Consider the following 44,864-nt stretch of genomic DNA (forward strand, 5'->3'; position numbering starts at 1 on the left):
GCGATCGCGTAAGCCTGGAAGCTGCACTATCCCTGTGGGAGCGGCCTTGTGTCGCGATAGGGCTGCAAAGCAGCCCCAGCACTCGCGGATCAGAACTCGACCTTGACCGCCTGCGAAGCACGGGTCGCCTTGGCCCGCGCCAGTTCGACCGATTCGTCACGCGCCAGGCACACACCCATGCGGCGGGTACCATTGATTTCCGGCTTGCCGAACAGGCGAATGGCGGTATCCGGCTCACTCAGCGCTGCGCCCAGGTTGGCGAAGCTGGTCTGTTGGGACTGGCCTTCGGGCAAGATCACTGCCGAAGCCGACGGGCCGAACTGACGCACCACCGGAATCGGCAGACCGAGAATGGCGCGAGCATGCAGGGCGAATTGCGACAGGTCCTGGGAAATCAGGGTGACCAGACCGGTGTCATGCGGGCGCGGCGACACTTCGCTGAACCACACCTGGTCGCCCTTCACGAACAGCTCCACACCAAACAGGCCACGACCGCCGAGGGCATCGGTGACCGCCTTGGCCACACGCTGCGATTCAGCCAGCGCCTTCGGGCTCATGGCCTGTGGCTGCCAGGACTCCTGATAATCGCCCTTCTCCTGACGGTGGCCAACGGGTTCAAGGAAGGTGGTACCGCCCACGTGGCGCACGGTCAGCAGGGTGATTTCATATTCGAAGTCAATGAAACCTTCGACTATCACCCGACCCTTGCCAGCGCGGCCGCCTTCCTGGGCATAGTCCCACGACGCCTGCAGGTCAGCATCGCTGCGCAGCAGGCTCTGGCCCTTGCCCGACGAGCTCATCACCGGCTTGACCACGCACGGGTAACCCAGGTCGGCTACGGCCTTGGCGTAGTCTTCATAGGTGTCGGCGAAGTGGTACGGCGAGGTTGGCAGGTCCAGCTCTTCGGCAGCCAGGCGGCGGATGCCTTCGCGGTTCATGGTCAACTGGGTGGCGCGGGCCGTCGGCACCACGGTGAAGCCTTCGTTTTCCAGCTCGACCAGGGTGGCGGTGGCGATGGCTTCGATTTCCGGCACGATGTAGTGCGGCTTCTCGGCTTCGATCACCGCGCGCAGGGCAACGCCATCGAGCATGTTGACCACATGGCTGCGGTGCGCCACCTGCATTGCCGGAGCATTCGCGTAGCGGTCGACGGCGATTACTTCGACGCCCAGGCGCTGCAGCTCGATTACCACTTCCTTGCCCAGCTCGCCACAGCCGCAGAGCAGTACACGGGTCGCGGTGGGCGACAATGGGGTTCCGATACGGGTCATTTCAGGTCCTCGAAGGCATCCGGGGCCGCGCCAGGCTAGGCGCCACCCGCTGAAAAAGGACCGCTATTCTACACCATCAACCGGTCACGGCGGCCCGCCGGGCGCGAAATGCCATGGCCAGCCACACCGCCGTTACACCCGCGAATTTCGAGGCCATCGCGGTGCCGATCACTGCCGGGGTCAGCGCGCCGATCATGCCGAAGAAAATGAAGGTATCCACCGGGATGCTCAGCGCCGAACTGAGCCACAGGCGGTCGCGCAGCGGCCGACGGGTGATGCTGAACACCAGCCAGTCGATCAGCTCGGAGATGAAGAACGCAGTGGCGCTGGCCAGGGCGATGGCCGGTTCCGAGGTGACATAGGACAGCACCAGTGCCACCAGCATGGCGAACAGGGCGCCATGACCAAAACGGGTCTGCACCATATCGCGCAGGATGAACACCAGGCCGCCCCAGGCGGACCAGATGATGTCCAGATGCGGGGCACTGGAGAAGGCGTAGTTGATCAGCACTACGCTGCTGATGTAGGCAATCAGATAGAACATGGCGGGCTGTCTGTGGGCAAGCCGCACAGATTACCGCTGGGCCGTTCGCGGGTAAACCCGCCCCCACAGATGTGCAGCCCTCAAGGCTGTCGCTGTACCTGTGGGAGCGGGCGTGCCCGCGAAGCTGCCACTGCGGTGCATGGCACCGGCTTCGCCGGTGTTCGCGGGTAAACCCGCTCCTACAGGGTTCGCGTCAGGCCTGCATGATGAGGCCGGCTTCTACTGCCCGTTCATGGCAACGCTTGAGCACCGCCCGACGCTCGTCGTTGTCCATCCGCCCCCAGCGACCAATCTCGGCCACGGTACGCTGGCAGCCTGTGCAGATATCCTGCTCGTCCAGCGCGCAAATGCTCACGCACGGCGAAGCCACCGGCCGCTCGACCACTTCACTCATCATCAACCACCAGATCCCGCGCATAGCGCTGGGCATTGTGCACGTAATGTGCGGCACTCGCTTCAAGCATGCGCTTCTGCTGCTCGGTCAGTTCGCGTACCACCTTGCCCGGCGAGCCCATCACCAGCGAACCGTCCGGAATTTCCTTGCCCTCGGCGATCAGTGCATTGGCGCCGATGATGCAGTGCTTGCCGATGCGTGCGCCATTGAGGATCACTGCGTTGATACCGACCAGGCTGAAGTCGCCCACCGTGCAGCCATGCAACATGGCATTGTGGCCAACGGTCACGCCCTTGCCCAACGTCAGTGGCGAGCCCATGTCGGTGTGCATCACCGTGCCATCCTGCACGTTGCTGCCTTCACCGATGTCGATCAGCTCGTTATCACCGCGCAACACCGCGCCAAACCACACACTGGCATGGGCTTGCAGGCGCACGTTGCCAATGAGCGTGGCGTTGGGGGCGGCCCAGCTGGTGGGGTGGCTCTCGACCCGCAGGTCGCCCAGGCGATATTTCATGCTTGTTCCTCAGGCTGCGACGCAGACGGCGGGGTAGGCCCGCTCAATTTTCGATGTGACGCTCAGGGGGCTGATGCAGGCTGATACCGGCATCGAACAGCAGGTTGACCAGCTCGACGATCATGATCGCCGACAACCCCCAGATCTTGTATTCACCATAGCGGTAACTGGGCACATACCAGCTACGCCCCTGGTAATCGATACGGTGGGTATGGTCGCGCGGGTCCTGCCGGAAGAATTCCAGCGGCACGGTGAATACTGCCGCGATCTCGGCATCATTGGCGCGATATTCGACGAAGTCGGGGATAAGCCCGACGAATGGCGTCACTTTCAGGCCATGTAGCGAAATCAGCGGGCTGAGCGGACCAATCACCTCCACCAGGCCAGGGGGCAGGCCGATTTCTTCTTCAGCCTCGCGCAGGGCAGTAAAGACCAGGTCCGGGTCTTCCGGGTCGCGGCGGCCACCGGGAAAGGCTACTTCGCCACCGTGGGTAGACAGGCCCTTGGCGCGCAGGGTCAAGACCAGTTCGGGCGCTTCGCTGCGGGTAATGGGCAAGAGGACCGCCGCTTCGGGGAACCGCCTGTCGGTTTCCAATGACGCGGGTTGGTGGTTGCTCATTCGGCGAAGTAGCTCGTCCAGCATTGCGCACGCTCGTATCCAGGTCCTGTGTTGCATGATGCACCAAAGCCGCGAAGCACCCAAGCCCCAGCGCTTGCGGCGGCACGGTGGCCGCGCCAAGATAGCCTTGAGCATAAGGAACCACACATGAAATTCTGCAGCGCATGCGGCCAACCGGTCACTCAGCGGATCCCCGAGGGCGACAGCCGCCTGCGGTACGTCTGCGGCTCTTGCCAGACCATCCACTACCAGAACCCCAACATTGTGGCCGGCGTGTTGCCGACCTGGGGCAGCCAGGTGTTGCTGTGTCGCCGCGCCATTGAGCCGCGCCGGGGTTTCTGGACCCTGCCCGCCGGTTTCATGGAAAACGGCGAAACCCTCGACCAGGCCGCGCGTCGCGAAACCGTCGAGGAAGCCTGCGCCCGGGTCGGGCCGACGTCCCTGTACCAGCTGTTCGATCTGCCGCACATCAGCCAGGTGCATGTGTTCTTCCGCGCCGAGTTGGCGGACCTGGACTTTGCCGTCGGTGTCGAAAGCCTGGAGGTGCGGCTGTTCGAAGAACATGAGATACCGTGGGACGAGCTGGCTTTCCGCACCGTCACTCGCACACTAGAATGCTACTATCGCGACCGCATCGGCCAGCACTACCCCATAGGCCATGAATACCTGCCGCCGATGAACGTTTCGCCACACACCTAAACGCCTTCAGGGATACTGTTACATGCGCTGGTTGCTTGCCCTTTTCTGCCTTTGCGTTACCTCGGTGTCCCAGGCGGCCTTCACCGAAACCATCATCCGCAAGCCCGCGCCGGCAGCGCAAACTCCCTCGCCTTCGCAGCAAGCCATGCAACCGTTGATCGACAAGGTGCTGGTGATCAAGTCGGAGCGCCGCCTGCAGTTGATCAGCCGCGGCGAGCCGCTGAAAACCTACCGCATTTCGCTGGGCAAGCAGCCCAAGGGCGCCAAGGAACGCGAAGGCGACAAGAAAACCCCCGAGGGCTTGTACTGGCTGGACTGGCGCAAGCAGAGCGACCGCTTCAACCTGGCCATGCACATCAATTACCCGAACATCAGCGATGCCGCCCGCGCGACCCGGGCAGGGGTGAATGCCGGCAGCATGATCATGATTCACGGCACGCCGATCAACGATGAATACCCGGAATGGTACTTCCATACCCTGGACTGGACGGATGGTTGCATTGCCATGCGCAACCGCGACATGCAGGAAGTGTGGGACCTGGTTCGGGATGGAACGCTGATCGAGATCCGCCCTTGATATAGAGCCTTCCGGCAAAAGTTGTAGGAACCTTCTCACCATTTAGCGCGAACTTGCCTGACAGGTGCTTAGGCAGGGTACTGCATCCATACGAGTAGCTTAATTTCTAGCATCCACGCAGACGAGTACGAAAACCGTACATCATTTGCGGGGTGCTTCAATGCCGTGCCTGATTCACCGCATCGCCCATTGGCTGTCGGCCGGTTGCCTTTCTGGCTTGCTGTCCGTTCCCCAGGTGCTGGCCGACGACCCTGCCAGCCAGCAGCTGCGCGATCAACAGCATGGGCTGCGGCAACTCGAGCAACAGCAGCGGCTGGAACGCTGGCAGCGTATATCCGTCCCGGCTGAACCGACCAACAGCACTTCCCACCGCCCGCACGATGATCGCTGCTGGGCAATCGATGGCGTGCGCGTGGCGGGCATGCACCGGCTTTCGAACTCGGCACTGGCGCCCACCCTCCGTGCCCTCACGCCTGCCTGCATGGGCATTGCCGACATCAACCGGCTGCTCAAAGCCATCACCCAACGTTATGTACAAGCCGGCTACCCAACCAGCCGCCCCTACCTGCGGCAGCCCCCAGCAGAGGGCATGCCGTTGGACATCGTCATTGTCGAAGGTTTTGTCGAAACCATCGAACTGGCTGGCCCCGACCTGCCCCTGTCTCTCTCCAGTGCCTTCCCAGGCCTGCTTGGGCAGCCACTGTACCTGCCCGACCTTGAGCAAGGCCTGGACCAGCTCAACCGCCTTCGCGCCTATGAACTGGGCGCCACCTTGCTGCCCGGCGAACTGCAGGGCGGCACCCGCGTGGTCGTGCAGCCGGGCAAGGTTGCTTCACGCTGGCACCTGGACAGCCGCTTCGACAACCGGGGCAGCGAGCTGACCGGCCGCCACCGCGTCAACCTCGGCATTGGCCTGGACAGCCCGCTTGGCCTCAATGATGAGCTGCGCCTGTCGTTGACCCGCACGGTGCTCGATACGCCTGGCCAAAGCCAAGGGATATCGTTGTACTACAGCATCCCCTACGGCGCCTGGACCTTTGCCCTCAGCGCCAGCCAGCTAAGCTATCAAGCCCCCCTCCCCTACAGCGACAAGGCTGCCGACGGCAGCAGCAGCTATCAGGGCCTGAGTGTCGAGCGGGTATTGTGGCGCAACCAGCAAGGCATGCTCAGCGCCAGCGCCCGGCTGGACCGCAAGCAGCTGATCAACCGCAGCGCTGGCGCGGTTATCGTCCAGCAGAGCCCGACGCTGGCCACGGTAGAGGCCGGCATCAACCTGCTGTGGCTCGAAAGTGGCTTGTGGAACGGTTACTTCGGCGTTGCCCAAGGCATTGACGCATTGGGTGCCGACCGCTCGCCCCTGGGTGCTCAACGCCTGCGCCCGGACTTTCGCAAGTACCGCGCCAACCTGCTGCACCTGCGTCAAGGCCCGGCACCCAGCCCTTGGCGCTGGCAGAGCGAGCTGGCCATGCAGTACAGCCGTGACCCGCTGCCTGCCGTCGAACAGCTGCTGGTCAGCGACGATTCGGCTGTCCGCGGCTTCCGTCTGCACACTTACTCCGGTGCCAGCAGCGCCGTCTGGCGCAATACGTTCAGCCAGGCGCTGCCACGGACCTGGGCCCCACCTTTCGAGATACGCCCCTACATCGGCCTGGACCTGGGCTGGGTTCGCACCGCCGAAGGCAAACCGTCACAGCGCCTGGCCGGGGCCGCCGCAGGGTTTGAACTGAGCCTGCCCGGCAGCCGCCTGCGCCTGGACTACCAACGCGCCTTGTACACCAGCGACCTGCCCCGCCCGCGGCTGGAGCCCGGCTTCTGGGTGCTGGACTGGACCCTGAGCATCTGATTCACCCACAACAAAGAGAACGAAAAAATGCAAACACTCTCGCAGTTACCGCCTGTTCGCCCGGATACCTTGCGCTGGGCAATCTTCCTCGCCGTGCTCGGGCCCAGCGCCGCAGTGGCTCAGACAGGACTGGAAGCAGCCAGCGGCCCCGGGGGAACCCCGGTCATCCACAACGGCCACGGGGTGCCGGTCATCGACATCGTGCCGCCCAACGCCAAGGGGCTGTCACACAACCAGTTCATCGACTACAACGTTGCCACCCCGGGCCTGGTGCTGAACAACGCCACCGCAGCCGGGCAGTCGCAACTGGCCGGCGCCCTGGCGGCCAACCCGCAGTTCCAGGGCCAGGCCGCCTCGACCATTCTTAACGAAGTGATCAGCCGCAACGCCTCGCTGATCGAGGGGCCGCAGGAAATCTTCGGGCGCCCGGCCGACTACATACTGGCCAACCCCAATGGCATCACCCTCAATGGCGGCAGTTTCATCAACACCACCCGCGCAGGCTTCGTGGTGGGCACCCCGCAATTCGAGGAGCAACAGCTCAGGTACCTCGATACGCTCACGGCCAGTGGCACCCTGCAGGTACTGGAGCATGGCCAGGGCAATGCCGGTGGCGCACTCGAACTAATCGCACCGCGCGTGGACAGCAAAGGCTTGCTCATGGCCAGCGAAACGCTCGACATCACTGTCGGCCGCAACCGTATCGACAGCCGCAACGGCGAGGTGGTCGAACACCTGCCCAGCCCCTCTTCGAGCATTGACGCCAGCCTGTTCGGCGCCATGCGCGCCGGGCGTATCCGTGTGGTAAGTACTGCCGAAGGCGCGGGTGTGCGTGTGGGGGCCTCGCAGATTCTGGGCACCGAGGGGGTCGACATCAGCTCGGCCGGGGGCCTGCATGTCAGCGGCAGTGGCGACCGCCCGACCGAGCTGCGCAGCGAGCGTGGCGTACTGAAACTCACCGCTGCCGATGACCTGATGCTTGAAACGGTCGACGGCCAGGCCCCGCGGATCGAAGCAAGAGCTGGCAAGAAGCTCACCCTGGACGCCAAGACAATCGAGCACATCAAGCACGACAGTGACAGCTGGAACAAGAAGTTCTGGTTCGTCACCCGTGAAACCTACAACCGCAAGACCACCACCACCCACCAGCAGCAACAGGGCAGTCAATTGCTGGGCACTGAGAGCGTGCTGTTGCAGTCCGGCGACGACATGCGCATGACTGCCGCGAAGGTGGACGCCGGTAACGAGCTGACGGTCGACAGCGGTGCCGGCCTGGACATCCTCGCCGGCATCGACAGCAAACGCACCGAACAGCAGGTGCGTCATCGCAAGGATTTATGGCGCGGTGACAGCGATAGCGACCAGCTCAAGGAAACCGCAAAGGGCAGTACCCTGAGCGCCGGGCACATGTCGATAAAGGCAAGCGACAACCTCAACGTACAGGGCAGCAGCCTGCACAGCCGCGGCGATCTGGCTATCCAGGCGAAACAGGCCGACATCGGCACCACCACCTTGCAGGAACACGGTACCCAACGCGACTACCGAGGCGACCTGGTGTCCGGCACATTCTTTGGTGACCGCAAAGGTAACGACACCGAGGGCCAGGTCGTCGCTGGCAGCACGATAACCAGCGATGGCAAGCTCACTGTGAGCGCCGACCAGGTCGCGATCAAAGGCAGCACCGTGTTCGGTAAACAGGACGCGGTGCTCTACAGCGAGAACGGCTCGCTGGCTATCGAGGCAGACCATGGCAGCACGACCTCCACCCAGCGCACCAGCGACAGTAAACTGTTCGGCCTGATCGGCAGCAAGCACGAAAGCACGGACCGCAAACAGCAGGTACTGGTCAGCGACGTCAGCTCGACCAGCAACCTGCGCCTGGCCAGCGCCGAAGAGATGCGCATCCAGGGCGCCAAGGTCGAAGCTGGCAAGCATCTGCAAGTCGAGGCCAAAGGTGACCTGTTGATTGGCAGTTCGCAATCGGTCGATGAACGCGAAACCCGCGACCAACAACGGGGTTTCACGGCCAGCGCCAGACAGACCCAGGAAGCCGAGGATGGCAAGCCCGAGTCTCGCCAGTACGCGGCTGGCGTGGCGTATGAGGTCGTGACCAGCACCAGCAAGCAGCGCACGACCAACCAGGTTGCCAGTGAGCTCAAGGGCGCCTCGGTGGGCATGAACAGCAGCGCGCACCTGCAGGTCAACGGCAGCAAGGTCCAGGCCACTGCCGGCGATCTCGATGTGCAGGCGCGAGAAGTGACACTGGGAGCGACCCGCAACGACCGTGACGTAGCCACCAGCACCACCGAAAGTGGTGGCGGGTTGACAGTAACCGGTGGCATCGACCGTCTGGGCAGCTTGTTCGAAGGCCATCACAACCGCGAGGTGCAAGCCGATCGCGACAGCAAGGTGCAGCGCAGCGAGTTGCAGGCCAGCGGCGATCTGAAATTGCGCAGTGATGCACTGCTCACCGAGGCCGCGCACGTCGAGGCCGGCAACACCCTGCAGGTGACCGCCAAACGCATCGACAACCGTGCAGCTCAGGATACCCATGAACATGAACAAAGCCGTGACGACTGGTCGGGTAGCCTGGGCGCCAGTATCGAATACCGCGACCTGACCCGCCCTATCGAACGCCTGGTGCTGGGTGAGGAAGCCCCGCGCTTCCAGCAAGCTTCGCCCGAAGACGCCATGGCGCCTCCCAGCGTGGGGGCCGACATGACGGTCGAACACCTCAAGCGCCTGGAAAACCAGCGCCGTGGAATTGCTCAGGTCAGCGAGTTTTCCGCAGCAAAGGTCGAGGTCAAGGCTGACACACTGGCCGACCAGGGCACAGCCTGGCGGGCCAATGCCGGCTCGCTGAAAATCGAGGCGCAGCAGCATCAGGTGAGCGCCGCCGAAAATACCCAGGAAACCACCGTTCAACGCCTGGCCTATGGTGGCGACGCGCGCCTGGACACCAGCACCGGCGAGGACTTGAATGTACGCGCCGCCGGCAAAGGAGGGTCGCTGGATAAAAAGGATATCGCCAGCACCGCCGTGCCCGGCAGCCTTTACGGGCAACAGGGTATCCAGGTACAGCTGGGCAGCGATGGCCGCTACGAAGGGGCCCGCATCGATGGCGGCGAAGGCAGCGTGGTCATGCACAGTGCAGGGTCGCTCGCCCTACCCCAGGCGACCGACAAGGCCGAACAGCAGTCACGCCAGCTCGATGGCAATGCCTGGGCCAAAGTCGGCAACCGCCCGGGCAGCACCGGCGTCGATGGCCGGGGCTATCTGGACCAGGACCAGAAGCTGAGCACGCAGAGCAAGGCACAAGTGGCACAGATCGACGCCAAGGGCGAAGTTCAACTGACCAGCGCCGGCGACCTGTTGCTCGAAGGCACCCGCATTGGCAACCGCGAGGCCAAGGCCGGCGACATACGGGTGCAAAGCGGCGGCCAGTTGCAGGTCAAGGCGGCCAGCGATACCCAGCAGGCCACAGGCGCCAACCTGGGTGGCGGCATGGAGCTGGCGGCCAAGGTTGGCCAGACCCAAGGGGGAGCCATAGGCGGCCACTTCAGCCACGGCAAGCAGGACGAACATGCACGTCAGGCGGTCGATGCCCAGTTTGCCAGCAACGGCACACTGACCCTGACCAGCAGCGCCCGCGAGGACATCGCCCTGCACCTGCAAGGCCTGCAGGCCTCGGCCGAACAGATCACCCTAGACGCCTCGAATGGCGGCATGCTGGTTGAAGCCTCTTCCAGCCAGGAGCGACGCGACAACCTTGACATCTCGGCCGGCGCTGGTTTCAACATGGCCAAGGGCGCCTTGGACACCCGCGGCCTGCATGGCCGGCTCAAGGTAGAGCTCGACAAGCGCGACAACCTCACCTGGAATACCAGTGACCTGCGCGCCGAGCGCATCGACCTGCAAAGCCGCGGCGATACCCGCATCGAGAGTGCCACCCTGGATGCAGGGCATATTGGCGGCACAATCGACGGTGACCTGCGCATCGCCAGCCTCAAGGACAACGTCAACACCCTGAGCGTGAAAGGCGATGTCAGGCTGAGCCAGGAGAAAAACCCGCAGGGCTATGTCAACGCGGCCAAATCGGTGGCAGGGCCGCTGGGAGGCAAGGTCGAGAAAAAGGCCGGTTCGGCCCTGAGCAAGGCAGACCCAGGGTTCTCGCCGACCGTCAGCCTCGACGTGTCGCATGCACAGCGTGACAATGTGGCGCGTCAGACCACGCTTAAAAGCAGCGACGGCATCGACCTGCAGGTCGGTGGCAACGCTCATCTGGTGGGGGCACGCTTGCAGTCGGCCAAAGGCGACGTGAGGCTCGACGCCAACTCGGTCACCCAGGAAACGCTAAGCGGCAATGACTATCGCCGAGACCTGTCGCTCGATGCGTCCAACTCACCGGTGGATCTGGGCACGGCAATCGCCGAGATAGCCAAAAGCAAAATGGCGGCGGATGGGGAAAATGCGCTGGACCTGGGCGTGTTGAGAACCAGTGGGCATAGTCGCAGCGAGCAATGGGTTTCGAGCATGCAAGGGAAGAAGCACTAAGGCTCCATCGCGGCCCTGGCCATTTGGGGATATCAGCAATCTTGTGCCCTGCTGCTGACACCCGGGCCGCGTGCCTCCCGCTTCTACAGCGAATACCACAGCCCTTGGGCTTGTGATTTCTCTGCGGGGGCGGGCTTGCCTGCGAAGAGGCCGGTACAGGTCAAGCCAGCCTGTGCAGCCCCCGCCACCGATCCAGCCCAAGCAACACCAGCCCTATCCCCCAGAAACCCGCCAGCACCCCAAGGGCGTTGAGCATCACCTGCCCATACCCCAGGCTGGCCACATCAATGAACGGGTAGGCATAGACGCCGATCTCACTCCCCCGCCACAACGCATATCCAAAGTAGACCGCTGGGTACACCGCCCACACCAGCAAATGCCATAGCCGCAAACTGCCCTTGGGCACCTCGCTCCACCAGTACAAGGCATACAGCACCGGCATCACGTCGTGCAGCAACTCGTCCGCCAGCCATTGCCAACCCTGTGGTTGCCACAAATGACGCAGCAGCACGCTGTAGGCCAGCGCCACCAGCACGATACTGGCGGCCACTGCAGAGCTTACCGAGGGCGACAGGAAAAAGCGTTTGCCACGGCCTTCCCGGCCGAATGCGGCATAGCTGAGCACCGTCGCCACCAGGGTATTGGTCAGCACGGTGAAGTAGCCGAACACATTGATCAGGCCACCAATCAGGCTGGCCTGTTCCTGCCAACGCGCCAGCAGTACCAGGTTCACCTGCACGGCCAGGCCGAACCAGCCCAGCACGGCCATGCCGGTCAGCCAAGGGCGACGCGACATGTCAGGCCTGACGCTGCAGCTTCACGTACAGCTGCTCGACCTTTTCCCGCGCCCACGGTGTTTTGCGCAGGAACGTCAGGCTCGACTTGATGGTCGGGTTGCTCTTGAAGCAGCGCACATCGATGCGCTCGGCCAGGCCATGCCATTGGTAATGCGCCACCAGCTCGGTGAGGATTTGTTCAAGGGTCTTGCCGTGCAGCGCGTTGTGTTGGGCCGTACTCATGCTGTGCTCCGTAGGAAAGATGCGCACCTTACACGAGTGTAGTGGTGGGCGGGATCCGTCGAGTCGACAGAAAAATCGCTGGTCAGAGGCAAAACCTCTGTGATGAAATAGTTATGTTATGTTGTAACGCTAAAAAGCATCTGCCAAGGAACGCCCCATCCCCATGCTGTACACACCGCTTCGCCTTTCCCCCCTTGCCGTCGCACTCTGGCTGGCTGCATCCCCCAGCCAGGCCGTAGAACTCGAACCACAGGTCATCACCGCCAACCCGCTGGGTAACCGCCAACTGGCCGCCCCCAGCACCGTGCTCGAAGGCGAAAACCTGCTGCAACAGCAGCACGGCAGCCTGGGTGAAACCCTGAACAAGCAGCCCGGTGTCGCCTCTACCTGGTTTGGCCCTGGCGCCAGCCGCCCGGTGATCCGCGGCCTGGATGGCGACCGCATTCGTATCCTGCGCAATGGCGTCGGTGCCCTGGATGCCTCGTCGCTATCCTACGATCATGCCGTGCCGCTGGACCCGGTAACCGTCGAGCGCGTCGAAATCGTCCGTGGCCCGGCCGCCCTGCTTTACGGCGGCAACGCCATTGGCGGGGTGGTCAACACCTTCGATAACCGCATCCCGGACTCGCCGATCGAGGGCATCCACGGCGCAGGAGAACTGCGCTACGGCGGTGCCGACACCACCCGCAGCAGCGCCGGCAAGCTGGAGGCCGGCGACGGCGCCTTCGCCCTGCACCTGGATGCCAACAGCCGCCAGTTCAACGACCTGCGCATCCCGGGCTACGCACGCAGCGCCAAGGTGCGCGATGCCGACGAGCCCGGCAGCAAACACCGCCTGGAAAACAGCGACGGTCGCCAGGACGGCGGCGCAATCGGTGGTGCCTACCACTGGGACCACGGCTACGCCGGCCTGTCGTACAGCGGCTACGACAGCAACTATGGCTCGGTGGCCGAGTCCGGCGTGCGCCTGGACATGAAACAGGATCACTACGCCTTCGCCTCCGAACTGCGCGACCTCGACGGCCCGTTCAGCTCAGTCAAGGTAGATGCCGGTTACACCGACTACGAACACAGCGAAATCGAGGAAGGCGAGGTCCATACCACCTTCAAGAACAAGGGCTACGAAGCGCGTATCGAAGCCCGCCACCAACCGCTCGGACCGGTGGAAGGGATCATTGGGGCCCAGGTCAGCCGTAACGAATTTTCGGCCCTCGGCGAGGAAGCCTTCGTCCCGCACACCGATACCGACAGCCTGGCGCTGTTCATGCTCGAGCAGTGGCAAGCCAGCGAGCGCCTGAACCTGAGCCTGGGTGCGCGCATGGAGCACACCCGCGTAGATCCTGACGCCAAAGGCAACGAGAACTTCGTCGACGCCGACAGCGCCAGCAGCTTCAACGCCTTCAGCCTGTCGTCGGGGGCTGTGTACCAGCTCGACCCAGTCTGGTCGCTGGCCGCCAACCTCGGCTACACCGAGCGCGCCCCTACCTTTTACGAGCTGTACGCCAATGGCGCGCACGTAGCCACCGGCGCGTTTGAAGTCGGTGACGCCAGCCTGAACAAGGAAAAGGCCATTTCCGCCGACCTGGCGCTACGCTTCGACAACGGCACCCATAAAGGCAGTGTCGGGGTGTTCTACAACCACTTCCGCAACTACATCGGCCTGATTGGCACCGGCAACACCCGCGAAGGCGAGCATGACCATGAGGAGGAGGATCACGATCATGACCATGAAGGCTTCCCGGAATACCAGTACCAAGGCGTGCGGGCGCGCTTCTACGGTATCGAGGCCCAGGACCGCTGGCAGTTGGCCGAGAACCGTTACGGCAGCTTCGCGCTGGAGTTGTCCGGTGACTATACCCGGGCCAAGAACCTCGACAGTGGCGAGCCACTGCCCCGCATCGCCCCGCTGCGCCTGAACAGCGGCCTGGTCTGGGAGCTGGACCGCTGGCAGGCGCGGGTAGACGTGCAGCACGCTGCGTCGCAGCACCGCAAACCCGCCAACGAAACCAGCACTGATGGCTACACCACCTTGGGCGCGAGCGTTGGCTACCGCTTCGACATTGGTCAAAGCCAGTGGCTGGCGTTTGTGCGCGGCGAAAACCTGACCGACCAGACCGTGCGCTATGCCAGTTCGATCCTGCGCGATATCGCACCGGCGCCGGGGCGTAGCGTGGAAGTCGGGTTGCGTACCACCTTCTGAACCACAAGCGACGAAGATCGGTGTAGGAACGGGTTCACCCGCGAATACGATGGCAGGGCAACCGGCGCATTCGCGGGTGAACCCGCTCCTACACCTGCCTCGATTAATGACGACTGTTGCCCGTTCAACAACAATCCTCTGCGACAATTTGTCTTTTTTTCTTATAACTTCCCCTATATCCTCCCCGCCGCAAGCTGAAACGCTTCATCGAACAATTTTGTCGCCATATCCATTGAGGGGCCCGCCCTTCGATGCGCTTGCCGTTTTTTTCAATAATCAAAAGATAGCGCTATCTCATGTTCCAACTGCCTAAAACCTGCTACATCGGCCTGGCCCTCAGTGCCTTGGCAACCCCCGCCGGCGCCAGCGAAATGTTCGCCAGCGACTCCCCTTGGATGCTCGGCGACTGGGGTGGAACCCGCAGCGAACTGCTGGAAAAGGGCTACGACTTCACCCTTGGCTACACCGGCGAGATGGGCAGCAACCTGCACGGCGGCTACGACCACGACCGCACCGCGCGCTACAGCGACCAGTTCACCTTCGGCAGCCACCTGGACCTGGAGAAGATCCTCGGCTGGCACGACACCGAATTCCAGCTGACCGTCACCGAGCGCCACGGCGACAACATCAGCAACGACCGCATCAACGACCCGCGTGTCGGCGGCTTCACCTCCGCCCAGGAAGTCTGGGGCCGCGGCGAAACCTGGCGGCTGACGCAGATGTGGATCAAGCAGAAGTACTTCGACGGTGCGCTGGATGTGAAATTCGGCCGCTTCGGTGAAGGCGAGGACTTCAACAGCTTCCCTTGCGACTTCCAGAACCTGGCTTTCTGCGGCTCGCAGGTGGGCAACTGGGTGGGTGGCATCTGGTACAACTGGCCAGTCAGCCAGTGGGCCCTGCGCGTGCGCTACAACCTTACCCCCGAGCTGTACGCCCAGGTCGGCGTCTTCGAGCAGAACCCTTCCAACCTCGAATCCGGCAATGGTTTCAAGCTCAGCGGCAGCGGCACCCAGGGTGCGGTAATGCCGTTCGAACTGGTATGGACCCCACGTATCCAAGGCATGAAAGGGGAATATCGTGCCGGCTACTACTACAGTAATGCCAAGGCACAAGATGTTCTCAAGGACAGCAACGGTCAGCCGGCCGCCATCAGCGGCGCCGCCTACCGCAGCAGTTCGAGCAAGCACGGCTTGTGGATTGGCGCCCAGCAGCAGGTCACCTCGCTGGCGTCCGACCAGTCGCGCGGCTTGAGCGTGTTCGCCAACGCCACGGTGCATGACAAAAAGACCAATGCCATCGACAACTATGTGCAGGCAGGACTGGTATTCAAAGGGCCCTTCGATGCCCGCGCCAAGGACGACATCGGTTTCGCCCTGGCACGCGTGCACGTCAACCCTGCCTATCGCAAGAACGCCCGCCTGGCCAACCAGGCCGCCGGCCTCTACGACTACGACAACCCGGGCTTCCTGCCAGTGCAGGACACCGAGTACAGCGCCGAGCTGTACTACGGCATCCATTTGGCCGACTGGCTCACGGTACGCCCCAACCTGCAGTACATCCGCCACCCGGGCGGGGTGTCGCAGGTCGATGGCGCCCTGATCGGCGGCCTGAAGATCCAGAGCAGTTTCTAACCCCTTTTTTGACCTGACGGAGAACCTACGATGAGCACTGAAGGTGCGAACCAAGGAAGCCGCTGGCTACCGCGCCTGATTGGCGCGCTGCTGTTGCTGATGGGCCTGGCCCTGCTGGCCGGCGGTATCAAGCTGAGCCAGCTGGGCGGATCGCTGTACTACCTGATCGCCGGTATCGGCTTTGCCCTTTCGGGCATCCTGCTGCTGGCCCAACGCCAGATCGCCCTGGGCCTGTATGGCCTGGTGCTGCTGGGCAGCACCGTGTGGGCCCTGTTCGAAGTAGGCCTGGACTGGTGGCAACTGGTGCCACGGCTGGCTATCTGGTTCGCCATCGGCGTGGTGTTGCTGCTGCCGTGGGCACGTCGCCCGCTGATCGGCCCAGCCAGCAAAGCCAACACTGCACTGCTCGGCGTGGCAGTGGTCGCTTCGGGCGCTTGCGCGCTGGCCAGCCAGTTCACCCATCCCGGTGAAGTGTTCGGCGAACTGGGCCGCGACAGCAGCGAAATGGCCAGCGCCGCCCCAGCCATGCCCGACGGCGAATGGCAGGCCTACGGCCGTACCGAGCATGGCGACCGCTACTCGCCGCTGCGCCAGATCACCCCGCAGAACGCCTACCGTCTGGAAGAAGCCTGGCGCATTCGCACCGGTGATCTGCCAACCGAAAACGACCCGGTGGAGCTGACCAACCAGAACACCCCGCTGAAGGTCAACGGCATGCTGTACGCCTGCACCGCGCACAGTCGCCTGCTGGCGCTGGACCCGGACACTGGCGCAGAAATCTGGCGCTACGACCCGCAGGTCAAGAGCCCGACCGGCACCTTCAAGGGCTTTGCCCACATGACCTGCCGTGGCGTCTCGTACTATGACGAAAACCGCTACGTCAGCCGCGACGGCAGCCCGGCGCCGAAAATTACCGATGCAGGCCAGGCCGTGGCCCAAGCCTGCCCGCGTCGCCTCTACCTGCCTACCGCGGATGCCCGCCTGATCGCCATCAACGCCGACAACGGCAAGGTCTGCGAAGGTTTCGCCAACCAGGGCGTGATCGACCTCACCACCGGCATTGGCCCATTCACCGCCGGCGGCTATTACTCCACCTCGCCTGCTGCGATTACCCGTGACCTGGTGATCATCGGTGGCCACGTCACCGACAACGAGTCGACCAATGAGCCGTCCGGGGTGATCCGCGCCTACGACGTGCACGACGGCCACCTGGTGTGGAACTGGGACAGTAACAACCCGGACGACACCAAGCCATTGGCTGCCGGCAAAATGTACAGCCGCAACTCGGCCAACATGTGGTCGATCGCCAGCGTCGACGAAGACCTTGGCATGATCTACCTGCCGCTGGGCAACCAGACCCCGGACCAGTGGGGCGCCGACCGCACCCCGGGCGCCGAGAAGTACAGCGCCGGCGTGGTCGCCCTTGACCTGGCCACCGGCAAGGCACGCTGGAACTATCAGTTCACCCACCACGACCTGTGGGACATGGACGTCGGCAGCCAGCCGACCCTGGTACACCTGAAAACCGACGATGGCGTGAAACCGGCGATCATCGTACCGACCAAGCAAGGCAGCCTGTACGTGCTCGACCGCCGCGACGGCACGCCAATCGTGCCGATCCGCGAGATCCCCACCCCACAAGGCGCAGTGGAAGGCGACCACACCTCGCCCACCCAGGCCCGCTCCGACCTCAACCTGCTCGGCCCAGAGCTGACCGAACAGGCCATGTGGGGCGCCACGCCTTTCGACCAGATGCTGTGCCGCATCCAGTTCCGCGAGCTGCGCTACGAAGGCCAGTACACCCCGCCATCCGAGCAAGGTTCGTTGGTCTACCCCGGCAACGTCGGTGTATTCAACTGGGGCAGCGTGTCGGTCGACCCGGTGCGCCAGCTGCTGTTCACTTCGCCCAACTACATGGCCTTCGTGTCGAAGATGGTTCCGCGTGAGCAGGTTGCCGAAGGCAGCAAGCGCGAAAGCGAGACCAGCGGCGTGCAGCCGAACACCGGCGCACCGTATGCCGTGACCATGCACCCGTTCATGTCGCCGCTCGGCGTACCGTGCCAGGCACCCGCCTGGGGCTACGTCGCCGCCATCGACCTGTTCACCAACAAGGTGGTGTGGAAACACAAGAACGGCACCACCCGCGACAGCACCCCGCTACCGATCGGCCTGCCGGTTGGCGTGCCGAGCATGGGTGGCTCGATCGTCACCGCCGGTGGCGTCGGCTTCCTCAGCGGCACGCTCGACCAGTACCTGCGCGCCTATGACGTGAACAACGGCAAGGAGTTGTGGAAAGCACGCCTGCCAGCAGGTGGCCAGGCTACGCCGATGAGCTACACCGGCAAGGACGGCAAGCAATATGTGCTGGTGACTGCCGGCGGCCATGGCTCGCTGGGCACCAAGATGGGCGATTACATCATCGCTTACAAATTAGCCGAGTAAGCGACACCGCTCCCGCAGGCTCAACCCTGTGGGAGCGGCCTTGTGTCGCGATTGGGTCGCGCAGCGGCCCCAACGATCTAGAATGCTGGATGGATTCTGGGGCTGCTGCGCAGCCCAATCGCGACACAAGGCTGCTCCCGAACCATTGAAACCCATCCCTCCCCGCCCCATCTAAGCACCATAGTCATTCACGCAGGTGCCCCATGAGCGACCAGCAGGATTTCCCCGAACACCCTGACGAACACAGCGAAGTCGAGCACACCTTCCAGGCCGAAGCCGGCCACGCCCTCGCCCTGCCCGGTCAGCAGCTGCCGGACAAGGTCTACGTCATCCCGATCCACAACCGCCCGTTCTTCCCGGCCCAAGTACTGCCGGTGATCGTCAATGAAGAGCCCTGGGCCGAAACGCTCGACCTGGTAGCCAAGTCACCGGACCACTGCCTGGCGCTGTTCTTCATGGACACCCCGCCAGAAGACCACCGCCACTTCGACACCTCGGCACTGCCGCAGTACGGCACGCTGGTCAAGGTGCACCATGCCAGCCGCGAAAACGGCAAATTGCAGTTCGTCGCCCAGGGCCTGTCCCGGGTGCGCATCCGCAACTGGCTCAAGCACCACCGCCCGCCCTACCTGGTCGAAGTCGAATACCCGCGCCAGCCCGCCGAGCCGACCGACGAGGTCAAAGCCTACGGCATGGCGCTGATCAACGCGATCAAAGAGCTGCTGCCGCTCAACCCGCTGTACAGCGAAGAGCTGAAGAACTACCTCAACCGCTTCAGCCCCAACGACCCTTCGCCGCTCACCGACTTCGCCGCCGCGCTCACCTCGGCCACCGGCAATCAGTTGCAGGAAGTGCTCGACTGCGTGCCCATGCTCAAACGCATGGAGAAAGTACTGCCAATGCTGCGCAAAGAGGTGGAAGTCGCGCGCTTGCAGAACGAGATCTCGGCCGAGGTCAACCGGCAGATCGGCGAGCACCAGCGCGAGTTTTTCCTCAAGGAACAACTCAAGGTCATCCAGCAAGAGCTGGGGCTGACCAAGGACGACCGCAGCGCCGACCTCGAACAGTTCGAACAGCGCCTGGAAGGCAAGACCCTGCCACCGCAGGCACGCAAGCGCATCGATGAAGAGATGGGCAAACTGGCCATTCTGGAAACCGGCTCGCCCGAGTACGCCGTCACCCGCAATTATCTGGAATGGGCCACCGCCCTGCCGTGGGGCGTGTACGGCAAAGACAAGCTCGACCTCAAGCATGCGCGCAAAGTCCTCGACCAGTACCACTCCGGCCTCGACGACATCAAGGAGCGCATCCTCGAATTCCTCGCCGTGGGCGCCTGGAAAGGCGAGATCAGCGGCTCGATCGTGCTGTTGGTGGGCCCGCCCGGGGTGGGCAAGACCAGCATCGGCAAGTCCATCGCCGAATCGCTCGGCCGGCCATTCTATCGCTTCAGCGTCGGCGGCATGCGTGACGAAGCCGAGATCAAGGGCCACCGCCGCACCTACATCGGTGCCCAGCCCGGCAAGCTGGTGCAGGCCCTGAAAGACGTCGAAGTGATGAACCCGGTGATCATGCTCGACGAAATCGACAAGATGGGCCAGAGCTATCAGGGTGACCCGGCATCAGCGTTGCTGGAAACCCTCGACCCCGAGCAGAACGTCGACTTCCTCGACCACTACCTCGACCTGCGCCTGGACTTGTCCAAGGTGCTGTTCGTGTGCACTGCCAACACCCTCGATTCGATTCCCGGGCCGTTGCTCGACCGCATGGAAGTGATCCGCCTGTCCGGCTATATCACCGAAGAAAAACTGACCATCGCCAAGCGCCACCTGTGGCCCAAGCAGCTGGAAAAGGCCGGCGTTTCCAAGACCAGCCTCAGCATCAGCGACAGCGCCCTGCGCCTGGTGATCGACGGTTATGCCCGCGAGGCGGGCGTGCGCCAGCTGGAGAAGCAACTGGGCAAACTGGTGCGCAAGGCCGTGGTCAAGCTGCTGGAAAACCCCGACGCCAAGCTTAAGATCGGCACCAAGGACCTGGAAACCGCACTCGGCATACCGGTGTTCCGCAGCGAGCAGGTACTGGCTGGCAAAGGCGTCATCACCGGCCTGGCCTGGACCAGCATGGGCGGCGCCACGCTGCCGATCGAGGCGACCCGCATCCACACCCACAACCGCGGCTTCAAGCTGACCGGCAAGCTGGGTGACGTGATGAAGGAGTCTGCCGAAATTGCCTACAGCTACATCAGCTCCAACCTCAAGCAATTTGGCGGGGATCCAGGTTTCTTCAACGAAGCGTTCATCCACCTGCACGTCCCAGAAGGCGCCACGCCCAAGGACGGCCCCAGTGCCGGCATCACAATGGCCAGCGCTTTGCTTTCACTGGCCCGCGACCAGTCTGCCAAAAAAGGTGTCGCCATGACGGGCGAGCTGACCCTCACCGGTCAGGTACTGCCGATTGGCGGCGTGCGCGAGAAGGTGATTGCAGCGCGGCGGCAGAAGATTTTCGAACTGATCCTGCCGGAGCCCAACCGCGGTGACTTCGAAGAACTGCCGGACTACCTGCGCGAAGGCCTGACAGTGCATTTCGCCAAGCGCTTTGCCGACGTGGCGAAAGTGCTGTTCTAGCCTGCACCGGCCTCTTCGCGGGCAAGCCCGCGCCTGCAAGGGTACGCTACCCCTGCAGGCGCGGGCTTACTCGCGAAAGGGCCGGCACAGGCAGCACAAATTTCCTCGATCATCGGGTATCCTCAGGCCATCGCCAGCCTTCGGAGCCACCATGACCTCTCCTCGTCTGCTCGTTCCCCTGAGCTTCGCCCTGCTTTCTGCCTGCGCGCAACAACCCTCGCAGCCTGTTGACCTGGACGCCGAAAGCGAATGCCCCAAGCGCCTGCAGGTCGGCCAGATCCTCACGCTTACCCTGCCCAGCAACCCCACCACCGGCTACCGCTGGCTGGTACAGAACCCGGCGCCCAACGTATTGCAAAGCCTTGGCCCCGAGGTTTACAGCGCGCCTGAAGACACCGGTATCGTCGGCAGCTCGGGCCTATCGACCTGGCGCTTCCAGGCCCGCGCTACGGGCGAAGGGAACCTGGTATTGGTCTACCAGCAACCCTGGGCCCCGGAAGTGCGCCCGGTGCAGACCTTCGATTGCAGCATTCGGGTCAATTGAACGCAAAGCGCTGGTCAGCCAACCATGCATCCGGGCTGCGGTTTGGCTAGAATGCGCCCCCTGCCTATCACCAGCCGCCTGGATTCGCCGTGAGCAAACAACCCGACCGCCTTTTCTCCCAACCCCTGGAGCAGGTGCCCGACTTCGTCTTCAACGAAGACGTCGTGCGTGTGTTCCCGGACATGATCAAGCGCTCGGTGCCCGGTTACCCAACCATTGTCGAGAACCTCGGGGTACTGGCCGCTCGGTTCGCCCAGCCAGGCACCGCACTGTACGATCTGGGCGCATCGCTGGGTGCCGTTACCCAGTCGCTGCGGCGCCATGTGCGCAGCGACGGCTGCAGGGTAATCGCGGTGGATAACTCCGCCGCCATGGTCGAGCGCTGCCGCCAGTACCTTACTGCGCAGGATTCGATGTTCCAGGAGTTGCTGCCAGTGCAAGTACTGGAAGCCGATATCCTTGCCCTGCCCTTCGAGCCCGCCTCGGTAGTGGCGATGAACTTCACCCTGCAGTTCATCGCCCCTGACCAGCGCCTTGAACTGCTCGGGCGAATCCGCCAGGCGCTGCTGCCCGGCGGTGCGCTGATTCTGTCGGAGAAGCTGCGCTTCGCCGATGAACAAGAGCAGGACCTGCTCAATGAACTGCACCTGGATTTCAAACGGGCCAATGGCTACAGCGAACTGGAGATCGCCCAGAAGCGCAGCGCCATCGAAAACGTGATGAAGCCCGATACACTCGAAACCCACCAGGAACGCCTGCGCGCAGCCGGCTTCTCGAAAGTGGTGCCTTGGTTCCAATGCCTTAACTTCGCCTCGTTGATAGCCCTGCCATGATCGATCTGTCTCCCCTCGTCCGCCGCCTGGCGGGCACGCCCCTGGCTTCCTGGTCGCAAGGCCTGCAAGCACAACTGGACGCCAAGCTGGAAAAGGGTCACGGTGACCTCGACCGCTGGCGCGGGGCGCTGGAAGCCCTGCCCGCCCTGCAACCCAGTGAAATCGACCTGGTCAACGGGTTGCGTCTGGATTGCGACTGCGACGACGCCACCCGCGCGCAGATGCGCCAGGCACTGATGGGCCTGTCGCCCTGGCGCAAAGGGCCGTTCGACCTGTTTGGCGTGCACGTTGACACCGAATGGCGTTCGGACTGGAAGTGGTCACGGGTCGGCCCGCACCTGGACCTCAAGGGCAAGCGTGTACTCGACGTGGGCTGCGGCAATGGCTACTACCAGTGGCGCATGCTCGGCGCCGGCGCAGACATGGTGATTGGGGTCGACCCCAACTGGCTGTTCTTCTGCCAGTTCCAGGCCGTGCAGCAATACCTGCCGGAGTTGCCGGCCTGGCACCTGCCGTTCGCCCTGGAAGACCTGCCCGCCAACCTGGAAGGTTTCGATACCGTGTTTTCCATGGGCGTGTTCTATCACCGCCGCTCGCCCATCGAGCACCTGCTGGCGCTCAAGGACTGCCTGGTCAAGGGTGGCGAGCTGGTGCTGGAAACGCTGGTTATCGAGGGCGACGAAAACCAGGTGCTGGTGCCTGAGGACCGCTACGCACAGATGCGCAACGTCTGGTACCTGCCGTCGGTACCGGCGCTGGCCCGCTGGTTGCGCCGTGCCGGCTTCAGCGATGTGCGCTGCGTCGACGTGAGCGTGACCAGCGTCGAGGAGCAGCGCAGCACCGATTGGATGCGCTACCAGTCACTGAGCGACTTCCTCGACCCGAACGACCACAGCAAGACCGTCGAAGGCCTGCCTGCCCCTCGCCGCGCCACCCTGCTGGCGCGCAAATGAGAAAGGCGCCCGCAAGGGCGCCTGAATTCACTTGCGGCGAGGAGCCGACAAATCAGCGCGAAGCCGCCACGATCAGCGCCTTCATCTCGGCCACAGCAGCCTTGAAGCCGACAAACAGGGCATGGGCCACCAGCGCATGGCCAATGTTCAGTTCATTGATACCCTTGATCGCCGCCACCGCCTCGACGTTGTGGTAGTGCAGCCCGTGACCCGCATTGACGATCAGCCCCTGCCCCACGCCAATCGCCACACCGTCGACGATTCGCTTGAGCTCTTCAGCCACATCGGTGGGGGTTTCGGCATCGGCATAACGGCCGGTGTGCAGCTCGATGGCCGGTGCGCCGACCCGACGCGAGGCCTCGATCTGCCGCTCGTCGGCGTCGATGAACAGCGACACCTCGGCACCGGTACGTGCCAGCCGTTCCACTGCAGCCTTGATCCGCGCTTCCTGCCCTGCCACGTCCAGGCCACCTTCGGTGGTCAGCTCCTGACGGGTTTCGGGTACCAGGCAGATATGCGCCGGCCGAATCTTTTCGGCAAAGGCCATCATCTCTTCGGTGACGCCCATCTCGAAGTTCATGCGGGTCTGCAGTACATCCTTGAGCAGCACGACGTCACGCTCCTGGATGTGCCGGCGGTCTTCGCGCAGGTGCACGGTGATGCCATCGGCGCCTGCTTCCTCGGCGTCCAGGGCAGCCTTGACCGGGTCAGGGTAGCGCGTGCCACGGGCCTGGCGCAGGGTCGCCACGTGGTCGATGTTGACGCCAAGAAGCATGCGGTTGCTGTGAGTCACGAAAGGCTCTCCTGAGGATTGAGCCCAACAGCATACGTCCTGATCAGCGCTTGCGAAACAGTTCCCGGCTGACCAGCGGTTTTGCCCCCAGGTGAACTGCCAGTGCCTGGCGCATCAGCCGCTTCGCGGCAAGCAAGGCGCCAGGGGCATCCCAGTCGGTTTGGGCCAGGGCCAGCAGTTCGGTGCCACGGAACAGACCGGGCTGCGCCAGCTCAACCCGCTCCAGGCCGGCGTCAACGCGCAAGCGGTACAGGCCATCGGCGGCAATGGGCTGCTCGTTGACGTCATGGTGCAAGGAAAACGCATAGCCGAGTTCGTCCAGCAGCCGCCATTCGAACGAGCGCAGCAGGGGTTCCAGCGGTCGACCGGCGCTCAGTGCCTGCAAGGTCAAGGTGTAGTGCTCGAACAGGGCCGGGAACGGCGCTTCGGCAGGCAACAGGCGCATCAGCAGCTCATTGAGGTACAGCCCGCTGAACAGCGCATCGCCGTGAAGCCAGGCGGCGATGCCGGTGCTGTCCATGCGGCTGACATTCTTCAGCTCGCCACGCCCACGCAGTTCCACCTCCAGCGACACGAACGGCCGCACCAGGCTGCCGCCCTTACCCCGCGCGCGACGCAACACGGCGCGCATGCGGCCCTGCGGGGTGAAAAAGTCCACCAGCGCGCTGGTTTCCTTGTAGGCACGGCTGTGCAGTACGTAGGCTGGCTGGGGGGTGGGTTGGTCCATGCACTATCTCTGGGGCCTGATGTACGTGTGGGAGCGGGCGTGCCCGCGAAAGCGTCAGTGAACCCACTATCGCATTCGCGGGCAAGCCCGCTCCCACAGGAATAACCGACCGGTCAGGTAATTACAGGTCGCCGTAGCCCAGCGAACGCAGGGCGCGCTCGTCGTCGGACCAGCCGCCCTTTACCTTGACCCACAGGTTGAGCATGACCTTGGAATCGAACAGCACTTCCATGTCCTTGCGCGCCTCGGAACCGATGCGCTTGATGCGCTCGCCCTTGTCACCAATGATGATTTTCTTCTGGCCATCGCGTTCAACCAGGATCAACGCGTGAATGTGCAGCACATGGCCCTGCTGCTTGAATTCCTCGATCTCCACCGTGATCTGGTACGGCAACTCCGCACCCAGCTGGCGCATGATCTTCTCACGCACCAGTTCGGCGGCCAGGAAGCGGCTGCTACGGTCGGTGATCTGGTCTTCGGGGAAGAAATGATCGTTCTCGGGCAGGTGCTTGGCGATCTGTGCTTCCAGCGCTTCAAGGTTGTGCCCCTGCTGTGCCGAAATCGGCATCACCTCGGCGTTCGGCAGTTGCTCTTGCAGCCACTGCAGGTGCGGGATGAGCTCGGCTTTCTCTTCCATGCGGTCGGTCTTGTTGACCGCGATGATCAGCGGGCCGGTGACATACTGCACGCGCTCCAGAACCAGTTGGTCCTCGTCGGTCCACTTGGTACGGTCAACCACGAAGATAACCACGTCGACGTCCTTGAGGGCCGCCGAGGCGTTGCGGTTCATGTAACGGTTCAGGGCCTTGTCATTGGCCTTGTGCATACCGGGGGTATCGACGTAGATGGCCTGCACATCACCTTCGGTCTTGATGCCGAGCATGTTGTGGCGGGTGGTCTGCGGCTTGCGCGAGGTAATCGCCAGCTTCTGGCCCAGGATGTGGTTGAGCAGGGTCGACTTGCCGACGTTGGGACGGCCGACAATGGCTACGTAGCCGCAGCGGGTCGGGTTGCTATCAGTCATTGCCATTCTCCACGCCCAGGGCGATCAGTGCAGACGCGGCGGCGACTTGCTCGGCAATACGCCGGCTAACGCCTTGACCACGGCTCTTGTTGTTCAGCAGTACCACTTCGCATTCGACGAAGAAGGTCCGGCAGTGTGGTTCACCCTGGATATCCACGACTTCGTAACGCGGCAGCTCACAGCTGCGCGACTGCAGGAACTCTTGCAGGCGGGTTTTCGGATCTTTATTGGTGTCGACCAGTGTCAGGCCTTCGAACTCATCGGCCAGCCAGGCCAGGATGCGCTCCCGGGCGGTGTCCATGTCGGCGTCCAGATAGATGGCACCAATCAGTGCCTCCAGGGCGTCGGCCAGGATCGACTCGCGGCGAAAGCCGCCGCTCTTGAGTTCTCCGGAACCCAGGCGCAGGTAATCGCCCAGGTCAAAACCACGGGCCAGACGGGCCAGGGTCTCACCCTTGACCAACCGCGCACGCAGCCGCGACAACTGGCCTTCGCGGGCCTGCGGAAAACGCTCGAACAGCGCTTCGCCGGCAACGAAGTTGAGAATGGCGTCACCGAGGAACTCCAGGCGCTCATTGTTGCGCCCGGCGTAACTGCGATGGGTCAGTGCCAGGAGCATCTGGTCCTGGTTCTTGAAGGTGTAACCGAGCTTTCGCTCCAGACCGGCAAGGGAAGCACTCATGCGGCCACCCGATCGTTGTTCAACGCGTTGTTCAAATCAACATCCTGAAAGACTGTTTGGCTGTGGTCCGCCGATCGATTTGCGGCGAATCTCCCGATCCCTGAGAACACAGCCTATGTCAGAAATGCATTCGGCGCTGTCTGCTGGACAGCGCCGATGGGTATCAATGGATCAGGCCAACCCGCGACAGGTTGGGCAAGTGGCTGAGTTTGGGCTCTGGCCAGCTCATCCACACCGCGAAGGCCTTGCCGACAATGTTCCGGTCCGGAACCATGCCGTGCAGTTCCTTGGGAATGTTCGGGTCATCCCAGAAACGGCTATCGTTGGAGTTGTCGCGGTTGTCGCCCATCATGAAGTAATGGCCCGCAGGTACGGTCCACTGCTGGTCCGGCGGCATGCGATAACGGCTCATTTCCTTGCGGATCAGGTGTTCGGCCGCGCCGAGCTTTTCCTTGTACAGCTGAGCACTGCCCAGGGTACCCGGCTCGCTGCCCACCAGTTGTTCGGCAACGGGCTGGCCGTTGACGAACAGCCGCTTGTCGTTGGTGTAGCGGACCACGTCGCCCGGCAGGCCAACCACACGCTTGATGTAGTTGACATTCGGGTCGCTCGGGTAGCGGAACACCATCACATCCCCGCGTTGCGGGTCACCGACCTCGATGACCTTCTTGTCGATCACCGGCAGGCGAATGCCGTACGAGAATTTGTTCACCAGGATGAAGTCGCCCACTTCCAGGGTCGGTTTCATCGATCCCGAAGGGATCTGGAACGGCTCGACCAGGAACGAACGCAGCACCAGCACGATGAACAGCACCGGAAAGAACGACTTGCCGTACTCGACCAGCAACGGCTCCTTGTTCAGCCGTTCGACCACCGCCATCTCAGGCTGGCTGACGCTACCCTGATAGTTGGCGATTGCCGCACGCCGGCGCGGGGCCAGGAACAGCAGGTCGATCAAGCCCAGCAGACCGCAGATGAAGACGGCGATGACCAGCAACAGCGGGAAATTTAGCGACATAGGACCTAGCTATCCAACCTGAGCACGGCGAGGAAGGCTTCTTGTGGAATTTCCACGTTGCCCACCTGTTTCATGCGTTTCTTACCGGCCTTCTGCTTCTCCAGCAGCTTCTTCTTACGGCTGACGTCACCACCGTAGCACTTGGCCAGTACGTTCTTTCTGAGCGCCTTGACGGTTGTCCGCGCAATGATCTGGCCGCCAATGGCTGCCTGGATCGCTACGTCGAACATCTGCCGAGGGATCAGTTCCTTCATCTTCTCGGTCAACGCACGGCCTTTGTAGGCCGCGTTGTCGCGGTGCACGATCAATGCCAGGGCATCGACCTTGTCGCCGTTGATCAGCACGTCCAGCTTGACCAGGTTGGCCGACTGGTAGCGATCGAAATGATAATCCAGCGAAGCATAGCCGCGGCTGGTGGATTTGAGGCGGTCGAAGAAATCGAGCACCACTTCGTTCATCGGCATGTCGTAACGCACCTGCACCTGGCTGCCGAGGAACTGCATGTCGCGCTGTACGCCACGCTTCTCGATGCACAGGGTGATGACGTTGCCCAGGTGCTCCTGCGGAACCAGGATGGTCGCGGTGACGATCGGCTCGCGGAAGTCGGCTACAGCCGAGACGTCCGGCAGCTTGGACGGGTTGTCGACGACGATGGTTTCGCCGGTTTTCAACTCCAGCTCGTAGATCACGCTGGGCGCGGTGGTGATCAGGTCCAGGTCGTATTCGCGCTCCAGGCGCTCCTGGATGATCTCCATGTGCAACATGCCCAGGAAACCGCAACGGAAGCCAAAGCCCAGCGCGTCGGAGCTTTCCGGCATGTACTGCAGCGAGGAGTCGTTCAGGGTCAGCTTCTGCAGAGCGTCGCGGAAATCCTCGAAGTCGTCGGAACTGACCGGGAACAGGCCGGCATAGACCTGCGGCTGGATCTTCTTGAAGCCTGGCAACACCTCGACCTCAGGGGTCGAGGACAGGGTCAGGGTGTCACCAACCGGGGCACCGTGGATGTCCTTGATGCTGGCGATGATGAAGCCTACTTCGCCGGCTTTCAGATCGGCAGTCTGGGTGTGTTTCGGGGTGAAGACACCGACGCTGTCGACCAGGTGCACCTTGCCGGTGGACTTGACCAGGATCTTGTCGCCTTTCTTGACGCGGCCCTGGCGCACGCGCACCAGCGAGACCACGCCCAGGTAATTGTCGAACCAGGAGTCGATGATCAGCGCTTGCAGCGGTGCGTCGATCTCACCTTCCGGCGCGGGAATGGTGTGCACCAGGCGCTCGAGCACCTCGTCAACGCCCATGCCGCTCTTGGCGCTGCAGGCGACGGCGTCGGTGGCGTCGATACCGATGATCTTCTCGATTTCGTCCTTGACGCGGTCCGGATCGGCCTGGGGCAGGTCCATCTTGTTCAGGACCGGCATGACCTCCAGGCCCTGCTCGATGGCGGTGTAGCAGTTGGCTACGGACTGGGCCTCCACGCCCTGGCCGGCGTCGACCACCAGCAGTGCCCCCTCACAGGCCGCCAGCGAGCGCGAGACTTCGTAGGTGAAGTCGACGTGGCCGGGGGTATCGATGAAGTTCAGCTGGTAGGTCTTGCCGTCCTGCGCCTTGTAGTGAAGCGTGACGCTGTGGGCCTTGATGGTGATACCGCGCTCACGCTCCAGGTCCATGGAATCGAGCACCTGGGCTTCCATCTCGCGCGCCGACAGGCCACCGCACATCTGGATGAAACGGTCAGCCAGCGTCGACTTGCCATGGTCGATGTGGGCGATGATGGAGAAATTGCGGATATGACTCAAATCACTCACGGGTCAACACTCGAAAAGGCTGCGAGCCGGACGCCCGCCGAAAAATAGCCGGGAATTGTACCTTAAGCTGCTGGGTTATGGGAGATTCCTCTGTCCGACTGTACACAGCAATCATTCCGGCAATTGTGAATATTCATGAAAAAGGGCAGCCGAAGCTGCCCTTTCGCCTTGCGAAACCGCTTATTCAGCAAGCTTGAAGGTGATGAAGCTGGCACGGCCCTGACGCAGCACGCGCATCGACACGGAACGGTTCTTCGGCAGTTCCTTGGCGATTTCGGTGAATTCCTTGGCAGAACCGATGGCCTGGTTGTTCAGATGGCTGATGACATCACCCGGGCGCAAGCCGATCATGGCTGCCGGGCCATCCTGCACTTCCTTGATGACCACGCCACCTTTGAGCTCCAGGGATTTTTTCTGCTCGGCGGTCAGGTCGGCGACCGATACACCCAGGCGGTTGCTGCTGCGCTCGGCGCTGCCTTCGGTGCCAGCGCCAATGTCAACGTCGTCATCCGGCAGCGCGCCGACGCTGATGTCCAGGTTCTGGCGCTTGCCATTGCGGATGATTTCCAGCTTGGCCTTCTCGCCATCCTTGAGGCCGCCTACCAGGTGCGGCAGATCGGCCGACATGACGATTGGCTGGCCGTTCATGCTGAGGATCACGTCGCCCACCTGCAGGCCGCCTTTGGCTGCCGGGCCGTTTTCCAGCACCTGGGCCACCAGGGCGCCCGCCGGCTTGTCCAGGCCGAACGATTCAGCCAGGTCCTTGTTGACCTCCTGAATCACCACGCCCAGCCAGCCGCGGCTGACCTTGCCGTCTTTCTTCAGCTGGTTGGAGACATCGATCGCCACATCGATCGGGATGGCGAACGACAGGCCCATGAAACCGCCAGAACGGGTGAAGATCTGCGAGTTGATCCCCACCACTTCGCCTTTCATGTTGAACAGCGGGCCGCCGGAGTTACCCGGGTTGATGGCCACGTCGGTCTGGATGAACGGTACGTAGGTGTCATTGGGCAGGGTCCGGCCCTTGGCGCTGACGATACCTTTGGTCACCGAATGGTCGAAGCCGAACGGCGAACCGATGGCCAGTACCCACTCGCCCACCTTGAGCTTCTCGGAGTCACCCAGTTTCACCGTTGGCAAATTCTTGCCATCGACCTTCAGCAGCGCCACGTCAGTGCGCGGGTCGGTGCCGACCAGCTTGGCCTGGAGCTCGCTACGGTCCGACAGGCGAACGATGATCTCGTCGGCATCGGCCACCACATGGTTATTGGTGAGCACGTAGCCATCACTGGAGATAATGAAACCCGAGCCCAGCGACTGCGCCTCGCGCTGGCGGTCGCCGCGCGGCGAACGCGGCTGCTGGGGCATGTTGCGCTCGAAGAACTCGCGGAACATCGGCGGCAGGCCTTCCAGATCCGGCATCTGGCCTGCGGCGATCCGGCGGTCAGGCAGTTTCTGCTTGGTACTGATGTTGACCACTGCCGGCGAAGCCTGCTCCACCAGGGTGGTGAAGTCCGGCAGGGCTTCCTCGGCCTGGGCGGCGACTACTTGGCCGAGCATCAGCACAGCAGCGAACATCATTAGGTAGGATTTCAAGCGTGGTATTGACATACGACTCCCGTCACAACGAGCGGTAGTTTGGAAAGACCCCTGCTCAACGCAGAAAAGGCCAGGCTCTTCAAAGCCTGACCTATAGAAAATTTGCCGATGGATTGCAAATGACAATGCTTTAATTTCATTTCAGGCGTATGCCCACCTGCCTTGACTCGGCACGCAAAAGCGCGCCATTACTGGCGCGCCTGGGCATCCTGGGGGCGCATCGACAGGGCGACGCGTTCTGCCGTACCCAGCGGAATTTCGCCAACCACGGTCACCATCACTTTGCCCTTGGGTGTATTCAGGCGACGCGAGACTGCCGAGGTCGGGCCTAGCTGGGTGCGCATGTCGGTGCCGCCATCATCGCTCACTTGCTCGATGAACACCGAAAAACGCGCCAGGCCGTCGTCATACATCAGGCTGCTGACCGAACTGTTGCGCTTGGGATCACGGCGTACCGAGCTGTTGACCAGCTCGAAACCGGGTGGCAGCCAGTCCGAACGCCAACCCGCGACGGTATCATTGCTGCCGGCTGCCACATGCTGCACTGGCTTGCAGGCAGCACCTGGGCGCAGGTCTGCGTCGCTGGGTATTTCATCGGTATCGAGACGGGTCATCTGGAAGCGTTCCAGCAACTGCCCCTTGTCGTTGAGCATCAACGAACGCAGCGGCAAACCCGAGTGACGGTCCAGGTGCAATTCGAACGCATAGCGATGCTGGTCGCGTGGCGTGAGCGTAATGATCACGGCATCGCGCCCGGCGACCCGTGACTTGCCTGCCACACTCAAATCGTACCAACCCATCAGTTTCAGCGGATCAAGCACACGCGGTGCGGTATCCGGCGGCGCCGTGACACCGCTGGCCAAGGCCCCGCTGACACACTCCACCTTGCCATCCACGCGCACGATTTCCTGGGCGGCGCCATCAAGCTGCAACAGCCGCTCGCTGACCTTGCCGTCGTCGACCCTGTGCCAGATGTCGTGGGAGGAGAAACTGCCGTTGCGTTCGTAGACGAACGACCCTTGATAGCTCTGTTTTTGCTCGGCCTGTGCCAGCTTGTTCAGCCACTCACTCGCCTCAGGCGAAGAATTGGCAGCCAATGCTGGCACCGTCATGCAGCTGCCAATCAGCAGCGACAAGAGAGGTAGCGCGCGCATGATCCTCCTTACTTAACGGTTTTCCAGGCTGGCGGCGCGGGCATACGGCAATGCGGTTTCAGTGCCCTTGAGCGCAGATTCCTGGGCATGCTGGCGCAGGTAGCCTGGCAGACGCTGATCCCAGCCGGCCTGGTTCTGCAGCACGCCATTGGCCATTGGCCCGGTCGGTTGCTCACTGCTTTCACTATAGCCTGCCAAAACGGCCGGGCCTTGCGCTTGTGGCACACTCAGGCCCTGCTGGACAGGCTGCTGGGCAGCAAGCTCCGCACCCGTGATCTCGTCCTGGTTGTACATACGCACACCGGCCAGTACCGCGACAGTAACCGAGGCGGCTACCGCCAGACGGCCAATGCTGCGCCAAGGGCCTTTCTTGACCTTGGCTGGCACGGCTTCGTCGGCCAGCGCCGCGGACACCGCAGAGGCGATATCCAGGTTAGGCAGCAGCAGCTCCTTGTGCATGGCTGCACGGGCAACCTGGTAACGCGACCAGGTGGCACGGGTTTCGGCGTCGTCGACGGCGTTCAACACCCGACGCAGTTCCAGTTCATCCGCTTCGTTATCCATCACCGCGGACAGCGATTCCTGCAAAGCTTCACGACTCATGGCGGTTCCTCTCTTGGCGCTGTCGCCGCTGTCTCAGGTTTCCTGCAACAACGGCTGCAGGGCTTTATCTATGGCCTCCCGAGCGCGGAAGATTCGAGAGCGCACGGTACCCACCGGACATTGCATGACACTGGCAATGTCTTCGTAACTCAGCCCGTCGAACTCGCGTAGCGTCAATGCCGTACGCAGGTCTTCGGGCAGTTGCTGGATGGTGCGATGGACAGTGCCTTCGATTTCATCCCGCAACAACGAGCGCTCTGGGGACTCGAGATCCTTGAGACCATGATCGCCGTCGTAAAACTCCGCATCCTCGGAGCTCACATCACTGTCTGGCGGCCGTCTTCCACGGGACACCAGGTAGTTCTTCGCCGTGTTGATGGCGATGCGGTACAGCCACGTATAGAACGCACTGTCGCCGCGGAAGTTGCCAAGCGCACGGTAGGCCTTGATGAAGGCTTCCTGTGCTACATCCTGGGCCTCGTGGGTATCGTGGACAAACCGCACGATCAACCCGAGAATCTTGTGCTGATACTTCAGCACCAACAGATCGAAAGCTCGCCTGTCGCCGCGCTGAACGCGCTCGACAAGCTGCTGATCCTCTTCCTGGGTTAGCATGAACACTCCTCAGTGAACTCGAAGGAGCGTTGCATCTGCCATCGTTCAGGCTTGCAACCATAGACTCGGGCTTTGCGCAAAAGTTCTCCCCTCCAAGCAAGTTTCCTGCAGCCCTTGGTCGGCTTGCACGGAAGACGCGGCGCGGTCACGGCCGGCTACGTCGATAATCAGGTTTCAAATACACAGGGGTAAGCCTGGAAAGGCCTGCCGCCCTGCGTCGCCGCGGCAAATTGTGGCGTACGGGCAGCCTTCATAGGATTTCCGGCCATGTCGGAAAGTTCCCACAAAGGTTGTCGCAACCTGGCAGGTAGCATGGAAATTGGCCACCCGGGGCTGCTATAAAGGCATCCCGGCCACGTTTAACGATAGTTTCACAATGCCATCCGCGCGTGACCATTGTGCCGTGCCCCTCCCAAAGATTACTAGTGTCCCGACATGAGCCAACAATTCCAACATGATGTCCTGGTGATCGGCAGCGGTGCCGCCGGTCTCAGCCTGGCACTTAACCTCCCCAGCCACCTTCGCGTTGCCGTATTGAGCAAGGGCGACCTGGCCAACGGCTCGACCTTCTGGGCCCAGGGCGGCGTCGCTGCAGTGCTGGACAACACCGATACTGTGCAGTCGCATGTCGAGGACACCCTCAATGCCGGCGGCGGGTTGTGCCATGAAGACGCGGTGCGCTTTACCGTCGAGCACAGCCGCGAAGCGATCCAGTGGCTGATCGAGCAAGGCGTGCCCTTCACCCGCGATGAGCACTACAGCGTCGACGATGGCGGCTTCGAGTTCCACCTCACCCGTGAAGGGGGCCATAGCCACCGGCGCATCATCCACGCCGCCGACGCTACCGGCGCGGCAATCTTCACCACGCTGCTGGAACAGGCTCGCCAGCGCCCGAACATCCAGCTGCTGGAGCAGCGGGTGGCGGTCGACCTGATCACTGAACGCCGCCTGGGCCTGCCCGGCGAACGCTGCCTGGGCGCCTACGTGCTCGACCGCAACACCGGCGAGGTAGACACCTTCGGCGCGCGCTTCACCGTGCTGGCCACAGGCGGTGCGGCCAAGGTCTATCTCTATACCAGCAACCCCGATGGTGCCTGCGGCGACGGTATCGCCATGGCCTGGCGGGCCGGCTGCCGGGTGGCGAACCTGGAGTTCAACCAGTTCCACCCGACCTGCCTGTATCACCCGCAGGCCAAGAGTTTCCTGATCACCGAAGCCCTGCGCGGCGAGGGCGCCCTGCTGCGCCTGCCCAACGGCGAACGCTTCATGCCACGCTTCGACCCACGCGAAGAGCTGGCCCCAAGGGACATCGTGGCCCGCGCCATCGACCACGAGATGAAGCGCCTGGGCGTGGACTGCGTATACCTGGACATCACTCACAAGCCTGCAGATTTCATCAAGAGCCACTTCCCCACCGTGTACGAGCGCTGCCTGGCCTTTGGCATCGATATCACCCGCCAGCCGATCCCAGTGGTGCCGGCGGCGCATTACACCTGCGGCGGGGTGATGGTCGACGACTGCGGCCACACCGATGTGCCTGGCCTGTATGCCATCGGCGAAACCAGTTTCACCGGCCTGCACGGCGCCAACCGCATGGCCAGCAACTCGCTGCTGGAATGTTTTGTGTACGGTCGCGCCGCCGCTGCCGACATCCAGGCGCACCTGGAGCAAGTGGCCATGCCCAAGGCCTTGCCCGGCTGGGACGCCAGCCAGGTGACCGACTCGGACGAGGACGTGATCATTGCGCACAACTGGGACGAACTGCGGCGCTTCATGTGGGACTACGTCGGCATCGTGCGCACCAGCAAGCGCCTGCAGCGAGCCCAGCACCGCATTCGCCTGCTGCTGGATGAAATCGACGAGTTCTACAGCAACTACAAGGTCAGCCGTGACCTGATCGAGCTGCGCAACCTGGCGCAAGTGGCCGAGCTGATGATCCTGTCCGCCATGCAGCGCAAGGAAAGCCGAGGGTTGCATTACACACTGGACTATCCAGGGATGCTGGGCGAGGCCAAGGACACTATCCTCAGCCCACTCTGAAAACGGCGTCGCGGCCTTCGCGGGCTCGCCCCCTCCCACAGGAATTTGACTGCCTTGCAGCATTGCGCAGTAGCTGTGGGGGCGGGCGAGCCCGCGAAGAAGCTGACCCGGTCTCGATCTATGCCCGGCTCACCGCAGCCCAGCGCCGCCGGCTGAACTTCAACCGCACCCGCAAGCGCCGATGCTCATCCGGCCCCAGCGCATCCCCCGGTACGCACTGGCTCTGCCCCAACCACCGCCCCGCCCGCTCAAAGCGCAACACCACCAGCCCAGGCAAAGCCACGCTGTCCTGGCACAAGCGCACTGACTGCCACCCACAGGCACGGCTGAACACCTGCCAGCCCCGCACATCACGGCGCAGGCCGACAACAGCATGCTCATGGGTCAACAGGATACGTCGGGGAATGGCCCAGCCAGCGTGGGCCGTACAGGCGGCGACAACAAAAAAGGCCATCCACCCGGGCAGCGGGCTCGCCCACACGGCAAGCCACGCCAGAACCTGACAAGCGAGGTAGGCCGTCAGCAGCAGGCGCGAGCCTTGCCAACGGCACTCGAAGCACTCACTTGGGCTGGACACGGTCCAGAATGATGCGGACCATGCGCTGCAGTTCCGGGTCTTCGGACTCGGTGCGCTCCATGAACCAGCCGAACATGTCCTGATCCTCGCAGCTCAAGAGACGCACGTACAGTTCACGGTCGGTCTCATTGAGGGTGGGGTAGACTTCCTGGGTGAAAGGCACCAGCAGTACGTCCAGTTCCAGCATGCCGCGGCGGCTGTGCCAGAAAAGCCGGTTGAGTTCAGTTTGTTCGACCATGGGGCCCTCCTCGAATGGGCCGCCAGTATACAGCCAGGCGCGCGAAGCGACACCGGGCGTTGGTCTAGTCACCTACCTATTTTGTTACCGGCGTTCTATGATGGCCGCCAGTCTTTAGCCACCGCGATGACCCATGGCCGATTCCGCTTTCTTCTGCCCCCTGTCCCACGAGGGCATCCTCGCCGTCCGCGGCTCCGATGCAGGCAAGTTCCTGCAAGGCCAGCTGACCTGCAACATCAACTACCTCAGCCAGGAACACGCCAGCCTCGGCGCCCGCTGCATGGTCAAGGGGCGCATGCAGTCGAGCTTCCGCATAGTGCCCGAAGGCAACGGCTACTTGCTGGCCATGGCCAGTGAACTGCTCGACGCGCAACTGGCCGACCTGAAAAAGTACGCTGTGTTCTCCAAGGCCACGCTGACCGACGAAAGCAGCGCATGGGCACGTTTCGGCCTGCAAGGTGGCGACGCTGCACTGCAGGCGCTGGGGCTTGTCGTGCCCGCCGCCGCCGGTAGCACCGTGCGCCATGACGGGCTGATCGCGATCGCCGTGTCCGCCGGCCGGGTCGAGTTGTGGGTGCCGGCGGCTGACGCCGAGCCTGTACGCCAGGCCCTTGCCGCAGCGCTGCCCGAAGGCAGTGTCAACGATTGGCTGCTGGGGCAGATTCGCGCAGGTATCGGCCAGGTCATGGGCCCGACCCGTGAGCTGTTCATCCCGCAGATGATCAACCTGCAGGCCGTCGACGGCGTCAGCTTCAAGAAAGGCTGCTACACCGGCCAGGAAATCGTCGCCCGCATGCAGTACCTGGGCAAACTCAAGCGCCGCCAGTACCGCCTGGCCCTGGACCAGCAGGCCATTCCGGCCCCGGGCGCCGAGATTTTCTCGCCCACCCATGGGTCGTCGGTCGGTGAAGTGGTCATTGCTGCCGGCAACGGCACGGGCTGCGAACTGCTCGCGGTGCTCAGCGCCGAGGCGGTGGAAGACGGCAACCTGCACCTGGGCAGCCTCGAAGGCCCGCGCCTGCAGGTGCTGACCCTGCCTTACGAACTGGACCGCGACCGGGAAATCCAGCGCTGACCAGCCTGCCCCACCCCTGTGGCGGGGCCGCACCACCACTGCGGTAGACATGCCCATGAACAAGCTGGCCGAGTTGGTTCAAGCACAATTGCTCGACGCCATCGAAAAGGATGACCTGGTCCTGCCAACCCTGCCCGAGGTTGCCTTGAGCATCCGCGAGGCAGCGGAAGACAGCGAGATCAGCGTAGCGGCCCTGAGCAAGGTGATCGGCCGCGACGCGGCCCTGTCAGCGCGCCTGATCAAGGTCGTCAACAGCCCACTGCTGCGTGCTGCGGTCGAGGTGACCGACCTGCATACCGCCATCACGCGGCTAGGCATCAATTACAGCTGCAACCTGGCCATCGGCCTGGTGATCGAGCAGATTTTCCATGCCCGCTCGCCGGCAGTGGAGCAGAAACTGCGCGATATCTGGGCCAGTAGCCTGGAAGTGGCGGGCATCAGCTACGAAATCTGCCGCCGCTTCACACCTCTCAAGCCCGACCAGGCCACCTTGGGTGGGCTGGTCAACCAGATTGGCGCGCTGCCGGTACTCATCTATGCCGAAGAGCACAACGAACTGTTGTCCGACCCGGTTTGCCTGCATTACGTGATCGAGCAACTCCAGCCGGTGCTGGGGGACAAGATCCTCAAGGCCTGGGAGTTTCCGGAGCAGTTGGTCCACCTGCCGAGCCAGGTTCATGACCTGGACCGCCAGACTGACAAGATCGATTACATCGACATCGTGCAGATCGCCCGCTGCATCAGTCAGCGCGGGCGTCACCGGCCATTGGCTGCGCTGCCGGCGTACCGCCATCTGGGGTTGCCGTTTGGCACCGAGCTGGAGGTCGATGAACTGCTGGAGGCGCGGAGCATGTTGCGCTGAGCTGTAGCAGCCTGTGTCGCCCCTTTCGCGGGTGAGCCCATGAAAGGGGCGACACAGGCAAACCATCAATCCGCGATAAAGCTCACCCGCACCCGCAACCCGCCCTTCTCGCCATCATGCAGGCTCACTTGCGCCAGGTGCGCCCGACAGATCTCGCCAACGATCGCCAGCCCTAACCCACTGCCCTGCGCACTTCGCCGGTAGAACCGCTCGAACACCCGTTCGCGCTCGGTCACGGGAATACCTGGCCCGTCGTCTTCCACTTCCAGCACTGCCGGCGCCATTACCCGCAAAATCACATTGCCACCCGCTGGCGTATGCGCCAAGGCATTGTCCACCAGGTTGCTCAACAACTCGTTGAGCAATGTCGGCTCCCCCTTCAGCCACACCGGCGCCTCGGCCTCCAGCGCCAGCGCCACCCCGCGCTTGTGCGCCAAAGGCGCCATGGCCATGCCCAGCTCGCGGGCCAACTGACTCAAGTCCAGACGCTGCGCACCGCCTTCGGCAATCGCCCGTGCGCCATTCTCGACCCGCGCCAGGGACAACAGCTGGTTGGCCAGGTGGGTCAGCCTGTCGGTGCCCTGGGCTGCCGACTCCAAGGTCTGCCGCCACTCCTGCGGCTCGGCCGAGCGCAAGCCCAACTCGACCCGTGCCTTCAACGCCGCCAGCGGCGTTCGCAGTTCGTGGGCCGCGTCGGCAATGAACTGCGCCTGGCGCTCGAACTGGCCGCGCAAGCGCTCGGTAAAGTGGTTCAAGGCGCGCACCAGCGGGCCCAGCTCGCGCTGTACCTGCACCACCGGCAACGCTCGCAAGTCGTCCGGCTGGCGTTCTTCCACCGCTGTGCGCAGGCGCTCCAACGGCCGCAACGCGGCACTCACGGCAAACCACACCATCACCAACGCCCCCAGTGCCAGCATGCCCAGGCGCAGCAGGGTATCGGCCATCAACCCTCGGGCCATACGCACCCGCGCTTCTTCGGTTTCGGCTACGCGAATCTCTGCCATGCCGTTCATGTTCGGCTCGCTGACCGGCTTCAGCAGGCTGACCACACGAACGTCCTGGCCCAGGTAAGTGGCGTTGTAGAACCGTGCCAATGCCGGATAGTCATCGGTGCGCGGCGTACCCGGCGGCGGTGGCGGCAGGTTCTCGTAGCCAGAAATCAGCCTTTGCTTGATATCCAGCACCTGATAGTAAATGCGCCCCGCACTGTCATAGGCGAACGTGTCCAGCGCCACGTAAGGCACATCCGCGCTCAACGAACCATCGCGCTGCGACAGGCCCGCGGCGATGGTTCTCGCCGAAGCCAGCAGGGTGCGGTCGTAGGCGGTGTCGGCGGCCTCGCGGCCATTCCAGTAGGCGCTAAGGCCGCTGGCCAGCATCAGCACCACCAGCAACAGCGCCAAATTACCCAGCAAGCGCCCGCGCAGGCTGCCGTTGTCACGCATCGCGGTGCTCAAGCAAATAGCCCAGACCGCGGAAAGTGACGATGGCCACAGGGTGCCCGTCGAGCTTCTTACGCAGCCGGTGAATGTAGATTTCGATGGCGTCAGGGCTGGCTTCTTCGTCCAGGCCAAACACCTGGGCAGCCAGCTGCTCCTTGCTCATCACCCGGCCCGGGCGAGCGATCAGCGCTTCCAGCACGCTCTGCTCGCGCGAGGTCAGCGTCAGGTTGTCGTCACCGAGGGTGAAGCGACGGGTGTCCAGGTCATACACCAGCGGCCCACAGCGTTGCTGGCGCTCGCCACCGAGCACACTGCGGCGCAGCAAGGCCTTGACCCGCGCCTCCAGCTCGGTCAGCTCAAACGGCTTGGCCAGATAATCGTCGGCGCCCAGGTTCAGGCCATGGACCCGGTCCTTGACGTCACTGCGCGCAGTCAGCATCAGCACCGGCAAGGTCTTGCCACGACCTCGCAAGCGCGCCAATACCTCAAAGCCGTCCATGCGCGGCAGGCCGACATCCAGCACGGCCACGGCGTATTCCTCACTGGCCAGCGCCAGGTCGGCAGCCACGCCGTCATGCAGCACATCCACGGTCAGGCCATGGCTTTTCAAGGCCAGGGCCACGCTTTCGGCCAGTTGCAGGTGGTCTTCGACCAGTAGCACACGCATCGGATTCTCCCTGCTCGGGTGGGACGGTGGCGCGGAGTGTACCGCTGTCACCACGCCTGTGAAGCCCCTCGTGACAAACCTTTCACGCTGAAAGGTTAGCGAAAGGTTCGTTGCCTAGCATCGCACCACGGTCGCCCTTCGCGCCGAAAAAAGCACCAGCAAGGTGCAACGAATAAGAACAATAAACGGAGTCATCGACGATGCTGTCATCGCAGCCGCAGGCGTTCGCGCCTACCCGTTCCTTTATCGCTCGCCCCTCGGCCATCGCCAGCGCCCTCGCGCTTGCCGGTGTCGCCCCGATGAGCCAGGCCGCCTTCTTCGAAGACAGCACGGCCACCTTCGAAACCCGCAACATGTACTTCAACCGCGACTTCCGCGACGGCACCAGCGCGCAGCAATCCAAGCGCGATGAATGGGCCCAGGGCTTCATCCTCAATTTCGAGTCTGGCTACACCGATGGCATCGTGGGCTTTGGCCTGGACGCGTTGGGCATGCTCGGCATCAAGCTCGACTCCAGCCCGGACCGTGCCAACAGCGGCCTGCTGCCGACCCACGATGACGGCAAGGCTGCCGACGAGTACTCCAAGCTGGGCCTGACCGGCAAGGTGAAGATCTCCCAGACTGAACTCAAGATCGGCACCCTGATCCCCGAACTGCCGACCCTGCAGCCCAACGATGGGCGTATCCTGCCGCAAACCTTCGAAGGTGGCCTGCTCACCTCCAAGGAGATCAAGGGCCTGACCTTCACTGGTGGCCGCATAGACAAAGCCAAGGACCGCAACGACACCAACTGGGAAGACCTGGCGCTGAACAACAAGAACGGCCGCTTCGGTGGCACCTTCAGCGCTGACAACCTGGCCCTGGCGGGGCTCGACTACCAGTTCACCGACCGCATCACCGGCAGCTACCACTTCGCCCAGCTCGACGATATCTACCGCCAGCACTTCATCGGCATGGTCGCCACCCAACCCTGGGGCCCGGGCACCCTGGGTGCCGACCTGCGCCTTGCCATGAGCGACGACGCCGGTGCAGCCAAGGCCGGCAACATCGACAACACCACCGTCAACGGCATGCTCAGCTATGCCCTGGGCGGGCACAAGGTCAGCGCCGCCTGGCAGCAGTTGTCTGGCGAAAGTGCCTTCCCGTATGTGGATGGCGCCGACCCGTACCTGGTCAACTTCGTCCAGATCAATGACTTCGCCGGGGCCGACGAACGCTCCTGGCAGGCGCGCTACGACTACAACTTCGCCGCGCTCGGCGTGCCGGGCCTGACCTTCATGACCCGTTACATCAGCGGTGACAACGTCAGCCGTGCTGCCGGCGGCGAAGGCAAAGAGTGGGAACGCAACACCGAACTGAAGTACGTGGTACAAAGCGGCCCGTTGAAGAACGTCGCCGTGCGTCTGCGCAACGCCACCTTCCGCTCCAACTTCGCCCGTGACGCGGATGAAGTGAGGCTGTTGGTCAGCTACAGCGTGGCGCTGTGGTAACCCCATAGCGGTAATCCGATAACAACAACACTCACGGAGATCGACGATGACCTTTTCACTGCGCCGCCTCGTCCTCGCTACCGGCTGCCTGCTGTTGGCCGGCAACGCCCTCGCTGCAGAACCGAAACGCCCCGAATGCATCGCTCCCGCCTCACCCGGCGGTGGCTTCGACCTGACCTGCAAGCTGGTGCAAAGCGCACTGGTACAAGAAAAGATCCTCAGCAAACCGATGCGCGTCACCTACATGCCCGGCGGTGTCGGCGCGGTCGCGTACAACGCCGTGGTCGCCCAGCGCCCGGCAGACGCCGGCACGCTGGTGGCCTGGTCCAGTGGCTCACTGCTTAACCTGGCTCAGGGCAAATTCGGCCGCTTCGACGAAAACGCAGTGAAATGGCTGGCTGCCGTCGGCACCAGCTACGGTGCCATCGCGGTGAAGAGCGACTCGCCCTACAAGACACTTGATGACCTGGTCGCAGCGCTGAAGAAAGACCCGAGCAAGGTCGTGATCGGTTCCGGCGGCACCGTCGGCAGCCAGGACTGGATGCAGACTGCGTTGATCGCCAAGGCCGCTGGCATCAACCCGCGCGACCTGCGCTACGTGGCCCTGGAGGGCGGCGGCGAAATCGCCACGGCATTGCTGGGCGGCCACATCCAGGTCGGCTCTACCGACATTTCCGACTCCATGCCGCACATCCAGAGCGGCAACATGCGCATCCTCGCGGTGTTCTCTGAGAACCGCCTGGACGAGCCGGAAATGAAAGACATCCCTACTGCCAAGGAGCAGGGCTACGACATCGTCTGGCCGGTGGTGCGCGGTTTCTACCTGGGGCCAAAAGTGAGCGACGAGGACTACGCCTGGTGGAAGGCCTCGTTCGACAAGATGCTGGCCTCCGAGGACTTCGCCAAGCTGCGAGACCAGCGCGAGCTGTTCCCGTTCGCCATGACCGGCGAAGAGCTGGACGGCTATGTGAAGAAGCAAGTGGCTGACTACAAGGCGCTGGCCAAGGAATTCGGCCTGATCCAGTAAGCCTGTCGGACTCACCACCCCTGTGGGAGCGGCCTTGTGTCGGGATCGGGCGCGAAGCGGCCCCCGGCACAGCCGATACGATGCTTCGGACAGATCGCATCGGCAGGTTTAGCGGCCGCTTCGCGCCCGATCGCAACGCAAGGCCGCTCCCACAGGATTTGCATTTCACTTGAGCAATCCCAACGAGGATTCCCCAATGATCCTTCAACGCATTTTCGCCCTGGCCCTGCTGGCGATGTGTGCCGCCCTGGCCGTGATGGCCTGGCCCTATCAGGCTGCATTCTCCTATGAACCGGTGGGCCCGCGCGCTTACCCGCTGCTGGTGCTCGGCCTGATGGGACTGGGCCTGCTGTACCTGGTGTTCCGCCCAACGCTCATCGTGCGCAAGGATGACGAACCGGAACTGGACCGCGAGACCCTGATCAAGATCACCGCCTGTGTCGGCCTGCTGATCGTCTTCGCCGCCACTTTCGAAGCGCTCGGTTTCATCCTCAGCGCCATCCTGGTCGGCCTGCCCATGGCTCGGCTGTACGGTGGCCGCTGGCTGCAAAGCGCCATTGTGGTGGCCGGCATGAGCATTTTCCTCTACTGGCTGTTCGACCGCGTGATGGACGTGCCCCTGCCCCTTGGCCTGCTGAGCGTACTGGAGAACTGACATGGATACCTTGAGCTACCTGGGCCAGGGCTTCGGCATTGCCCTGTCCCCCTACAACCTGGTCACCGCCCTCTCCGGCACCTTGATCGGCACCGTGGTCGGCCTGCTGCCGGGCCTGGGCCCGATCAACGGCGTGGCCCTGCTGATCCCCATCGCCTTTGCCCTCGGCCTGCCGCCGGAATCGGCGCTGATCCTGCTGGCCGCGGTGTACCTGGGCTGCGAATATGGCGGGCGTATCAGCTCGATCTTGCTGAACATCCCGGGCGAAGCCTCGACCGTCATGACCACCCTCGATGGTTACCCGATGGCCCGCCAGGGCCTGGCCGGTGTTGCCCTGTCGCTGTCGGCCTGGAGTTCGTTCATCGGCGCCTTCATTGCCACCTGCGGCATGGTGCTGTTCGCCCCGCTGCTGGCGAAATGGGCCATCGCCTTCGGCCCGGCGGAGTACTTTGTGCTGATGGTGTTCGCCATCGTCGCGCTGGGTGGCATGGCCGGTGACAAACCACTGAAAACCTTCATTGCCGCTCTCATCGGCCTGTTCCTGTCGGCGGTCGGCATCGACGCCAACAGCGGCGTGTACCGCTTCACCGGTGACAGCGTGCACCTGGCCGACGGCATTCAGTTCGTGGTCCTCGTGCTGGGCCTGTTCTCCATCAGCGAAATCCTCCTGCTGCTGGAAAAGACCCACCATGGCCACCAGGCGGTCAAGGCTACCGGCCGTATGCTGTTCAACTTCAAGGAAGCGGCCTCGGTGTTCCTGGTCAACATCCGTTGCGGCCTGCTCGGTTTCATCATGGGTGTTCTACCCGGCGCCGGCGCAACGCTGGCCAGCGCCGTGGCCTACATGACCGAGAAACGCATGGCCGGGGAAAGCGGCAAGTTCGGCAAAGGCGATGCCCGTGGCCTGGCAGCCCCGGAAACTGCCATTGGTGCGTCCTGCTGTGGCGCCCTGGTCCCGATGCTGACCCTGGGCGTACCGGGCTCTGGCACCACGGCCGTGATGATCGGCGCCCTGACCCTGTACAACATCACCCCTGGCCCACTGCTGTTCGAACAGCAGCCAGATATCGTCTGGGGCCTGATCGCCTCGCTGTTCGTCGCCAACATCATGCTGGTGATCCTCAACATCCCGATGATCCGCATCTTCACCCGCATCCTCGCCGTGCCAAACTGGGCGCTGGTGCCGGTGATCGCCATCATCACCGCGATCGGCGTTTACGCCGTGCATGCCACTACCTTCGACCTGTTCCTGATGGTCGGCATCGGCATCATGGGCTACATCATGCGCAAGCTGGACTTCCCACTGTCGCCGATTCTGCTGGGCTTCATCCTCGGCGGGCTGATGGAGCAGAACCTGCGTCGGGCGCTGTCGATCTCCAACGGTGAACTGGGCATCCTCTGGTCGAGCCCGATCAGCATGGGCATCTGGGCGCTGGTAGTGGTAATGCTCGCCCTGCCGCTGCTGCGCATCTGGCGCAAACGCAGCCTGCAGCGCCGGGCCCTGGCC

Annotated in this window: 39 protein-coding genes; 18 read left to right on the forward strand and 21 right to left on the reverse strand. The window is 63.0% G+C overall.

From position 1 onward, the window contains the following. Positions 1–89 precede the first annotated feature (89 nt). From purT to N5D53_RS23675, 5 genes are all read right to left on the reverse strand, one after another. Positions 90–1,271, reverse strand: coding sequence for a formate-dependent phosphoribosylglycinamide formyltransferase (purT, locus tag N5D53_RS23655; protein ID WP_012053590.1), 1,182 nt, complete (start codon positions 1,269–1,271; stop codon positions 90–92). A 76-nt stretch (positions 1,272–1,347) separates the two neighbouring features. Next, complete coding sequence (locus tag N5D53_RS23660; protein WP_190870026.1) at positions 1,348–1,815, reverse strand: VUT family protein; 468 nt, start codon at positions 1,813–1,815, stop codon at positions 1,348–1,350. Positions 1,816–2,008: 193 nt separating this feature from the next. Then, complete coding sequence (locus N5D53_RS23665; protein WP_162497239.1) at positions 2,009–2,200, reverse strand: DUF1289 domain-containing protein; 192 nt, start codon at positions 2,198–2,200, stop codon at positions 2,009–2,011. A gap of 1 nt (position 2,201) precedes the next feature. After that, positions 2,202–2,726 carry a gamma carbonic anhydrase family protein gene (locus N5D53_RS23670; RefSeq protein WP_121162134.1) on the reverse strand — a complete coding sequence of 175 codons (525 nt, stop codon included), beginning with the start codon at positions 2,724–2,726 and terminating at the stop codon, positions 2,202–2,204. A 43-nt stretch (positions 2,727–2,769) separates the two neighbouring features. Further along, positions 2,770–3,369, reverse strand: a complete 600-nt coding sequence (locus tag N5D53_RS23675) for a CoA pyrophosphatase (protein ID WP_020191180.1) — start codon at positions 3,367–3,369, stop codon at positions 2,770–2,772. Positions 3,370–3,492: 123 nt separating this feature from the next. On the opposite strand from N5D53_RS23675, the gene N5D53_RS23680 reads away from it, so the two are divergent. The 4 genes from N5D53_RS23680 (at position 3,493) to N5D53_RS23695 (ending at position 11,018) form a co-directional block, all read left to right on the forward strand. Beyond that, positions 3,493–4,044, forward strand: coding sequence for an NUDIX hydrolase (locus N5D53_RS23680; RefSeq protein WP_020191181.1), 552 nt, complete (start codon positions 3,493–3,495; stop codon positions 4,042–4,044). Positions 4,045–4,066: 22 nt separating this feature from the next. After that, positions 4,067–4,621: a L,D-transpeptidase family protein gene (locus N5D53_RS23685; protein ID WP_010952551.1), complete on the forward strand. Its 555-nt coding sequence runs from the start codon at positions 4,067–4,069 to the stop codon at positions 4,619–4,621. Between the two features lie 160 nt (positions 4,622–4,781). Beyond that, positions 4,782–6,464, forward strand: coding sequence for a ShlB/FhaC/HecB family hemolysin secretion/activation protein (locus tag N5D53_RS23690; protein WP_104962465.1), 1,683 nt, complete (start codon positions 4,782–4,784; stop codon positions 6,462–6,464). Positions 6,465–6,491: 27 nt separating this feature from the next. Beyond that, positions 6,492–11,018, forward strand: a complete 4,527-nt coding sequence (locus N5D53_RS23695; protein ID WP_190870025.1) for a hemagglutinin repeat-containing protein — start codon at positions 6,492–6,494, stop codon at positions 11,016–11,018. Between the two features lie 160 nt (positions 11,019–11,178). Here the strand turns inward: N5D53_RS23695 and N5D53_RS23700 are convergent, their stop codons facing one another. Then, a complete protein-coding gene (locus N5D53_RS23700; RefSeq protein ID WP_010952548.1) occupies positions 11,179–11,814 on the reverse strand; it encodes a Pr6Pr family membrane protein in 636 nt (211 codons plus the stop codon). 1 nt (position 11,815) lies between these two features. Next, entirely contained in the window at positions 11,816–12,037 is a 222-nt protein-coding gene (locus N5D53_RS23705) for a VF530 family protein (protein WP_012053596.1), read from the reverse strand. A gap of 163 nt (positions 12,038–12,200) precedes the next feature. Between N5D53_RS23705 and N5D53_RS23710 the strand changes: the two genes are divergently transcribed. The 7 genes from N5D53_RS23710 (at position 12,201) to cmoB (ending at position 23,261) form a co-directional block, all read left to right on the forward strand. Beyond that, positions 12,201–14,237 (forward strand): TonB-dependent receptor, encoded by a 2,037-nt coding sequence (locus tag N5D53_RS23710; protein ID WP_266024090.1) that lies wholly within the window; start codon positions 12,201–12,203, stop codon positions 14,235–14,237. 296 nt (positions 14,238–14,533) lie between these two features. Then, positions 14,534–15,868 (forward strand): carbohydrate porin, encoded by a 1,335-nt coding sequence (locus tag N5D53_RS23715; protein WP_266024089.1) that lies wholly within the window; start codon positions 14,534–14,536, stop codon positions 15,866–15,868. Positions 15,869–15,898: 30 nt separating this feature from the next. Next, positions 15,899–18,310, forward strand: a complete 2,412-nt coding sequence (locus N5D53_RS23720) for a glucose/quinate/shikimate family membrane-bound PQQ-dependent dehydrogenase (protein ID WP_104962468.1) — start codon at positions 15,899–15,901, stop codon at positions 18,308–18,310. A 203-nt stretch (positions 18,311–18,513) separates the two neighbouring features. Then, positions 18,514–20,931 carry an endopeptidase La gene (gene lon, locus N5D53_RS23725; protein WP_121162142.1) on the forward strand — a complete coding sequence of 806 codons (2,418 nt, stop codon included), beginning with the start codon at positions 18,514–18,516 and terminating at the stop codon, positions 20,929–20,931. Between the two features lie 151 nt (positions 20,932–21,082). Then, the gene (locus N5D53_RS23730) at positions 21,083–21,475 is read left to right on the forward strand and encodes a protease inhibitor I42 family protein (protein WP_014592209.1); all 393 of its coding nucleotides are present in this window, start codon (positions 21,083–21,085) and stop codon (positions 21,473–21,475) included. An 89-nt stretch (positions 21,476–21,564) separates the two neighbouring features. After that, positions 21,565–22,308, forward strand: a complete 744-nt coding sequence (cmoA, locus tag N5D53_RS23735; RefSeq protein ID WP_010952541.1) for a carboxy-S-adenosyl-L-methionine synthase CmoA — start codon at positions 21,565–21,567, stop codon at positions 22,306–22,308. Beyond that, positions 22,305–23,261 (forward strand): tRNA 5-methoxyuridine(34)/uridine 5-oxyacetic acid(34) synthase CmoB, encoded by a 957-nt coding sequence (cmoB, locus tag N5D53_RS23740; RefSeq protein WP_064491118.1) that lies wholly within the window; start codon positions 22,305–22,307, stop codon positions 23,259–23,261. Before cmoA ends, cmoB begins: the two co-directional genes overlap by 4 nt. A gap of 52 nt (positions 23,262–23,313) precedes the next feature. On the opposite strand, the gene pdxJ is transcribed toward cmoB, so the two are convergent. From pdxJ to rpoE, 10 genes are all read right to left on the reverse strand, one after another. Further along, positions 23,314–24,054: a pyridoxine 5'-phosphate synthase gene (gene pdxJ, locus N5D53_RS23745; protein ID WP_190870023.1), complete on the reverse strand. Its 741-nt coding sequence runs from the start codon at positions 24,052–24,054 to the stop codon at positions 23,314–23,316. 43 nt (positions 24,055–24,097) lie between these two features. Further along, positions 24,098–24,781 carry a DNA repair protein RecO gene (recO, locus tag N5D53_RS23750; RefSeq protein WP_104962471.1) on the reverse strand — a complete coding sequence of 228 codons (684 nt, stop codon included), beginning with the start codon at positions 24,779–24,781 and terminating at the stop codon, positions 24,098–24,100. A gap of 121 nt (positions 24,782–24,902) precedes the next feature. Beyond that, positions 24,903–25,805, reverse strand: coding sequence for a GTPase Era (gene era / locus N5D53_RS23755; protein ID WP_003252061.1), 903 nt, complete (start codon positions 25,803–25,805; stop codon positions 24,903–24,905). Then, complete coding sequence (rnc, locus tag N5D53_RS23760; protein WP_003252059.1) at positions 25,798–26,487, reverse strand: ribonuclease III; 690 nt, start codon at positions 26,485–26,487, stop codon at positions 25,798–25,800. Before rnc ends, era begins: the two co-directional genes overlap by 8 nt. A gap of 163 nt (positions 26,488–26,650) precedes the next feature. Next, entirely contained in the window at positions 26,651–27,505 is an 855-nt protein-coding gene (gene lepB, locus N5D53_RS23765; protein WP_003252057.1) for a signal peptidase I, read from the reverse strand. A gap of 5 nt (positions 27,506–27,510) precedes the next feature. Beyond that, positions 27,511–29,310, reverse strand: coding sequence for a translation elongation factor 4 (lepA, locus tag N5D53_RS23770; RefSeq protein ID WP_010952535.1), 1,800 nt, complete (start codon positions 29,308–29,310; stop codon positions 27,511–27,513). A 180-nt stretch (positions 29,311–29,490) separates the two neighbouring features. After that, positions 29,491–30,924, reverse strand: coding sequence for a DegQ family serine endoprotease (locus tag N5D53_RS23775; RefSeq protein WP_104962472.1), 1,434 nt, complete (start codon positions 30,922–30,924; stop codon positions 29,491–29,493). 176 nt (positions 30,925–31,100) lie between these two features. Then, complete coding sequence (locus N5D53_RS23780) at positions 31,101–32,066, reverse strand: MucB/RseB C-terminal domain-containing protein (protein WP_121162144.1); 966 nt, start codon at positions 32,064–32,066, stop codon at positions 31,101–31,103. A 12-nt stretch (positions 32,067–32,078) separates the two neighbouring features. Continuing rightward, positions 32,079–32,669, reverse strand: coding sequence for an RseA family anti-sigma factor (locus N5D53_RS23785; RefSeq protein ID WP_003252050.1), 591 nt, complete (start codon positions 32,667–32,669; stop codon positions 32,079–32,081). A 33-nt stretch (positions 32,670–32,702) separates the two neighbouring features. Then, positions 32,703–33,284, reverse strand: coding sequence for an RNA polymerase sigma factor RpoE (gene rpoE / locus N5D53_RS23790; protein WP_003252049.1), 582 nt, complete (start codon positions 33,282–33,284; stop codon positions 32,703–32,705). Positions 33,285–33,719: 435 nt separating this feature from the next. Between rpoE and nadB the strand changes: the two genes are divergently transcribed. After that, the gene (gene nadB, locus N5D53_RS23795; RefSeq protein WP_121162146.1) at positions 33,720–35,324 is read left to right on the forward strand and encodes an L-aspartate oxidase; all 1,605 of its coding nucleotides are present in this window, start codon (positions 33,720–33,722) and stop codon (positions 35,322–35,324) included. A 118-nt stretch (positions 35,325–35,442) separates the two neighbouring features. Here nadB and N5D53_RS23800 read toward each other — a convergent pair whose 3' ends face one another. Then, the gene (locus tag N5D53_RS23800) at positions 35,443–35,901 is read right to left on the reverse strand and encodes a protein YgfX (RefSeq protein WP_104962475.1); all 459 of its coding nucleotides are present in this window, start codon (positions 35,899–35,901) and stop codon (positions 35,443–35,445) included. After that, positions 35,885–36,139, reverse strand: a complete 255-nt coding sequence (locus tag N5D53_RS23805) for a succinate dehydrogenase assembly factor 2 (protein ID WP_003252043.1) — start codon at positions 36,137–36,139, stop codon at positions 35,885–35,887. Before N5D53_RS23805 ends, N5D53_RS23800 begins: the two co-directional genes overlap by 17 nt. Before the next feature lie 133 nt (positions 36,140–36,272). On the opposite strand from N5D53_RS23805, the gene N5D53_RS23810 reads away from it, so the two are divergent. Next, positions 36,273–37,214 carry a folate-binding protein YgfZ gene (locus N5D53_RS23810; RefSeq protein WP_104962476.1) on the forward strand — a complete coding sequence of 314 codons (942 nt, stop codon included), beginning with the start codon at positions 36,273–36,275 and terminating at the stop codon, positions 37,212–37,214. Between the two features lie 55 nt (positions 37,215–37,269). After that, complete coding sequence (locus N5D53_RS23815; protein ID WP_028698136.1) at positions 37,270–38,076, forward strand: HDOD domain-containing protein; 807 nt, start codon at positions 37,270–37,272, stop codon at positions 38,074–38,076. 65 nt (positions 38,077–38,141) lie between these two features. Here N5D53_RS23815 and N5D53_RS23820 read toward each other — a convergent pair whose 3' ends face one another. Further along, positions 38,142–39,521 carry a sensor histidine kinase gene (locus tag N5D53_RS23820; RefSeq protein ID WP_104962477.1) on the reverse strand — a complete coding sequence of 460 codons (1,380 nt, stop codon included), beginning with the start codon at positions 39,519–39,521 and terminating at the stop codon, positions 38,142–38,144. Next, on the reverse strand, positions 39,514–40,185 hold the full coding sequence (locus tag N5D53_RS23825; protein WP_010952527.1) for a response regulator: 672 nt from the start codon (positions 40,183–40,185) through the stop codon (positions 39,514–39,516). The genes N5D53_RS23820 and N5D53_RS23825 overlap by 8 nt, the downstream gene beginning before the upstream one ends. A gap of 200 nt (positions 40,186–40,385) precedes the next feature. On the opposite strand from N5D53_RS23825, the gene N5D53_RS23830 reads away from it, so the two are divergent. From N5D53_RS23830 to N5D53_RS23845, 4 genes are all read left to right on the forward strand, one after another. Beyond that, complete coding sequence (locus tag N5D53_RS23830) at positions 40,386–41,675, forward strand: OprD family porin (protein ID WP_279840938.1); 1,290 nt, start codon at positions 40,386–40,388, stop codon at positions 41,673–41,675. Positions 41,676–41,721: 46 nt separating this feature from the next. After that, positions 41,722–42,702, forward strand: coding sequence for a tripartite tricarboxylate transporter substrate binding protein (locus N5D53_RS23835; protein ID WP_003252023.1), 981 nt, complete (start codon positions 41,722–41,724; stop codon positions 42,700–42,702). 196 nt (positions 42,703–42,898) lie between these two features. Continuing rightward, complete coding sequence (locus tag N5D53_RS23840; protein WP_190870022.1) at positions 42,899–43,357, forward strand: tripartite tricarboxylate transporter TctB family protein; 459 nt, start codon at positions 42,899–42,901, stop codon at positions 43,355–43,357. Position 43,358: 1 nt separating this feature from the next. Then, positions 43,359–44,864 (forward strand): tripartite tricarboxylate transporter permease (locus N5D53_RS23845; RefSeq protein ID WP_279840940.1); only part of this gene is annotated, 1,506 nt, incomplete at its 3' end.

The sequence above is a fragment of the Pseudomonas sp. GD03862 genome (genome assembly GCF_029840855.1).
Classification (GTDB): domain Bacteria; phylum Pseudomonadota; class Gammaproteobacteria; order Pseudomonadales; family Pseudomonadaceae; genus Aquipseudomonas; species Aquipseudomonas alloputida.

What these genes read in the sequence shown, in the direction of transcription:
- purT (WP_012053590.1), bottom strand. Translation starts at nt 1,271, where the DNA reads ATGACCCGTATCGGAACCCCATTGTCGCCCACCGCGACCCGTGTACTG.
- N5D53_RS23660 (WP_190870026.1), bottom strand. Translation starts at nt 1,815, where the DNA reads ATGTTCTATCTGATTGCCTACATCAGCAGCGTAGTGCTGATCAACTAC.
- N5D53_RS23670 (WP_121162134.1), bottom strand. Translation starts at nt 2,726, where the DNA reads ATGAAATATCGCCTGGGCGACCTGCGGGTCGAGAGCCACCCCACCAGC.
- N5D53_RS23675 (WP_020191180.1), bottom strand. Translation starts at nt 3,369, where the DNA reads ATGCTGGACGAGCTACTTCGCCGAATGAGCAACCACCAACCCGCGTCA.
- N5D53_RS23680 (WP_020191181.1), top strand. Translation starts at nt 3,493, where the DNA reads ATGAAATTCTGCAGCGCATGCGGCCAACCGGTCACTCAGCGGATCCCC.
- N5D53_RS23685 (WP_010952551.1), top strand. Translation starts at nt 4,067, where the DNA reads ATGCGCTGGTTGCTTGCCCTTTTCTGCCTTTGCGTTACCTCGGTGTCC.
- N5D53_RS23690 (WP_104962465.1), top strand. Translation starts at nt 4,782, where the DNA reads ATGCCGTGCCTGATTCACCGCATCGCCCATTGGCTGTCGGCCGGTTGC.
- N5D53_RS23695 (WP_190870025.1), top strand. Translation starts at nt 6,492, where the DNA reads ATGCAAACACTCTCGCAGTTACCGCCTGTTCGCCCGGATACCTTGCGC.
- N5D53_RS23700 (WP_010952548.1), bottom strand. Translation starts at nt 11,814, where the DNA reads ATGTCGCGTCGCCCTTGGCTGACCGGCATGGCCGTGCTGGGCTGGTTC.
- N5D53_RS23705 (WP_012053596.1), bottom strand. Translation starts at nt 12,037, where the DNA reads ATGAGTACGGCCCAACACAACGCGCTGCACGGCAAGACCCTTGAACAA.
- N5D53_RS23710 (WP_266024090.1), top strand. Translation starts at nt 12,201, where the DNA reads ATGCTGTACACACCGCTTCGCCTTTCCCCCCTTGCCGTCGCACTCTGG.
- N5D53_RS23715 (WP_266024089.1), top strand. Translation starts at nt 14,534, where the DNA reads ATGTTCCAACTGCCTAAAACCTGCTACATCGGCCTGGCCCTCAGTGCC.
- N5D53_RS23720 (WP_104962468.1), top strand. Translation starts at nt 15,899, where the DNA reads ATGAGCACTGAAGGTGCGAACCAAGGAAGCCGCTGGCTACCGCGCCTG.
- lon (WP_121162142.1), top strand. Translation starts at nt 18,514, where the DNA reads ATGAGCGACCAGCAGGATTTCCCCGAACACCCTGACGAACACAGCGAA.
- N5D53_RS23730 (WP_014592209.1), top strand. Translation starts at nt 21,083, where the DNA reads ATGACCTCTCCTCGTCTGCTCGTTCCCCTGAGCTTCGCCCTGCTTTCT.
- cmoB (WP_064491118.1), top strand. Translation starts at nt 22,305, where the DNA reads ATGATCGATCTGTCTCCCCTCGTCCGCCGCCTGGCGGGCACGCCCCTG.
- recO (WP_104962471.1), bottom strand. Translation starts at nt 24,781, where the DNA reads ATGGACCAACCCACCCCCCAGCCAGCCTACGTACTGCACAGCCGTGCC.
- era (WP_003252061.1), bottom strand. Translation starts at nt 25,805, where the DNA reads ATGACTGATAGCAACCCGACCCGCTGCGGCTACGTAGCCATTGTCGGC.
- rnc (WP_003252059.1), bottom strand. Translation starts at nt 26,487, where the DNA reads ATGAGTGCTTCCCTTGCCGGTCTGGAGCGAAAGCTCGGTTACACCTTC.
- lepB (WP_003252057.1), bottom strand. Translation starts at nt 27,505, where the DNA reads ATGTCGCTAAATTTCCCGCTGTTGCTGGTCATCGCCGTCTTCATCTGC.
- N5D53_RS23775 (WP_104962472.1), bottom strand. Translation starts at nt 30,924, where the DNA reads ATGTCAATACCACGCTTGAAATCCTACCTAATGATGTTCGCTGCTGTG.
- N5D53_RS23780 (WP_121162144.1), bottom strand. Translation starts at nt 32,066, where the DNA reads ATGCGCGCGCTACCTCTCTTGTCGCTGCTGATTGGCAGCTGCATGACG.
- N5D53_RS23785 (WP_003252050.1), bottom strand. Translation starts at nt 32,669, where the DNA reads ATGAGTCGTGAAGCTTTGCAGGAATCGCTGTCCGCGGTGATGGATAAC.
- rpoE (WP_003252049.1), bottom strand. Translation starts at nt 33,284, where the DNA reads ATGCTAACCCAGGAAGAGGATCAGCAGCTTGTCGAGCGCGTTCAGCGC.
- nadB (WP_121162146.1), top strand. Translation starts at nt 33,720, where the DNA reads ATGAGCCAACAATTCCAACATGATGTCCTGGTGATCGGCAGCGGTGCC.
- N5D53_RS23805 (WP_003252043.1), bottom strand. Translation starts at nt 36,139, where the DNA reads ATGGTCGAACAAACTGAACTCAACCGGCTTTTCTGGCACAGCCGCCGC.
- N5D53_RS23810 (WP_104962476.1), top strand. Translation starts at nt 36,273, where the DNA reads ATGGCCGATTCCGCTTTCTTCTGCCCCCTGTCCCACGAGGGCATCCTC.
- N5D53_RS23815 (WP_028698136.1), top strand. Translation starts at nt 37,270, where the DNA reads ATGAACAAGCTGGCCGAGTTGGTTCAAGCACAATTGCTCGACGCCATC.
- N5D53_RS23820 (WP_104962477.1), bottom strand. Translation starts at nt 39,521, where the DNA reads ATGCGTGACAACGGCAGCCTGCGCGGGCGCTTGCTGGGTAATTTGGCG.
- N5D53_RS23825 (WP_010952527.1), bottom strand. Translation starts at nt 40,185, where the DNA reads ATGCGTGTGCTACTGGTCGAAGACCACCTGCAACTGGCCGAAAGCGTG.
- N5D53_RS23830 (WP_279840938.1), top strand. Translation starts at nt 40,386, where the DNA reads ATGCTGTCATCGCAGCCGCAGGCGTTCGCGCCTACCCGTTCCTTTATC.
- N5D53_RS23835 (WP_003252023.1), top strand. Translation starts at nt 41,722, where the DNA reads ATGACCTTTTCACTGCGCCGCCTCGTCCTCGCTACCGGCTGCCTGCTG.
- N5D53_RS23840 (WP_190870022.1), top strand. Translation starts at nt 42,899, where the DNA reads ATGATCCTTCAACGCATTTTCGCCCTGGCCCTGCTGGCGATGTGTGCC.